This is a genomic window from Kitasatospora sp. NPDC002965 (genome assembly GCF_040611255.1).
GTDB lineage: Bacteria > Actinomycetota > Actinomycetes > Streptomycetales > Streptomycetaceae > Kitasatospora.
In genome coordinates this window covers 1-43,837 of the sequence record NZ_JBEXNT010000081.1, presented here as the reverse complement: position 1 = coordinate 43,837, position 43,837 = coordinate 1, and the positions used below count along the sequence as shown (strand labels likewise).

Below are 43,837 nucleotides of genomic sequence, written 5' to 3'. Positions count from 1 at the left end.
GCCGTCGACCGACCCGGCGCCGGTGCCCGCGACGCCCCGGGCCGCCGAGGCCGGGCGGGCGGGCAGCCCCGACGTCCTGCCGGCCTCCGTGTGGCGCAGGCTCACCGGCCTGTTCGGCTGACCGCCGTGCGGCACGCACCGGAGGCCGGAGCCCGGCCGGGTCAGGCCGGAGGGACGAGCCGTACCGACGGCAGTGACCCCGGCAGCTCCGCCTCCGGCGTGTCGTACCCCACCACCTGCGCGCTCCGGGGGATCCGGCAGCGGCGGAGCGCGATCCCGTAGCGGCAGTCGCTGCACCAGAAGGAGCCGCTGCCTCCTTCGCCGGGTCGGAGGTCAGGTACAGCAGGTGCAGGCTCCCGGCCGCGCTCCCGCACCCCGGGCAGGTCGCTCGCACGGACCGCGGCAGAGCGCCGTACACCTCGTCGAACGTCTCCAACCACGCGTCCCACGAAGCCGTCGGCCCTCCCCGGTCGTCGTCGCCCACGCTGTCCGTGCCGTGATCGACGGCATGCCGCGCGGGTTGCCCGCCGCTCGTCCCCGCGCTCCTCGGCCCCCGTCGACGGTAGCGCCGGAACGCGTCGTCGGGCAGGGTTCGGCATGACGGACGCGGGGGCGGCCACCGCGCGGGCCGCCCCCGTCGGAGCGGTGCCGTACGCGGACAGGGGACTGCGGCGGCCGGTGCCCCGGGTCCGGTCGGGCCGCCGGTGGCGGGCTGTTTCCCGGGACCCTGTATGTTGATCACCCGCCGGTGCTCCCGGTGTCCCGCGACAGCCTCTGACGTGCGGTTCTGCCTGCCCGGGTGACGGCCGTGCGGACGCCGGGCCGCTGCCGTCGCCGGATCGGGCCGGGCTTCGGCCCCGGAGCCGACAGGCGCTCCTCGTCTCCCCGTGCGTGAAGGATTTCGCATGACCGTTCCCGCCCCGCCCGACAGCCCGCAGCCCGTGGAGGAAGCGACCGGTACGCGGTCCGTCGAGGAGGACACGACCGGCCCGCGGCCCGTCGAGGACACGACCGGCAACGACCCGTGGACTCCGCCGGGTCCGGACCGGGGCGACGCCGCCGACCGCGGTGGGGCCCCGGCGTTCGCGGCGGCGGGTCCGCCGCCCTGGGCCCCGTACCCGATGCCGGTGCCGCCGCCCCGCAACTCTCTGGGGACCGCGGCCATGGTGCTCGGGATCGTCGGTTCCACGCTGAGCCTGGCCGTGATCCTCTTCTGGCTGTCCTGGCTGCCGGCCCTGCTCGCCGTGATCCTCGGGGCCGTCGGCCTGGGGCAGGTGCGCAAGGGCCTCGCGACCAACCGTGCGGCGGCGCTCGCGGGCGTGATCCTGGGCATCACCGGTCTGCTGGTCTCGACCGGTGCCGGCGTGTTCGTCGTGACGCAGCTCTGGGCGGTCAACCAGGAGCGGAAGGCGGAGGAGGAGGCCGCGCGGGTCCGGGCCGAAGCCGCGATCGAGGCCGCCGAGACGAGGGCGGCGCAGGAGAAGGAACGGGCCGAGGCCGAGAAGCAGCGGATCGAGGCGGAGCGGCAGCGGATCGCGGCCGAGCGGGAGAAGGCGGCTGCGGACGAGAGGGCCAGACGCCTGTCGTTCGGCCAGTCCTACACGTACCCGGACGGGCTGAAGGTCACCATGGCCGCGCCGGAGCGCTACGTCCCCAGCACGACCGTCTTCGAGGCCCCCAAGAACGCCAAGATCGTCCAGGTGAGTATCACCGTCGTCAACACCGGGTCCCAGGGTGTCTCGCTCGAAGGGGCGGGGCTGCCCTCCGTCAGGGACGCCTTCGGCGGTCCCGTCTTCACCCTGATCGACGGGAGCGCACGGATGAAGATCCTCCCCGGCTCCCTCGCGCCCGGCGAGCAGGCCACCGGCGTGTCCGCGTACGCGCTGCCGGCCGGCGCGGCCGACCCGTTCTCCGTCGGGATCGACCACGGCCTCGGGTCGCAGCGCAAGAACGTGATCTGGTCCGGCCCGCCCGCCTGACCGGGGCGGTCGGCTCCGCCCCGGTGAAGCACCCGTGGGCGAACCGTCGGGGAAGGCGCCAGTGCCGTTCTGCCGTGACCTCCCGCGCGGTCGGGAGGTCACGGCCGCGCCGGGCCGTCGCCGCCGGGCGCAGCGCCTCACGGGCGGAGCGGCGGGGAGTCAGTCGAGGGCCACCTCGTGCCGCAGGATGCTGTAGTGGGCCATGTCGTGGAACCGCCCGTTCCGGAAGTGGGCGCCTCGCAGGATGCCCTCACGGGTGAAACCCGCCTTCTCCAGCGCACGTTGCTCGGCGGCGTTGGTCACATCGGTGCTGGCGTCGATCCGGTTCACCTGGGTGTGGGCGAAGAGGTACCGGACGAGCAGTCGTTGGGCCGTCGTTCCGACGCCGCGTCCGCGGGCTTGGGGCAGGATCCCGGCGCCGATGTTCCAGCTGTGGTTGAGCGGGCCCTGCTGGGAGCGGTGCCAGGAGACGTGACCGAGCACCTCGTCGCCCTCGGCCACCACGAGGTTCCCGGAGTCGGGCGTGAGCAGCCCGTTCTCCTCCCAGCGGCGCGTCAGACGCGCCGGATCGTTCCATCCGAACCACCCGAAGGCCGAGGCCGTTTCCGGACCGGAGTTGTTCAGGAGGTCCAGGACGGGAAGGTCTTCCCTCGTTGCGGGCCGAAGACGAATCTCAGTGGTCATGCCGGGCAGGGTACGTTCCCGGGCCCGGCCGTGGTACCGGCCGGGGGGAGGAGATCGGTGCCGGGCCGGTCCGTGCAGGCGGCCGGTCACCGCTGCGTGAACGCGGCCCGGTACGCGCTGGGAGCGAGCCCCGTTCGTCGTGCCAGGTGCCGGCGCAGCGAGTCCGTGGTGGCGAGGCCGCTGAGCCGGGCGACCTGGTCCATCGACAGGTCGGTCGTCTCCAGGAGTTCCTGCGCCCGGATCACCCGCTGGTGGAGGAGCCACTGCAGCGGGCTCAGACCCGTTTCGTCGTGGAACCTGCGGGCCAGCGTGCGCACACTGGTCCTCGCGTGAGCGGCGAGGTCGGCGCGGGTGAGCGGCTCGTCCAGGCGGTCGAGCGCCCAGGCCCGGGTCCCGGCCAGCGAGATGCCCGTCTCGGGCGGCAGCGGCGTCGCGATGAACTGCGCCTGCCCACCGGGCCGCACCGGTGCCGCCACCACCAGTCTGGCGACGGCGTTGGCCGCCGCGGCGCCGTAGTCGGAGCGGATCAGGTGCAGGCACAGATCGATGCCGGCCGACAGTCCTGCGGACGTCAGGACGTTGCCGTCCTCGACGTAGAGCACGTCGGGCCGCAGCCGGACGGCGGGGAAGCGGGCGGAGAACTCCTCGGACTTGGCCCAGTAGGTGGTGGCGCTGCGGCCGTCGAGCAGCCCGGCCCGGGCGAGCACGAACGCCCCGGTGCAGATCGAGGCGATGCGTTTTCCCGCGGCCGACGCGTGGCGCAGCATCGCGAGGACGCGCGGGTCGACGTCGTCGCGGGCACCGGTGCCGGTCACGATGACGGTGTCGGCGTCGTCGACGGCCTCCAGCCCGTGGAGGACGGTGACCTGCATGCTGCCGGTGACGACGGGACCGGGGCGGGCGGTGCAGACGCGCACCTGGTAGCCGGGGCGGCCGTCGACGCTCGTCTCGCCGAGGACGAGTTCCGGGATCGACAGGTCGAAGGTGGTGGCAGGGGGGACGGCGACGACGGCAACGCGGTGCATGGCCCGAACCTCCGGATGTTTGGCAATCGGGCCACTACCTTACGGATCAACCGTGGCGGAGGGTGGGGGCGTTGGGGCGAGCCCGTCCCAGCTCTTCGACCAGGGAGTGAACACGTGTCCTTGTACGTCATCGTCGGGGCCGGATCCACGGGATCGGCCGCCGCACGGCTGCTGGCGGACGCGGGCGAGCAGGTCCGGCTCGTCACCCGCCGGGGCGGCGGGCCGGTGGACGACCGGATCGAGCGGGTGGCCGCCGACGCCACCGACACCGCGCGGCTGAGCGGGCTGGCCCGCGGGGCGGCGGCCCTGTTCAACTGCGCGATGCCGGCCTACGACCGGTGGCCGGCCGAGTTCCCGCCGCTGGCGACCTCGTTGCTGACCGCAGCGGAACGCGGCGGAGCGGACTACGTCATGCTCGGGAACACCTACGGCTACGGACCCGTCGACGGGCCGGTCACCGAGGACCTTCCCATGGCGCCCACCAGCGTCAAGGGCCGTGTCCGGGCCCGGATGTGGCAGGACGCGCTCTCGGCCCACGAGGCGGGCCGGGTGCGGGTGACCGAGGTCCGGGCCGGCGACTTCCTCGGCGCTGGCGCGTACTCGCCGTTCACGCTCATGGTGGGGGAACGGGTGCTGAGCGGCGCGTCCGTCTCGTACCCGGGTGATCTCGACGCCCCGCACAGCTGGACCTACACCGGTGACGCGGCCCGGACGCTGATCGCCGCCGCCCGGAACGAGAGGTCCTGGGGCCGGGCCTGGCACGTGCCGTCCACCTCCCACGCCCCGGTCCGTGAGCTGGCCGCCCACCTGGCCCGGACGGCCGCCGTACCCGGCCCCGACCTGACCCACATGACGACGGCCGAGTTGGAGGAGATCGGACGGACCGATTCGGTCATGGCGGAGTTCCCGGAGATGCTGTACCTGTACGACCGCCCCAGCATCCTCGACGCGTCGTTCACCGCGGAGGTGCTGAACGTCGCGCCGGCCCCGCTCGACGCCGTCCTCGCGGAGATGGCGCAGGAGCACGGCCGACGCGACGTCTGACGTCCGACGCCCGCGGTGCGTCGGTGGGCGGCTGCCGGGCGGGTGGATCGTCCGGCAGGGGGTCCCTGTGGATTCCGCGCCCTGTCCCTGTCCGGGTGGCTCCCGTTTCTCCGGCGGACGACGTGCCGGGGGTGGCGCCCTAGGCTGTCGGACCGGGCCTGCCGGTCCGGTCCGACAGCAGCCGGGTGTCAGGCCAGGGCGGCGCCGCCGTCGAGGGTGAGGACCGTGCCGGTCGCGTAGCCGTTGCCCAGGAGGTAGAGGTAGGCCGCCGCAGCCTCCTCGGGGCTGCCGACGCGCTGCACCGGAAGGCCGCTGCCCTGCGCCCGGAGGAAGGCCTCAGGCTCGGGCACGGTGCTGTCCCAGAGCTCGGTGCGGATCGCGCCGAGGCGGACCGCGTTGACCCGCAGCGGGGCGAGTTCCAGGGCGAGGGCTCGCGTCAGGCCCTCGACGGCGGCGGTGATGCCGGCGCCGAGCGAGGCTCCGGGGACGGGCCGGGTGGCGAAGGCGCCGGAGGTGAGGGTGATCGAGCCGCCGGAACGGAGCTTCGGTGTGGCGTACTTCGCGGCGAGCACGGCGCCCCAGAAGCGGCGTTCGAAGAACGCTCGGGACTCCTCGGCGGTGAGGTCGGCGAGCGGCTTCAGCAGCAGGGGCTCGCCCGCCGTGTAGACGAGGTGGTCGAACTCGCCGATCCGGTCGAAGAAGGCGACGAGGGCGGCCTCGTCGGCGACGTCCAGCAGGACGCCCTCGGCCGGGTCGCCGAGCTTCCTCACCGCCAGGTCGACCCGGTCCCGGCTGCTGGACGCGACGACCACGTTCGAGCCCTCGGCCGCCGCGGCCTGCGCGACGGCGAATCCGATGCCGGAGGTACCACCTATGACGACGACACGCCGGGTGTCTGATGTGTTGTTCATGGCGAGAACGCTACGTGTCGCGATCGAGACAGTGAATGACACGAAGTCTCGATTCACTGTCCGATCGTCTCGATCGCAGCGCGTTAGGGTGAGCGCATGGACATACTCAGCGACACGCTCGCGGCCCTGCGCACCGGGCGTCCGTCCGTGGTCCGGACCGACGCGCAGGCGCCGTGGGGTGTGCGCTTCCAGCCCGTCGCGGGAGCCGGATTTCACGTCGTCGTCGAAGGGCGCTGCTTCCTCCTGCCGGTCGGCGGCGATCCGACACCCCTGGGCCCCGGCGACGTCGTGTTCCTGCGGCGCGGCACCGGTCACGCCATCTGCGACGCGGTCACCAGCGAGCCGGTCGCCTTCGAACCCGAGCGCGTCGACACCTCCTCGCCGATCGGGCGTTTCACCGTCGAGGGCGACGGCGCTCGCAGCGTGCTGGTGTGCGGGGCCTACCACCTGGACATCGACCGGCCGCATCCGCTGCTCGGCGACCTCCCGGAGGTCGTCCACCTCCCGGCCGGCCCCGGTCGCCATCCGGCGCTGCGCTCGGCGGTCGACCAGCTCTGCGCCGAGATCCACCGGCCGCGGCCGGGTTCGGACGCGGTGGTCACGGCGCTCGTCGACCTGCTGCTCCTCTACATCCTGCGGTCCTGGTACGCCGAGTTGCCCGGGGAGCGGACGCGGGGCTGGGCCTCGGCACTGGACGACCCGTTGATCGCCCCGGCGCTGAGGGCGATCCACGACGACCCGGCGCATCCGTGGACCGTCGAATCGCTGGGGAGCCGGGCCGGGCTGTCGCGCGCCGCGTTCGCCCGGCGGTTCACCACGGTGGTCGGCGAGCCACCGCTCAGCTACCTGACGACGTGGCGGATGGCCGTCGCGGCACGCACGCTGCGCGAGACGGCCGACTCGCTGAGCGCCGTGGCCGGGAACGCCGGCTACACCTCGGAATTCGCGTTCGCGAAGGCCTTCAAGCGGCACTTCGGCGCCCCGCCCGGGGCCTACCGGCGGGAGCGGCGGACGGCGTCGGCCTCGCGGGCGGCGCCGGGCTGATCCTCCCGGGCGAGGGTCCGGGCTCTCGGCCGTGGGCGGTCGGCCGTTTCAGCCGGCCAGTTCGCGGACCACGGCGGCAAAGCCGTGGACGAGCGGGTTGTCCTCGCCCGCCGGCCAGGCGAGGGCGACCCGCAGCGGCTCGACGTCGGTCAGCGGGACCCAGGTGAGGTCCGGGCGGGTGTAGTAGCGGGCCAGGCTCGCCGGGGCGAAGCAGACGGCCGCGCCCTCCGCGACCTGCTCCAGCATCTCCTCGACGTTGTCGTTGGTCGGCCCCCAGCGCGGCGTCGAACCGTCCGGGCGGGGGTTGACCGCCCACCAGTCGACCCAGGCGCGGGGTGCGCGCTCGGTCCACATCAGCGGCTCGTCGTTGACCTCCAGGACGGATATGCCCGCGCGCCCGGCCAGCCGGTGGCCGGTGGGCAGCCCGACGATCCGCGGCTCGGTGTGGACGGTCTCGTGGTGAAGCCCCGTGAGGTCGGCGGGCAGCCAGACGAAGGCGACGTCCACCCGGCCGTCGCGCAGCGCGTCGGCCTCCTGGCCCCAGTCGAAGCGCTTCGGTTCGACCCGGACGCCCAGGTGCCGGCGGGCGAACTCGGCGCGTGCCCGGGTGGTCAACTCGCCTGCACCGCTGGCCTCGAAGCCGACCCGCAGCACCCCGCTCGCCGCCCGCCGGTGCCGCTCGGCGGCGGCGTTGATCCGCTCCGCCTGGGTGACGGTGCGGCGGGCCTCGGCGAGCACGTCGAGCCCGGCCGCGGTGGCGGTGACTCCGCCGGAGTGGCGGTCGAAGAGACGGACCCCCAGCTCGGTCTCCAGCCTGCGCAGGGCGTAGGAGAGGGCGGGCTGGCTCACGAACAGGCGGGCGGCGGCCCGGCCGAGGTTGCCCTCGTCGGCGATCGCGATCAGGTACCGCAGCTGGCGTAACTCCACTCGGTGATCATAAAGCGTCTTTATCGATCGACCAGGGTTCTGTCTTGGACGTCCTCGATCCCCGACTGACATAAAAGAGTCCGTCAACTACCGAGTCCTGTCACGCCTTACGGAGGCACCCCATGACCGGAACCACCCCCGAGACGACCGCGGCCGGTCGGGTCTGGCTCATCACCGGCGCCAACTCCGGCTTCGGCCAGGCGATCGCGGAGGCCGCGCTGGCCGCCGGCGACACCGTGGTGGCGGCCGCCCGCCGGCCCGAGACGCTGGACGCGCTGGTCGCCGCCCAGCCCGACCGGGTCGTCCCGGTCCGGCTGGACGTCACCGACCCGGCCCGCATCGCCGCCGTGGTGGCGGACACCCTGCTCTGGTACGGGCGGATCGACGTCCTGGTCAACAACGCCGGGCGCGGGCTGATCGGCGCCGTGGAGGAGTACACCGACCGCGAGTTGCGCGACCTGATGGAGCTTCACTTCTTCGGACCGGCCGCGCTGACCCGTGCCGTCCTGCCGCACATGCGGGCCCAGGGCTCGGGCGCGGTCGTCCAGTTGAGCAGCATGGGCGGCCGGTTCACCTTCGCCGGAGTGGGTGCCTACTCGGCCACCAAGTTCGCGCTGGAGGGCCTCTCGGAGGCGCTGGCGCAGGAGGTCGCGCCGTTCGGCATCAAGGTGCTGATCGTGGAGCCCGGCTCCTTCCGCACCTCCTTCGCCGGAGCGGGCGCGCTGGCCCAGGCGGCCGCCATCCCCGCCTACGAGTCGGTGGTCGGACCGCTGCGCACCGCACTGCCGGAGAGCGACGGCAAGCAGCCGGGCGACCCGGCCAAGGCCGCAGCCGCGATCCTGGCCGCCCTGGACGACGAGCGGACCCCGCTGCGGCTCGCCCTCGGGAACGACGCCGTCGACGCGATCCTCGGTCACCTGGACGCCGCGGAGAAGGAGGTCCGGGACTGGGAGGCGGTCGGCCGGGGGACCGACTTCGACGCCTGACGGGCACCGGCCTCGCCGGATCGTCGGGACACGGCGTCGCAGCGGCCGTGGCCGCCGGCCGGCGAGCACGCTCCGACCCAGGAGCCCACCGCGGCTCCGGGGTCGGACCGCGCCCCTGCCGGTGGACGGCCTGCCGCTGCTCGCCGTCGAGCGGCCCGTTCCTGCCGGCGCCCGATCGGTGGGAGCGGGTGCACTGCCGAAGACGTCGGCGCAGCCGCCGCGCGTTCACTCCTTCGCGTGAACGGTCCGTATCCGCAGGAGCCCGCCGGGCCCGCCCTGATGGAATCGCGAGGAAGACTTCCTTCGTGACTCCGGAAAGTGGGACATCGATGCGGGCAGAAGCGGTCGATCGAGTTCGGTGTGTTTTCACCCTGTTCGACGCAGACGGCAACGGATTCATCGAAGCCGACGACTTCGAGCTGATGGCCGGGCGGGTCATCGAGGCGGTGCCCGGGGCCGCCGACGCGAAGCACGGCGCGATGCTCAGTGCGTTCCGGGCCTTCTGGGGGAGCCTGGAGACGGAGCTCGACGCCAATCGCGACGGCAGGATCGACTTCGAGGAGTTCAAGGCCGTCGTGCTCGCGCCGGAGCGGTTCGACGAGGCGATCGGGGAGTTCTCCGAGGCACTCTCGACCCTGGCGGATCCGGACGGCGACGGGCTGATCGAGCGACCGGTCTTCGTGGGGGTCATGACGGCCATCGGCTTCGCCCTGCCGAACATCCACTCGCTGTTCGACGGCCTGGAACCCACGAGCACGGACCAGGTGGCGGTGTCGGACTGGGCCGAGTCGATCAGGGACTACTACCGCCCTGACCTGGCCGGCATCCTGGGCGACCGCCTGGTCGGGACTCCCACCGGCTGAGGGCCGCCGGGCGGTCGTCCGGGCGGCCGGGGGAGAGGATCTGCCGCCCGGTCGAGGACTGATTCCGCCCAGGCCCTCGGTGATCCGCGGGCCTGGGCTCCCGAGCGGCGCCCGCAGGCGGTTTCCGGGAGCCGCTGCCGCCGCGTTCGGTGACGAGCCGCGCCCCGGCCACGGCGTTCGGCCCGCGCAGGAGCGACCGGCTGCGCTCCTTGACCGTGGCACGCCCGCGCCGCCCGGGCACCTGGACGGGCCACCCTCCGCGGCCGAGGCCGCCGACGCGGCGCCCGCCCCCCGAATCCGGCGTGTGCATCGGTGCCGATGGGGTCGGGACACCCGCCCCCGCCCCCACCGCGGTGGGGGCGGGCCCTGCCGCGCCGTGCCGCCGGCGCCCTCGTGCCCGCCGTTTCCGCCGCCTCCGCCGTTTCCGCCGCCGCCGTCAGGCGTCCGCGTCCGTGGAGGCCCGCACCACCAGCTGCGGGGCGAAGCGCTCCACGCTCTCCTCCCTTTCGCCGGCCGGAGCCTGAAGGAGCGTCAGGGCGCGCTCGGCCATCGCGGTGAGCGGGTGGCGGATGGAGGTGATGGGCGGGTCGAGGAGTTCGAGGAGCTCGGTGTCGTCGAAGCCGGTGACGGCGATCTGCCCGGGCACGGAGACCGCCGAGCGCTGCAGCGTGCTGACGAGTCCGACCGCGAGGACGTCCGCGCCGCAGACGACGGCGTCGATCCGGTCGCGCTGTTCGGCGATGCGGCGGCCCGCGGTGCGGCCGGCGTCGGTGGTGAAGCTGGGCAGCAGCACGGTGGTGGCGTCGGTGCCGCGGGCCTCGGTGAAGGCGGCGAGGCGTTCCGCGCCGGAGGAGGACGCCTGGTCGGCGGCGACCAGGGCGATCCGGCGGCGGCCGAGGCTTTCGAGGTGGTCGAGGAGCAGGCGCATCGCGGCGGCGTTGTCGAGGGTGACGGCGACGGTGCCGGAGCCCGTGGCCCAGCGGTCGAAGAGGACGACCGGCGCGCGTTCGGCGGCGGCCCGGACGGCGGGTCCGGACGCGCCGGCGGAGACGGGGACGACGAGCAGGCCGTCGACCCGGCCGCCGAGCAGGGTCTCGATCTGCTCGGCCTCGATGGCGGTGTCGTTGGCGGCGTCGGAGACCACCAACTGGCCTCCGGCGGCGCGGACCTGCTGGGCGAGGGCGTCGGCGAGCTGGACGAAGTACGGGTTGGCGAGCGAGGGGACGACCACGCCGACGGTGCCCGTGGTGCCGGTCCGCAGCGCCCGGGCGGAGTGGTTGGTGCGGTAGCCGAGGCGCCGGGCGGCCTCCTCGACGCGGCGGACGAGGTCCGCGTCGACGTTGCGCGGGGTGCCGGCCAGGACGCGTGAGGCGGTCGCGCGGGAGACGCCGGCGGCCGCTGCCACGTCGATGAGTCGGGGCGCTGTCACGTGGGTGGTCCTTCGCGGTCGGAGACGTGCTCAGTGGGTCTGAGCCGGCGGAAATGCGCAGCACGAGGGTACTTGACGGTTTTCTGGGGCTGGTCCACAGTGTGGGAGATCGATCTCCCAAGGAGTGTGGATGCCGCCCATCACCGTCGTAGGTTCGGTCAACCGCGACCTCGTCCTGACTGTCGAGGACCTGCCGCGCCCCGGCGAGACCGTGCTCGCACGGGGATTCGTCGAGGGCGTCGGCGGCAAGGGTGCCAACCAGGCCGTCGCGGCGGCCCGGCTCGGGTCACGGGTGCGTCTGGTCGCCCGGGTCGGCGCGGACGCCGGTGCCATCCTGCGGGCGCTCGCCGCCGAGGGTGTGGACGTCGAGGCGGTGCGCCCGGCGCCGGAGAGCATCACCGGGATCGCCTCCGTCGTGGTCGACCGGGCCGGTGAGAACACCATCGTGGTCAACCCGGGCGCGAACGCCGAACTGTCGGTCGCGGACCTTCCGCAGCGGCTGGCCCGGTCCGCGGGGGAGGTGGTCCTGGTCCAGCACGAGATCACCGCCGAGGTGGCCGCCGCCGCCGTACTGCGGGCCCGGGAGCAGGGCGGCACGGTCGTCCTCAATCCGGCCCCGGCCCGGCCGGTCGCCCCGGAGGTGCTGGCCGCCGTCGACGTCCTCGTCCCCAACCTCGGCGAACTCGCCACCCTGCTCGGCGCCGAGCGGCCCACCGGGCCGGACGGCGCACGCGAACTGCTGGAGCGGGCCGCGCTGCCCTGCCGGGCCGTCGTCGTGACGCTCGGCGCGGACGGAGCGCTGGTCAAACAGCCGGGCCGCCCCGCCGTGCACCTGCCGGCCCCCGTCGTGGACGCCGTCGACACCGTCGGCGCCGGCGACACCTTCTGCGGAGCCCTCGCGGACTCCCTCGCCCGCGGCGCCGGTCTGCTCGCCGCCGCCGAACGCGCCGTCCGTGCGGCCTCGCTGGCCGTCACCGGGCTCGGCGCCCAGTCCTCCATGCCGTACGCGGCGCAGCTCGACGCCCCCACCGCCGTGTCCTGACGGAACGCACCTCCGTCGCCCCTCCCTCGGTACCACCCCCAGTTCAACGGAGAACCACCCATGCGCAACCTCAAGCTCGGACTGTTCGAGAACGCCCAGACCAACGCGAGCGGCACCGCCACCTGGCGCCACCCGGACAGCCGCCGGCACCTGTTCGACACCTTCGGGTACTGGCGCGAGATCGCGGCGATCTGCGAGGACGCCAAGCTGGACTTCCTGTTCCTGGCCGACGCCTGGGGCTGGTCGGAGATCGACGGGGTGCGCCCGCCGATCGCCACCGAGGAGACCTTGGACCTGCCGCGCCTGGACCCGTTCGTGATCGCCTCGGCCCTGCTCGCGAGCACCACCGACCTGGGCCTGGTGGTGACCGGATCGGTGCTGGTCGAACCGCCCTACGCGTTCGCCCGCCGACTGGCCACCCTGGACCAGCTGTCCGGCGGCCGACTCGGCTGGAACGTCGTGACCACCGGCACCGCCGACACGGCGGTCAAGGCCTTCGGCATGGACATGGTGGCGCACGACGACCGGTACAGGATGGCCGAGGACTTCCTCGACCTGGTCTACAAGTACTGGGAGGGCGCCTGGGAGCCGGACGCCCTGGAGAAGGACAAGGACGGCCGGTTCGCCGACCCGGCGAAGGTCCACCTGGTCGAGCACGACGGCCCGTACTTCCGCTCGCGCGGCTACGGCAACACCGCCCGCTCCCCGCAGGGCACCCCGGTGCTGTTCCAGGCCGGAGCGTCCCCGGCCGGGCGACGGGTCGGCGGGCGCCACGGCGAGTGCATGTTCGTCGGCAGCGGCTCGGTGGCACAGCTCGCCGGGCACACCACGGCGATCCGCGAGGAGGCCGTGAAGGCGGGCCGCCGCGCCGACGAGGTCAAGGTGATGTCGGCGTTCTCCTGTGTGGTCGGAGCCACCACCTCCGACGCCGAGCGCCGCTGGCAGCGCGTCCTGGACGCCCAGCGTCCGGAGGTCACCGTCGCCAGCTACGCCATGTTCACCGGCCTCGACCTCTCCTCGTACGCGCCCGGCACCCCGATGTCGGAGCTGTCCACCGAGATGTCGCAGACCCAGGTCGCCCGCTTCGCGGGCAGGACCGTCGGCGACGTGCTCGCCGACTGGCACACCCACGGTGTCGGCGCCCGCCCGGTGGTCGGCACCGCCGAGGAGATCGCCGACGAGATCTGCGCCCTGGCGGAGGGCGCCGACCTGGACGGCTTCCTGCTCTCGCCGACCGTACAGCCGGCCTCCACCACGGAGTTCGTGGAGTCGGTGCTCCCGATCCTGCGCGCCCGCGGTGTCTTCCGCGGCGAGTACACGGCCGGTGAGTCGCTGCGCGAGCGGCTGACCGGCGCCTCCGACCGCGCCCTGCCGGCCAGCCACCCGGCCGCGCAGCACCGTCACTGACCACCCCACGCGCGACGAGAGGACGACGACCATGGTCACTCCCGCCCACCATCCGACCCCGCCCGCCGCGTCCGCGGAGCTGACCGCCGCGGAGCCGAACGCCGCAGAGCCGAACGCCGCGGAGCTGAACGCCGCGGTGCTGCGCCAGGCGTTCGGTGCCTACCCCACCGGTGTGGTCGCGATCGGTGCACTGTGCGGCGGCGGGCCGATCGGGCTCGCGGTGAGCTCCTTCGTGTCGATCTCGCTGGAGCCGCCGATGGTCGCGGTCAGCGTGGCCCGCTCCTCGACCACCTGGCCGAGGCTGGCAGGGGCGCCGGTGCTGGGGCTGAGCGTGCTCAGCCGTGACCAGGGCGCGCTCTGCCGGCGGCTGGCCTCCCGCGCGGGCGACCGCTTCGAGGGCACCGCGTGGCGGGCGACGCCGGACGGCGCGGTGCTGATCCACGACACGGCCCTGTGGCTGACCGCCCGGGTGAGCGCGGTGTACGACGGCGGCGACCACGAGATCGTCCTGATGGAGCTGCTCACCGCCGAGCTCTTCCCCGGGGTGGAGCCGCTGGTCTTCCACACCAGCCAGTTCCGCGAGCTCACCCCGCATGGCTGACACACCGACGACCCCCCTGGCCGGCACCGTGGTGCACGGCGCCGGCCGGGGGACGGGCCTGGGATTCCCCACCGCCAACGTCGCTCCCGACCCCGGCACTCCCGTCCCACCGCCCGCGATCTACAGCGGCTGGCTGGCCCGCCGCGCGACCGGCACCGTGCACCGCGCGACGATCAGTGTCGGCACCAACCCCACCTTCTGCGACACCTCCGAGATCCACACCGAGGTGTACTGCCACGACGCCCCGGGCGATCTGTACGGCGAGCGCGTCGACCTCTGGTTCGTCGCCCGCATCCGGGACACCGAGAGGTTCGCCTCGGCGGACGAGCTGGTGCTCGCCGCACGGGAGGACGTCCGCCGCTCGGAGGCCCTGCTGGACTCCGCGTACGGACGGCACGTCCGCAACGTCCTCTCCTGACCCCGTCACCACGCCCCACCTGCTCGGCGCGCGTTCCCGCCCCCTCGGTGACCGCGCCCTGCGCCCACGCGCCCGGTCGGCCCCGCTTCCCCCGCTTCGGCGGGGCCGACCGTCGATCCCCCTCCTCGCTCCGAACGAACAAAGGTGTGAGTCATGAGCGCATTCCACTGGCTGAACGAGCAGTTCAGCTTCTTCGGTCTCCCCGTCTACTGGTCCGACTTCCTGGGCAACCTCCTGGCGCTCGCCACCGTCTGGCTGGCCCTGCGGCGCTCGCTGGTGGCCTGGCCGGTGCAGATCCTCGGCTCGGTGCTGCTGCTGATCGCCAGCCTGAACGTGCATCTCGGCGGCAACGCCGCCCGGCAGATCGTGATCATCGTCTCGGCCTCCTGGGGCTGGGCGACCTGGAAGCGCAGCCGCGAGCAGGAAGGCACCATCAACGTCCGCTGGGCGTCGAGCCGTGAACGCGCCGTGCTGATCGCCGCGATGGTGCTGGGGACGGCCGTGTTCGGCGCGGTGCTGAGATGGACGGACGCCTCGTTCTACCCCGGCGCGCCGTTGTGGATGGTCCTCGCGGACGCGTGGATCTTCATCGGCTCGATCCTCGCCATGTACAGCCAGGCCCGCCGCTACGTGGAGTTCTGGTTCGTCTGGCTGGCCGTCGACCTGGTGGGCGTGCCGCTCGCGGTCCACTCCGAGCTGTACTTCTCCGGCATCGTCTACGGGATCTTCTTCGTGATGGTGCTGCTCGGCATCCGCGACTGGGCCTCCCGCAGCAAGCCGCAGGAGATCGCCTCGCCGCTGGAGCCCGCCGTCCTGGTCGAAGGCCGGGACGACGCCCGCCCGGCCGGCGGCCCGTCCCGCGCCGGGGTCCCCGACTGAGCGCGGCTCACGTCCGCCACCCCCTCGTGCGTCGGCCGCCCGCCCCCTCAAGGGTGGGCGGCCCGCGTCGGATCCGGGCCGGGGTGTTGTAGCGCACGATACGCACGGCTACGCTGACGGGCGTGAAGCAACTGAACGTCCGCCTGGACGAGACGACCCACGAAGCCCTGGAGCAGCGCGCGGAGGCGGCCGGGATGAGTCTGCCCGACTACGCGCGCAAGGTCCTGGTCGAGGAGGCCGACGAGAGGCGCGAGCGCTTCCTGACCGCCGCCGCGCACTTCTCGCAGGCGTGGGCGCCGGCCTTCGAGGCCGGCTTCGGCCCCTACCCGCAGAGCGCCCGGTCCGGCACGGCGGACGCGGCGTGATCCTGCGCGTCGACCGGGCCTGGCTGCTGGACGTCACCCACCAGTTCCTGGCCGCCGACCCCGACGTCACGGACTACGGCACGCTCGCCGCCGCGGTCGCGCGCCACGTCGACGAGGTCATGGAGGTGCCCGTGTACGGGGCCGTGCACCAGCGTGCCGCCGCGCTCATGCACCAGCTCATCCGCGTCCCGGCCCTGGAGTACGCGAACGAGCACTTCGCCGCCGTCGTCGCCGCCTCCTACCTCAGCGCCTCCGGTGTCATCGTCACCGCCGAACCGAAGGCCGCCGTCGCCCTGGCCGCCCGTGTCCGCGACGGACAGGCCGACGTGCGCGAGACCGCCACCGCCATCCGCACCTGGTACCGCTGAGCCGCGGCCGGGGGCGGCGCCGCAGGGTGCGCCACCACCCCCGGCCGCGTGGGCGCCGGGGGCGCCCGGGAGGCCCGACCCGTCGAAGGGGCGAGCCTCAGCGGTTCCAGTGCGGGCTGAGCGCGATGGCCTGCAACTGGTCCATGGTCAGCGGCGGTTCGGCGCGCGAAGGATCGGCGGTCGTCGCGTTCTCCGGGATCGTGCCCGTGTTGAACGCGTCCACCTGCGGGGCCGTGGTGGGTGGTGGCCGGTCAGGTGTCGGTGCCGACCGCGGGCCGGCGTGTGTAGTGGGCGAAGAGGGCGTCGGCGACGACGGCCCACTGGGTGCGCAGGTCGAAGCCTTCGGGGTCCATGAGCCAGTGCAGTTGGAGGCCGTCGAGGACGGCCGGCACGACCTGGAGGAGTTCCGGCGCGGCGTCGGTGTCGACGCGGCTGCGGGCCTCCCGGATCAGGAGTTCGGTGCGGCCGTCGAAGTAGGCGCGAGCGGGGTGGGCGGGGTCGAGGGCCTCGGCCTGGACCATGGCGTACAGCTGGGCCCGGCGCGGGTGGCAGGCGTTGTAGTCGACGATCGCGTCGAGCGCGGAGCGCAGGTCGGGGCTGCCCGCGACGACGGCGTAGAGGTGCGGGCCGTCGATCCCGTCACGGTGCTCCAGGAGGGCGAGGAGCAGGGTGGGCATGTCCGGGAAGTAGTGCATCACGCCCGGGGCGGACATGCCGCAGCGGCGGGCGAGTTCGCGCAGCGACAGGCCCTTGTAGCCCTCCTCGGAGACCACGTCCATCGCGGTGTCGAGGATGGACAGCCGCCGCTCCTGCGGGGTCATTCGGGTCGCCACTACGCCTCCTGATCAGGGCCCCTTCGGCGGGCCTTGCCGGGGCCGCGGGGCTGGCCTAGAGTACCCCCGCCAGCGTATCTAACGGATGTTAGATAGTTCTGACGCCGGGGAGGGACGTCGTGACCGCCACCTCGTGCGAGGCCGTCGCCGTCGCCTCCGTCGTCCCGGTCGCCGGCGTGACGCTGCCCTTCCGGCTGCCCACCACGACCGGCACGGCCGTCACCGGCCTCGGCTCCGGCCTGGGCGCCGGCCCGGACCGGGCCGACGCCCAGGCCCGGATGCCCGAAGGGCTGCCCGGAGAGCCTGCTCCTGCGCGGAGGTTCTCGGCGTCCTTGGTACCGTCACCGCTCTGCCGCCGACCGTCGGTCCCTTCGCCGTCGGCCCCTTCGTCGGCGGTGCCGTCATCACCCTCGCCATCCTCCCGATCCGATCCGTGAGGCAGGTACCCCCGTGAACCGCACCGCCGCACCCGCACCTCCGCGTCCCGGCGCCCACGACGGCGTCCCGCTCACCGTCACCACCGGTACCCCGGTGAGGGGAGGTCCCTGGTCCGACGGCCGGGGCGGTCACCTCCGGATCGGGGCCACCCGCAGGGAAGGGGGTGGGGAACGGATGCTCCTGGAACGCGACGAGGTGCTGGGCACGGCCGCGGCAGCCGCGGCAGCCGCGCGTGCGGGCAGCGGCCGGTGGATCCTCCTCTCGGCACCGGTCGCCGGCATGGGGCGGACCGCGGTGCTGGAGACGATCGTCCGCCGCGAGTCCGGCCGCGGCGCGATGCGCGTCGGCCGGGCGCGCGGCGTGGCGGAGGAGACGGCGTTCCCGTTCGGAATCGTTCGGCAGCTCTTCACGGACGACGAAGCCGTGCCCTTCTCGGTGCCGACCGGGATGGACGAACAGTGGCTGTTCCACCGCCTGGTGACGCGACTGACCCGGTCCGCCGCCGAGCGGCCGGTCCTGCTCGTGGTGGACGACCTCCACCATGCCGACGAGCCGTCCCTGCGCTGGATCGGCTACCTCGCCCGCCGGATCGCCGAGATCCCCGTCCTGCTGGTGGTCACCGAGTGCGCGGACCAGCCCGGTCCGGTGCCCTTCCCACCCTCCACGGGCGGGGCCGTCGCCCTCCGCCCCCTCAGCGAGTCCACCGTCGTCCGCCTCGCCCGGGCCGCCGACCTGGACCGGGACGACACCGCGACCTGCGTCGAAGCGGGTGCCGGCAACCCGGCCCTGGTGCGGGCGCTCATCGCCGACCTCGGCGGCGGACCGCCGTCCGGCCCGAAGTCCGCCAGGCCCCACGGCCGTTACCGCGACACGATCGCCGACTGGCTGAGGAGGGCCGATCCGTGCTTACGCCACGCCTGTCTCGCCCTCGCCGTCGCGGCGGAGGGCGACCCGCCTGCCGGCCCCGGTCCCGATCACCGGCTCTGCGACCTCTGCACGTCCGCGCGAGCCCCGGGCGAGCGGCCGGCACACCACCTGGACGCACTGCTGAGTCACCCCCTCGCCCGCGGGGCCGTGCTCGCCGCCGCCGATCCGGAGGAGGTCGCCGCCCTGCACGCCCGTGTCGCGGAACTGCTCGACGAGAGCGGTGCCCCTGCGACGGCCGTGGCCTCCCGGCTCCTGCACGTGGAGCGGCCCGGCGCGACGTGGATGGCCCGCGCGCTCGCCGAGGCCGCCGAGGAAGCCGCGCGCAACGGTCACGTCGCGCAGTCCGCCGCGTACCTGCGCCACGCCCTGAGCGGCACGCTCGACCCGGACCGGCGCGCCGCCCTCACCGTGCGCCTCGGCGCCCTGGAGCTTGCGAACAACCCGACGGCCGGTATCCGTCGACTCCACACCGGACTGGAGCTGCACACCGACGTCCGGGAACGGGCCGCCGCGGCGACCGCCCTCAGCGCGGCCCTCGTCGCGGTCCGGGACCCCGACACCGCCATGCGGGTCCTGCGCCAGGCCGGTCGCGCCGCCGACGACGACGAACTGGTCCAGGTGTTGCAGACCCTCGGCGCGCTCGTCGCCTCGCACGACAACGACGAGTGGCGCGGGGCCGTCGCCGGCCTGCGCGCGCTCGCCCCGACGGCGCCCCCCGCCATCGAGCCGCTGGTGTGCGGGCTGATCACCGAGTACGAGGCCGGCGCCGGTCTCTGCTCGGCGGCCGAGGCACTCGCCAGGATCCGACCGCGCCTGGCGACGCGGGTCGACCCGCGTCTGCGGACGGCCTGGTTCGGCAGCGCGGCCACCCTGTTGCAGTGGGCGGACTGTCTGGACGAGGCCCGCGAGCTGACCGGCCTGTGCCTGCCCGGCCTGACCGTCCCCCCGGCCCTGACGGACGTCGGTGTGCAGTGCCTGCTCAGTGTCCGGGCCGAGGCGGCGCTCTGGGAGGGCGCGTTCGACCGCGTCGTCGCCGAGAACGCGCCGCTGGTGGAGGCGGCCGGCGAGCGGGGCGTCCGGTTGCCGCACCTGTCGGCGATGGTGGCGTCCGCCCGGTACGAGAAGGGCGATCGCGCCGGGGCGTGGGAGGCCGTGGCCCTCGCCGGACAGCGCGGCAGCGAGAGTTCCTGGGAGTGGAACGAGCTCAGCTACACGCGGGCCGTGCTGCATGCGGCGGACGGCGACTGGCACGCGGCTCTCGACGACTACCTGGCCTGCGGAGCCGGCCAGAGCGCCCACGACTTCGTCAGCCCGGTCGCCACGCCGTGGCGCTCGGGAGCGGCGTTCGCCCTGGTCCGGCTCGGGCGGCGGCAGGAGGCCCGCGAACTCGCCGAGGAGGAGCTGCGCCACGCCCGGACCTGGGGCACCGCGCGTACCGTCGGCCGGGCGCTGCGGGCGTACGCCGCGGCCGTGGGCGGCAGGCTGGCGCTGTGTTCGCTGACCGAGGGCGCCGAACTGCTCAGGCCGAGTGCCGCGCCCGTGGAACTCGCGGAGGTCCTGGTCGATCTCGGCCGGGCCCAGATCGAGGCGGGCAGCGCCCGCAAGGGCCGCGACACGCTGCGGGAGGCGCACGCCGTGGCCCTGCGGCCGGCCCCCGCGCCCGCTTCGGGGGCCGCTCCGGGGTCCGGGGGGCCGGCCGCCGTCGGCCGTCTCCTCGCCCTGACCCAGGACGCCTTGCGCGCGGGCGGGGTACGGAGCAGGAACGGCGGGCACGCCCTGACCCCGGCCGAGCGGCGCGTGGCCGAACTGGCGGCGGTGGGGAACACCAACGCCCAGATCTCCTCCGCGCTGTGCCTCACCCTCCGCACGGTGGAAACGCACCTCACCAATTCGTACCGGAAGCTGCGGATCGCCCGGCGTTCCCAACTGGTGGCGGTACTGCAGCAGTAGGCGTCGCGGGCCCACCCCGGCCCCGCCGTGCGCAGACGGTGTTCCGGCGCGTGGCCCGAGGGCGTCGCTCAGAGGCGGGAGACCCGTAGGGCCCAGGCGATCAGAGGAGCCTGAAGCGGTACCCGGGCCAGGGCGGCGGCGCGCAGCGGTGCGGGACGGTGGCGCCAGTCCCGGGCCATCTTGACGTTGGCGGGCAGGACCGCGACGAACAGGCCGGCTGCGGCCAGCGCGCCGGCCCGGCGGGTGGGCGGGCAGGCGATCGCCGCGCCGACGGCGAGCTCCGCCACCCCGCTGAGCCGGGTCCAGGTGCGCGGATCACCGGGGAGGCTGCGGGGCACCATGGCGTCGAACGGGCGGGGGACGGCGAAGTGTGCCACCCCGGCGCCGAGCAGCAGGCCGCTCAGGAGGGCGGCGGATCGGGGCAGGGTCGGCATGGTGCTCCTCCAGGTACGGGCCCGCGCCCGGGCTCGATTACCGAAGAGTAACCATGTGGCGCCCGGAGCGGAAGCCGTCGTGCCGTCCGTGACCGGCCCGGGCCGCCGCGACGGAACGGGACGCAGGGTCGGCGACCCGGTCGGCGGAACAGCCGCGCCCGGCCCGCGCCGTCCCCGCCGTCAGTCCTGGCTCCCCGCGGGGAGCGGCCTCAGACCGGCGACCTGTGCGAGGAGGCGGTAGGAGGTGAACAGCGCGTCACGGTCGTAGGTGCTGGTGGCGAGGAGGAACTCGTCCGCCGCTGCGCGCTCCATCAGCTCGGTGAGGCGGGCCCACGCCTGCTGCGGGGTGCCCGCGATGTGGCCGGTGAGCGACTGCTGGAACGCCGCACGTTCGCGCGGGGTCATCGTCCGGGACAGGATCTCTCCGGTGGGGGCCAGCGGCGGGAACTCGCCGTGGGTCCGGGAGTGGGCGGCGGCCCAGGCCTCGGGGACGAGGAGGTCGCGGGCCTCGGGCTCCGACCCGGCGACGGCGACCGTACCCGAGAGCACGACGTACGGCCGGGAGGCGCGGGCCGAGGGGCGGAAGCGCTCCCGGTAGCGGTCGATCGCCTCGAACATCCGCTCCTGCCCTCGCGCGGCCGCGATCACCAGGGGGAGCCCGGCCTCGGCCGCGACGTCCGCGCCGGCGCCGGTGGCCAGCACGAACGCCGGTACGTCCAGACCCTCGGCCGGTCGGGCGTGAACGCCGTGGGGGGCGCTCGACGGCGCATCGAAGTAGGCCAGCAGTTCGGCGAGTTGCTCGGGAAACCGGTCGGCGGAGTCCTTCTCCCGGCCCAGCGCCCGCCGTACCCCGTCGGTGAACCCCACCGAACGGCCGAGACCCATGTCGATCCGGCCCGGGAACAGGGCGGCGAGCACACCGAACTGCTCGGCCACGACCAGCGGTTGGTGGTTGGGGAGCATCACCCCGCCCGTCCCCACCCTGATCCGCTCCGTTGCCGAGGCCACCGCCGCGGCCAGCACGGTCGGCGCCGAACCGGCCACGCCCGGGACGCCGTGGTGCTCGGACACCCAGAACCGGTGGTAGCCGAGCCGCTCGGCCTCGACGGCGAAGGCCACGGTGTCCCGCAGCGCCCGGGCCGGTTCCTCCCCCCTGCGGGTCCGGGAACGGTCCAGTACCGACAGTCGGAAGGGCGGCGTCGTGGTCACTCCCGCCACAACGGGCGCTGCCGCCCGGCTCATTCCCGTACGGCGGAAAAGGCCACCTGCCCGGCCGGTCCCCGGCGCCGACCACCGGGGACCGGCTGTGGGGGAGCAGCCGTGCCTACGGGCCGGGTACCGTCGGGCTCCGCGTCAGCGCGGGGCGAGGACGCAGAACTCGTTGCCCTCGGGATCGGCCAGGACCGTCCACGGCACGTCGCCCTGGCCCACGTCGGCGGGCGTCGCGCCGAGAGCCCGCAGCCGCGCCGCCTCCTCGACCCGGTCGCCCCCGGGGTACGGGCGGAGGTCGAGGTGGAGACGGTTCTTCACGGTCTTCTCGTCGGGGGTGCGGATGAATTCGAGGTACGGGCCGACGCTCCTGGCGGAGCGCAGCACGGCCTGGTCGTCCGTCACCTCGTGGACGGTCCAGTCCATCGCCTCGCCCCAGAACCCCGCCATGGCCCTCGGGTCCGCACAGTCGACCACCACCGCGGCCATCGGCCCGGTGTCCAGGTAGCGCTCGCGGGGCTCCAGCACGCAGAACTCGTTGCCCTCGGGGTCGGCCAGGACCGTCCACGGCACGTCGCCCTGGCCCACGTCGGCGGGCGTCGCGCCGAGGGCCTTCAGCCGTGCGACCAACTCGGCCTGATGGGCTGCCGAGGTGGTGGCGAGGTCGATGTGCAGACGGTTCTTCACCGTCTTGGGGTCGGTGGCGCGAACGACGTCGATGCAGACGGCGACGGGGTCGGGATAGACGAAGCCCACGGGTTCGAGGTTGGTCACACCGGGGCCCTCGCTGTCGATGCCCCAGCCGAGTACCTCCGCCCAGAACCGGCCGACCGCGGAGTCGTCCCGGGCAGTCATCGAAATCTGAACAAGCCGTGTCGTCATGCCGCCGACCCTATGCATGCCGTCCCGCGTCGACAAACACATATCCCGGCCTGGGAGGGATCCGTGGTGCTCCGTGACATCCGGTGCTCGATTCTCCGGGGAGGAGGTGGTCGTGACAGTAGAGCGCGCTCGCCGAGCACCTCACAAGATGCATGCAAGGTTCTTTCTAAGATTTGCCGACTTCATGCAGTCGTGGAAGGTGGATCTTGCGGACGTGGAGCCGGGCCTTCCGCTGGTGGGCGGCCCCGGCGGTGATCCGGCAGTGTTCGGGCGGCGTTCGGGCGGCGAAGTGCGGGAGGTGTGACCCGCCGGCAGATCCCGGGGAGGGGTGCGTGTGTAGCCGGCTGAGGCCGCAGCCGGCCAGGTCGTCGGGGCATCGCGGCGGGCTATCTTGTTTTTGCGAAATTCTGTCGACATCTTGTGGTCATCTGGACGGGATGGTTAAGTGAGCGGCGCGCCGAGGGGTGGTCGCCGACAGGTCCCGAGAGGGTCCGCGACGTGCCCCCGGGGCGTCCGAGCCGCGCAGTCCAGGAGTGCGCGGGCCTCGCTTCCGCACGTCCCCGCCCCCGTCACCAGGACCGGGGCGATCCCCACCGGAACACCGGGGCTCCCCCGCGCCCCGGCACCGGCCCTGCCCGCCGTGCCTGTAGAAGGGTCCTCTCTCCCATGAAGACGAACCGGCTTCTCCGCAGATCCCTCGCCGCCGTGGCCGTCGGCGCCCTGGTCCTCCCGGCCGCCGCGTGCAGCAGCTCCGCCGACAGCGGCTCCTCGGGCGACCCCGGCGCGCCGAACGGAGCGGAGGCCCCGCTGGACCCGTCCGCCAAGGTCACCATCAGCGCCGACTGCCAGCCGCCGACCACGAAGCCGGGGGAGCGCAGGCAGTGGGAGGAGGACATCGCGGAGTTCAACAAGACCTACCCGAACGTCACCATCAGGGCCACCGACGCCTCACCGTGCAACGAGCCCGCCAAGTTCACCGCGCAGCTCGCCGGCAGGACCCAACCCGACCTCTTCTACGCCTACTTCACGGACCTGGGCCAGGCGCTCGACGCCGGTGCGGTCGAGGACATCAGCGCGTACGTCAACGAGACGACCGTCCCGGCCCTGAAGGACATCGACCCCTCGGTGCTCGACACCCTCAGGAGCGAGGGCAAGCTCTACGGCCTCCCGGTCACCAACTACAAGATGGGCCTCATCTACAACCGCAAGCTCTTCACCCAGGCCGGTCTCGACCCCGACAAGCCGCCGACGACCTGGGCGGAGATCCGGACGGCCGCCCAGAAGATCTCCGCGCTCGGCAACGGCGTCAACGGCTACGGCGAGTACAGCGCGACCAACCAGGGCGGCTGGCACTTCACCGCCGAGCTGTACGGCCTCGGCGGCAGGATGACCGGTGACGACGGCAGGAAGGCCGCCTTCAACAGCCCCGAGGGCAAGCAGGTCCTGCAGAACCTCCACGACATGCGCTGGACCGACGGCACGATGGGCGCCGCCCAGGGGCTCAAGTGGCCCGACCTGATGACCCAGACCTCCACCGACAAGCTCGGCATGTACATCGGGGCACCGGACGACATCACGTACATGGTCCAGACCCTCAAGGGCAACTACGCCGACTACGGCATGGGCCCGATGCCAGGAGGCAGGGCCACCCTGCTCGGCGGCGACACCCGGCTCTTCAAGAAGGGGTCCACGCCCGACCAGATCAAGGCCGGCATCGCCTGGGTCACCTTCAAGTACCTGACCATGGGCAAGGGCCAGTTCGACTACGCCCGCAACAGGTCGGACAACCTGCCCGTCGGCATCCCGCAGCCCAGCTTCTTCACCGGTTCGACCCTCGCGGCGGACAACGCGGCCAAGGCCGCCAGCGCAACCGTCCCGGTCCGGAACTACGCGCCCTACATCTCCGAGCAGGTCCCGGGAAAGACCGAGCCGGCCAACGCCCAGCAGCTCTACAAGGTCCTCGACAACGCGGTCTCCGCCGTGCTCACCGACCGGGGCGCCGACATCGACAAGCTGCTCGCCGACGCCGAGTCCCAGGCCAACAAGGTCCTGGCGAGCCTCGGTTGACCGACGCGGGGGACAGCCCGCCCCGGGCCTCAGCCGCCCACGCCCACGGCCACGGCCACGGCCACCCCGACGGACCCACACGGACGCGAAGACCGACCGACAAGCAGACCGACCGACAAGCAGACCGACGGACATGCAGACCGGCGGACCGGGCACCGCGGACCCGCCCGACCCGCCGGTCCAGCCGGCACACCAGGAGCACCGATGGCCGGGACCATCTCCCCCTACAAGACCACCCGCCGGGCCAGTCGCATCCCGGCCGACCGCACGGGTGGCTCCGGAGGCCGCTCGTCCAAGCGTCCGGAACTCGGCCGGACCGTCCGCCGCAACGTCTCCGCCCACGGGTTCCTCTTCGGCGCCCTGGTGTGCTTCGGGTTCTTCACCTGGTACCCGATGGTCCGCGAAGTCGTCATGAGCTTCCAGAAGACCAGACGCGGAAAGACCACGTGGGTCGGGCTGGAGAACCTCGAACGGATCTTCGGCGACCCCGACTTCTGGACCGCCTGGCGCAACACCTTCCTCTTCACCGCGCTCGCGCTGCTCCTGGGCTTCGCGGTGCCGTTCTTCGTGGCCGTGCTCCTCAACGAACTCCGGCACGCCAGGGCCTACCTGCGGATCCTGGTGTACATCCCGGTGATGATGCCGCCCGTCGCCGCGGTGCTGCTGTTCAAGTACTTCTACGACCCGGAGTACGGCCTCTTCAACTCGATCCTGACGACCCTCCACCTCCCCACCTCCGCCTGGCTCAACTCGCCGGACACCGCGATGGTCTCGGTGGTCGTCGCGGCCACCTGGATGAACATGGGCGGTGCCACCCTCATCTACCTGGCCGCCCTGCAGGGCATCCCCGGCGAGCTGTACGAGGCGGCCGACCTGGACGGCGCCGGCCTGTTCCGCAAGATCTGGCACGTCACCGTCCCGCAGACCAGGCTCATCCTCTCGCTCCTCCTGCTGCTGCAGATCGTCTCCACCATGCAGGTCTTCGTGGAGCCGTTCCTGCTCACCGGTGGGAACGGCCCGCAGAACTCCACGATGTCGGTCGTCTACCTGGTCTACGAGTACGCCTTCGACATGGGAGGCAACAACTACGGCGTCGCCTCCGCGATGGGCCTGGTCATGCTCGTGGTCCTCGCCGGCTTCTCGGCCCTGTACACGCGGCTCAGCCGCACCGACGACTAGGAAGGGCTCCGGCCATGGCAGCGAACGAACCCCGGACCCGGACGCTCGTCGCACAGACCCAGCTCGACCGACCGCTGGGGAAGGCCGTCTACCGGACGGTGCTCGTCCTCGTGGTCCTCGTCTTCACCGCCGTCTTCGTCGGCCCGCTCTACTGGCTGGTGACCGGCGGCCTCAAGAGCACCCAGGAGGTGATCCAGAGCCCGCCGACCCTCTTCCCGTCCGAGATCCACTGGGGCACCTACGCGGAGGCCTGGCGCCAGCTCAGGATGGGCCGTCTGCTGACCAACACCCTCTACTACGCGCTCGGGGCGCTCGCCTTCCAGCTGGTGTTCGACGTCGCCGCGGCCTACGCGCTCTCCAAGCTGCGGCCGATCCTCGGCAACGTGATCCTCGGCATGATGCTCGCGACCCTGATGGTCCCCTCCGCGGTCCTGATCGTGCCGCAGTACCTCACCGTGCTGGACCTCCCACTGCTCCACCTCAACCTGGTCGGCACCCCGTGGGCGATCTGGCTGCCCACCGTCGCCAACGCCTTCAACATCTTCCTGTTGAAACGGTTCTTCGACTCCGTCCCGGAGGACCTGCTGGCCGCAGCCGCGATCGACGGCGCCTCACCGACCCGGGCCCTGTGGTCGATCGTACTGCCGATGTCCCGACCGATCCTCGGCGTGGTCTCCATCTTCGCCGTGGTAGCGGTCTGGAAGGACTTCCTCTGGCCGATGCTGGTCCTGCCGGACCCGGCCGACCACACGCTCAACATCGGCATCCGCTCCCTCGCCACCGGCCTGCCGCAGAACGTCGTGATCGCCGCCCTGGCCATCGCCTCCGCACCGACGATCGTCTTCTTCCTGATCTTCCAGCGCAGCATCGTGTCCGGCCTCACCTCCGGCGGCCTCAAGGGCTGAGCGCCCCGCCCGGAAGCGGTCGACCACCACGCCCCTCCCGTCCGGTCGAAAGGACCCCCCACCGTGGGACAGAACTCCAGCCGCCAGCCCGAGCACCCGGCCTGGTGGCGCGACGCGGCGATCTACCAGGTCTACCCGCGCAGCTTCGCCGACGGCAACGGCGACGGCACCGGGGATCTCGCCGGGGTCCGGTCCCGCCTCCCGTACCTCGCCGAACTCGGCGTCGACGCCATCTGGGTCAACCCCTGGTACCCGTCCCCGATGGCGGACGGCGGCTACGACGTCGCCGACTACCGCGACGTGGACCCGCTGTTCGGCACCCTGGAGGACGCCGAGAACCTGATCACCGAGGCGCTCGCTCACGGCATCCGCACCATCGTCGACATCGTCCCCAACCATGTCTCCGCCGAGCACCCGTGGTTCAGGCGGGCCCTCGCCGCCGCCCCCGGCAGCCCCGAGCGCGAGCTGTTCCACTTCCGCCCCGGCCGCGGCCCGGACGGCGAACTGCCGCCCAACGACTGGGAGTCCGAGTTCGGCGGCTGCCCCTGGACCAGGACCGCCGACCCGGACGGAACGCCCGGCGAGTGGTACCTGCACCTCTTCGCCACCCAGCAGCCCGACCTCAACTGGGCCCACCCGCAGGTCCGCAGCGAGCACGTGTCGATCCTGCGCTTCTGGTTCGACCGCGGAGCCGCCGGCGTCCGCATCGACTCCGCGGCCCTCCTCGTCAAGGACCCCGAACTGCCCGACTTCCGCAAGGGGGTGGACCCCCATCCCTTCACCGACCGCGAGGAACTGCACGAGATCTACCGGTCCTGGCGCAGGATCGCCGACTCCTACCCGGGCGAGCGCATCCTGGTCGGGGAGGTGTGGCTGCCCGACGCCGAGAGGTTCACCCGCTACCTGCGCCGCGACGAGCTGCACACCGCGTTCAACTTCGACTTCTTGGCCCGCCCGTGGGAGCCGGAGGCGCTGCGCGAGTGCATCGACTCCACCCTCGCCCTGCACGCCCCGGCCGGGGCCCCCGCGACCTGGGTGCTCTGCAACCACGACGTCACCCGCACGGTGACCCGCTACGGCCGCAGGGACACCCGTTTCGACTTCGCGGCCAAGGTCTTCGGAACCCCCACCGACGTCGCCCTCGGCCTGCGCCGGGCCCGCGCCGCCGCGCTGCTCTCCCTCGCCCTGCCGGGTGCCGTCTACCTCTTCCAGGGCGAGGAGCTCGGCCTGCCCGAGGTGGAGGACCTCCCGATCGATCGTCTCCAGGACCCGATGCACCTGCGCTCCGGCGGCACCGACCCCGGCCGGGACGGCTGCCGCGTCCCGCTCCCGTGGTCCGGCCCCCTCCCGCCGTACGGCTTCTCGCCGGCGGGCACCGAACCGTGGCTGCCGCAGCCGGAGGGCTGGGCCGCGCTGACTGTGGAGGCGCAGAGCGCCGACCCGGAGTCCGTGCTGTCGCTGTACCGCGCCGCGCTCCGGATCCGCCGGGGATCGCCCGGTCTGCGCGGCGACAAGTTCGAGTGGCTGCCCGGCGACCGCGGGGTCCTCGCCTTCCGTCGAGGCGCCGAGTTCGCCTGCGTCGTCAACCTCTCCCCGGCGCCCGTCGTCCTGCCCGCGCACGACACCGTCCTGCTCACCAGCCGGCCGCTCGACGGAAACCTCCTCCCCGTGGACGCCGCGGCCTGGCTGCGGTCGCGGTGACGGCCCGCCACCACCGGTCCCTCCCTCGCGGATCCTGCCGGGCGCAGGATCCGACCGAAAAGGGCTGAAGCGGTCGGCCGGCCACGGCCGCCCCTGCGCTCCCTTGCGCTCCCTGCCCTCCCCGGCGGCACCGGCCGGTCCGGTGCCGCCGCCCGTCCTGAGCTCGTCGGCCCTCCCCGGAGGATCCGGATGATGTCGGCTCGGTCACCGCCCCCTCTCGCCAGGCCCCTCCGCGACGCACGCCCGGACCGCCCCGCCGGTCGGGGCCGCGGCACGCACGCGCCCACTCCCTCCCGGAGAGGCTCCGCTTTCCGGGCCTGTCCGCCCCCACCTGTCATCCTGATGAGATCCAGAGGACTCCCGTGAGATCGACAGCTCCGACTTCCCGACTCGTGGCAGGGCTGGCCTCGGCCTGCCTGCTGCTCGTCGCCGGCCCGCTGCTGCCCGCCCGGGCCGCCGGCGGTCCCGACCTGGCCTCCGGCAAGCCGGCCGCCGCCGGCAGCGCCACCGCCGGGCGAGGCGCCGCCTTCGTCAACGACGGCGACCAGAACACCTACTGGGAGAGCGCCGGCAACGCCCTCCCGCAGTGGGTCCAGGTCGACCTCGGCAGCAGCACCGCCGTCGACGAGGTGGTGCTCAAGCTCCCCGCGAGCTGGGGTGCCCGCACCGAGACGCTCGCCGTTCAGGGCAGCACCGACGGCACCGCCTTCTCCACCCTCACCGCCTCGGCCCCGTACTCCTTCGAACCGGGCGCCGGCAACACGGTGAGGATCGGCTTCCCGTCGACCGGTACCCGCTTCGTCCGGGTGGACATCTCCGCCAACACGGGCTGGCCGGCCGCGCAGATCTCCGAGCTGGAGGTGCACGGCACCACCGGCTCCAGCGCCAACCTGGCCCGCGGCCGGGCCTTCACGGCCGGCAGCAGTTCGGGCGGCTACGGCGCGGGCAACGTCGACGACGGCAACCAGGGAAGCTACTGGGAGAGCGCGAGCAACGCGCTCCCGCAATGGATCCAGGTCGACCTCGGGACGGCGGTCGCCGTCAGCCGGCTGGTCCTGAAGCTGCCGACGGGCTGGGAGCGGCGGACCCAGACCCTCGTCGTGCAGACCAGTACCGACGGCAGCACCTTCACCGACCGGGTCGCCTCCGCCGACCACGTCTTCGACCCGGCCACCGGCAACACGGTGACGGTGGACACCGGCACCACCACGGCCCGGTACGTCCGGCTGAAGGTCACCGCCAACACCGGCTGGCCGGCCGCCCAGCTCGCGGAGTTCGAGGTGTACGGCCCGGTGACCGGGGACACCCGGGCGCCGTCCGCGCCCGCGAACCTGACGTACACCCAGCCGTCCTCCGGGCAGGTCCGGCTGGCCTGGAACGCGGCGAGCGACAACACCGGGGTCACCGGCTACGACGTCTACGCCGACAACGCCCTGGTCAGCAGTGTCGCGGGAGACGTGCTGACCTACACCGACAGCCGGGCCGACGGCGCCACCGTCTCGTACTACGTGAAGGCCAGGGACGCGGCCGGCAACCAGTCGGTCGCCAGCAACACCGTCACCCGCACGGGCGCCCCCGGGGACACCCAGGCGCCGTCCGCGCCGACGAACCTGACGTACACCCGGCCCTCCTCCGGGCAGGTCCGGCTGGCCTGGGGCGCGGGCGCCGACAACGTCGCGGTCACCGGGTACGAGGTCTTCGCCGACGGCGCGTTGCGGGCCGAGGTGGCCGGCAACGCGCTGACGTACACCGACAGCCGGGCCGACGGCGCCACGGTGTCGTACTACGTGAAGGCCAGGGACGCGGCCGGCAACCGCTCCGGGGCGAGCAACACCGTCGTCCGGACCGGCGACGACGGTGGCGGTGGCACCAACCTGGCCGGGGGCAAGCCGATCACGGCCGACTCCAGCATCCACACCTTCGTCGCGGCGAACGCCAACGACGACGACGTGACCACCTACTGGGAGGGCGCGGGCGGCAGCTACCCCAATGAGCTGACCACGCGGCTGGGTTCCAACGCGACCGTCGGTTCGGTGGTGCTGAAGCTCAACCCGGCCCCGGTCTGGGCCACCCGCACGCAGACCGTGGAGGTACTCGGCCGGGAGCAGAGCGCGACCGGATTCACCAGCCTGGTGGCCGCGAAGCCCTACACGTTCTCCCCGGCCTCGGGCAACACGGTGACGATCCCGCTGACGGCCACCGCGGCCGACGTCCGCCTGCGGATCACCGCCAACTCGGGTGCCGGAGCCGGGCAGATCGCGGAGTTCCAGGTGATCGGCACCCCGGCGCCCAACCCCGACCTCACGGTCACCGCGGTTTCGGCCTCTCCGGCCGCTCCGGTGGAGACCGACCCGCTCACGCTCTCGGCGACGGTGAGGAACGCCGGCACGGCCGCCTCCGCCGCCACCGCCGTCGACCTCCACCTGGGCGGCGCCAAGGCCGGCACCGCGCAGCTCGGCCCCCTGGCCGCCGGTGCCTCCGCGACCGTCTCGGTCCGGACGGGCCCGCAGAACGCGGGCAGCTACCAGCTGCGAGCCGAGGCCGACCCGGCCGGCGCCGTCATCGAACGGGACGAGACCAACAACACCCACACCGCGCCGGCCCCGCTGGTGGTGAGCCAGGTCGCCAGTTCCGACCTGGTCGCCGCGCCCGTCAGCTGGACCCCGGGCAACCCGGCGAGCGGCAACGAGGTCACGTTCTCGGTGGCGGTCAAGAACCAGGGCACGACCGCCTCGGCGGGCGGCGCCCACGGCATCGGCCTGACGGTGACCGACGCCACCGGTGCGGTCGTCAGGACCCTGACCGGTAGCCACACCGGCGTCATCGCGCCCGGTGCCACCGGCGCCCCGGTGAGCCTGGGCAGTTGGACGGCGGGCAACGGCCGGTACACCGTGAGGACGGTCATCGCCACCGACGCCGACGAACTGCCGGTCAAGCAGGCGAACAACACCTCCACCCAGTCGCTGTTCGTCGGCCGCGGCGCCAACCTGCCGTTCGACACCTACGAGGCCGAGGACGGCGTGCTGGCCGGCGGCGCCGCGGTGGTCGGGCCCAACCGGACCGTCGGCGACCTCGCGGGCGAGGCCTCCGGCCGCAAGGCCGTCACCCTGAACACGACCGGCGCCTCGGTCGAGTTCACCACCAAGGCGCCGACCAACACCCTGGTGACCCGCTTCTCAATCCCGGACGCGCCGGGCGGCGACGGCATCGACGCGAAACTCGACGTCTACGTCGACGGGGTCTTCCTCAAGGCCCTCGACCTCACCTCCAAGTACTCCTGGCTGTACGGCAGCGAGACCGGTCCGGGCAACTCGCCCGGCGCCGGCGGCCCCCGGCACGTCTACGACGAGGCGAACCTGCTGCTCGGCACCACGCTCCCGGCCGGCAGCAGGATCAAGCTTCAGAAGGACGCCGGCAACAGCACCACGTACGCCATCGACTTCGTCAGCCTGGAGCAGGCGACCCAGCTCCCCAACCCCGACCCGGCCCGGTACGCGGTGCCGACCGGCTTCACCCACGGCGATGTGCAGGCGGCTCTGGACCGGGTCCGGATGGACACCACCGGCGCCCTGGTGGGCGTCTACCTCCCGAGGGGGGACTACCAGACCGCCGGCAAGTTCCAGGTCTACGGCAAGGCGGTGAGGGTGGTCGGCGCGGGCCCCTGGTTCACCCGGTTCCACGCCCCGTCCTCGCAGTCCAACACCGACGTCGGATTCCGGGCCGACGCCTCGGCCAACGGCTCGACCTTCACCGGCTTCGCCTACTTCGGCAACTACACCTCCCGCATCGACGGCCCCGGCAAGGTCTTCGACTTCGCCAACGTCGCCGACATCACCATCGACGACATCTGGACCGAGCACATGGTCTGCCTGTACTGGGGCGCCAACACGGACCGGATGAAGATCACCAACTCCCGGATCCGCAACACCTTCGCCGACGGCGTCAACATGACCAACGGCTCGACCGACAACCTGGTCTCCAACAACGAGGCCCGGGCCACCGGGGACGACTCCTTCGCGCTGTTCTCGGCGATCGACGCGGGCGGGGCGGACGAGAAGAACAACGTCTTCGAGAACCTGACCTCGATCCTGACCTGGCGGGCCGCCGGCGTCGCGGTCTACGGCGGGTACGCCAACACCTTCCGCAACATCTACATCGCGGACACCCTGGTCTACTCGGGGATCACCATCTCCTCGCTGGACTTCGGGTACCCGATGAACGGCTTCGGCGCCTCGCCGACGACCGATCTGAAGAACATCTCCGTCGTCCGGGCCGGCGGCCGCTTCTGGGGGGCGCAGGTCTTCCCGGCGATCTGGGTGTTCTCGGCCTCGAAGGTGTTCCAGGGCATCAGGGTCACCGACGTGGACATCGTGGACCCGACGTACAGCGGCATCATGTTCCAGACCAACTACGTGGGCGGTCAGCCGCAGTTCCCGGTCGCCGACACGGTGTTCAGCAACATCTCGATCTCCGGCGCGCGGCGCAGCGGTGACGCCTCCGACGCCAGGTCCGGGATCGGCGTCTGGGCCAACGAGCTGCCCGAACCGGGGCAGGGCCCGGCGGTCGGTTCGGTGACCTTCGACCACCTGCGGTTCAGCGACAACCACCAGAACATCCGCAACACCACCTCGACGTTCACCATCAAGGTCAACCCGTAGGGAGGGAGGGGAACCGCCCGGCCGCGGGTGGTCCGGTGCCGCCGGGAGGTCTCCGACCTCCCGGCGGTCCTTGCGTTCCGGCGCGGCGCCCCACCTGGTAGGCCGGGCTCAGGGCTTGCAGGGTTCGGCAAGCGGCGTGCGGTTCCTGTCCGATCGCCCGTTGGAATTTGCGTCTTCGTCGCAAGACCATGCAATTTCCTTGCGTGGCGGAGCTAGAATGGCCGCATGACACGACGACTGGCCCAGGTGGCGAAGAAGGTCGGGGTCAGCGAGGCCACGGTCAGCCGGGTGCTGAACGAGAAGCCCGGCGTCTCGGAGACGACCAGGGCGGCGGTGCTGACGGCGCTGGACGTGCTGGGATACGAGCGCCCCACCCAACTGCGCGGTGAGCGGGCACGGTTGGTGGGCATGGTGATGCCGGAGCTGCAGAACCCGATCTTCCCGGCCTTCGCGGAGGCGGTGGGCGGCGCGCTCGCCGGGCAGGGGTTCACCCCGGTGCTGTGCACGCAGTCTGCGGGCGGGATCTCGGAGGCGGACTACGTGGACCTGCTGCTGGCCCAGCAGGTGTCGGGGGTGGTGTTCTTCGGTGGTCTGTACGCGCAGGCCGACGCCGTCCACGACCACTACGAGCGGTTGGCGGAGCGCAGTCTGCCGACGGTCCTGCTGAACGCGGCGATCGAGGGCCTGGACTTCGCGCGGGTCTCCTGTGACGACGCGGTGGCCGTGGAGCAGGCGATGGGGCACCTGCGGCAGCTCGGCCACCGCAGGATCGGCCTGGTACTGGGGCCGGCGGACCACGTGCCGTCCCAGCGGAAGTTGGACGCGGCACGGCGGGCCGCGGCCGCGGCGGGCCTGGAACTGCCGGACAGCCACGTCAAGCGCGCGCTGTTCACCCTGGAGGGGGGACAGGCGGCCACCACGCGGCTGCTGGGCGAGGGGGTGACCGGGATCGTCTGTGCCAGTGACCCGCTGGCGTTGGGCGCGGTGCGGGCGGTGCGCCGGGCGGGCCTGTCGGTGCCCGGCGACGTGTCGGTGATCGGCTACGACGACTCCTCGTTCATGACCTGCACCGATCCGCCGCTGACCACGGTGCGCCAGCCGATCGAGGCGATGGGCCGGGCGGCCGTGGATCTCCTGGCGGGGGAGATCGCAGGCGCGAGGATCACCCACGACGAGCTGTTGTTCGAGCCGGAGCTGGTCGTACGCAGCTCCACCGGGCCGGCCCCCGCCGCCGGCTGACCGCACGCGGCCCTTCGCGCCCGCAGGCCCCGCCGTTCCGGTCCATCGGAACGGCGGGGCCTGCGGCCCTTCGGGTTCTGCCCCGGGGGGGCGGGGTCAGGAGGTGTAGGCCTCGAACTCGGCGAGCTGGGCGGCCGGCCAGCCGGTGTTGCCGGTGAACGAGAGCCGCAGGTGACGTGCGGTGGTGCCCGGTACGGCGAGGGTGACCGTGTTGCCGGTGGCCGGGTCGAAGCGGTAGGCGGCTTCGGCCCTGGCCGTGGTCCACGTCGTGCCGTCGGTGCTCGCGAGCACCGCGAGGGTCTGGGTCCGGGCGGTCCAGGCGGGGGCCGGCGGCAGTTTCAGCACCAGCCGGCCGACGGCGGTGGGGGCGCCGAGGTCGGCGGTCAGCGACTGCGGGAAGGCGTGGCCGGTGCTCTCCCAGTAGCTTCCGGTGTCGCCGTCGTCGGCCTGGCCGGGGCCGTAGCCGCCGACCGAGCCGGTGGCGGTGAGGGGCTTGCCCGCGAGGAGGTTGGTTCCGGCCGGGGGTGTGGTGGTCGGCGTGGTGGGTGTGGTAGTGGGCGTCGGGGTGGCGGTCGCGCCGGTGGCCCGGATCTCCAGCTCGCCGAGCTGGGCGGCCGGCCAGCCGGTGTTCCCGGTGACGGTCACCCGGACGAAGCGGGCGTTGCTGCGGGGGAGCCCGATGGTGACGGCGTTGCCACCGGCCGGATCGAAGGTGCGCCCGGCGGCGGGGGCCAGGGTGGTGAAGGCGGTGCCGTCGGCGGATCCCTCGACGGAGAGGGTCTGGGTGCGTGCACCCCACGAGGCGGGGAGCCTGGCGGTGACGCTGCCCACGCCGGTCACGGCGCAGAGGTCGACGGTCAGCGCCTGGGGGAACGCGTCGTTGGCGCTCTCCCAGTAGGTGGCGGCGTCGCCGTCCACGGCGTTGGCGGCGGTGTAGGTCTGGTTGCGGCTGGTGGCCGTGGTGTTCTTGCCCCGGGCCAGGTTGCCCGTGCCGGGATCGCAGGCCGGCGGTGTGGTCGGGGTGGTGGTCGTCGGCGAGGGCGCGGTGGGGGAGGGGGTCGCCGGGGTGGTGGGCACACTCGGTGTGGGGGACGGCGTCGGGGTTCCGCCGGTCGGACGGCCGCCGTAGGTGAACCGCGGGGCGGGCCACAGGCCGGAGCAGGTGGAGCCGGACCAGCCGGAGTTCCCCCCGCCGTCGGTGACCTTGAATCCGGCGCCGACGCAGTTGTGGGTCGGGGTGGCGCTCTGGGCGATGTTCTTCGCGGTCACGTTGGTGAACCGCATGTCGGCGGCGGCCTGGGCCTGGATCGCGTAGGTGCCGGCCCCGTCGATGGTGGTGTTGGTGAACTCGATGCCCTCGGACGCGCCCTCGATGGTGTGGATCGCCGCGTAGGAGCTGTCGAGGACGTCGGTGTCGGTCACGGTGATGTGCGCGCCCCTGATCGGCTCGTTGAGGCCGCTGAACCAGATGGCGCCGACGCCGAAGTTCCAGTTGTAGTCGCTGTTGCCGGTCCGGATCAGGGTGTTCCTGGCAGCGCTGATGGTCCCGGCCACGGCGGTGCCGTTGCCCGAGCCGACCCCCGGGTAGCGGTTGGCGATGTGCAGGCCGCCGCCGTTGGTGACGGTGTCGGCCATCACGTTGTCGGAGATGGTGAAGTCCTTGCCGCCGTAGGTGACGACGTTGTTCGCCAGGATCGGCAGGACCACGGTGTTGCGGGTGAAGCTGTCGCCGACGTTGGGCACCCGCTCCGGCCAGGAGGCGAGGCCGTCGTCGCCGGTGTTGCGGACGAAGGTGTTGGTGACCGTCGAGCCGGTGACGCCGGTGTGGAAGTTCACGCCGTCGGCGGTCTGGTCCAGGATGCGGCTGTTCCTGAGGGTGAAGCGGTCCATCGGACCGTCCATCCAGGCGGCCACCTTGGTGTGCTGGATCCAGAGGTTGTCGACGGTGGAGTTGCTCATCGCGCCGCCGATGGCGTTCACCTGGTCGTCGTCGACGCGCTCCCTGATGTCGCCGATGACGGCGAAGTCCTTGAGGGTGACGTTGCGGCTCGGGCCGTTCGACTCGTGCGGGCGGACCGCCCCGCCGTACCCGCCGCCGGGGGCGTACTTGCCGTAGATGCCGGCGGCCCGGTTCCGGTTCACCGGGTCGCGTCCGCCGAGCACGCTGTACCAGGGCCCGGCGCCGGCCAGCGTGACGCCGTCCACCACGACGTGGTCGTAGAGGGTGAAGCTGCCCGGCGGGACGAAGACCGTCCGACCCTGCGCCTGGCCGGCGTCTACCGCGGCCTGGAACCTCGCGGTGCTGTCGGCGGCTCCGGTGGGGTCGGCGCCGAAGTCGGCCACGACGTCGATGGCGCCGGGGGGTTCGGCGATCGGTGGCGCGACCTGCTCGAAGTCGGCCAGGTCGACGGTGAAGGTCGGCGACTGCGCGGTCGAGGTGACCTGCAGCCGGATCCTGGTGCCGGTCGGCAGCGAGGAGCCGAACATGGTCCGGGTCTCGTCGTAGAAGTGGTGCGGGTTGGTGTCCCCGGGGTTGTTGTTGAACGGGTACCCCCCGTAGTACCAGCCGTACTTGGAGGTGACCGGCAGGTCCTTCAGCTTCACCCCGTCAACCAGGAGGCCGAGCGAGGCGTCCCGGCCCCGGCCGTCCGCACTGTCCGGGAGGGAGTACCGGAAGCTCATCGCGTTGGCCGGTGCGGTGAGGGTGAACTCGACGTACTCGCCGGGGGCGTCGAGGGTGACGGCCTGGCGCCCGGAGGCCTCGGAGGGGAGCGTGCCGTACGCCCGCTCGGGGCCGATCACGGTGCCGTTGGTCGCCGCGTACTCGGCCTCCTGCTCCTTGAACGGGACGGTGGCGCCCCGGGCGGGGACGTCCAGCGGGGAGAGCGTCGGCACCGCGGCGGCGTGGGCGGGGGCGGCCGTCGTGACGGCGGCCGCGGTGAACAGGCCGGCCGCGCCCACCGCAACGGCGGTGAACGCGGCGAGGCCGTTCCGGAACCGGATCCGTGGCTGCGGGCGGCGTTGTCGTTGCATGGAGTCAGCACATCCTTGCCGGTCGTGGGGGTGATGACGGGGTGGTGGCGGTGGGGTGGTGGCGGTGGGGTGCGAGCCCGCGCGGTCGGCCGTCGCCACGGGCGGGGCGCCCGGTGAACGGAGCGGAGCGCAGCGGGAGTTGGGGAGCGGCGCGGGGGCTGCCGCCGAGGCGAGAGACTACGGTCGGTCATCGCATGAAGTCCATAGGAAAGAGCAAAGATGTGACACAGGACTGCAAGACATCGATTCTCCTTCGCCAAGGATCGATCGCCCCCTCCCGCGCCTCCACGGGGATGTCCGGCGGGGTGCCGTCCACTTGATGCGAACGGGCTTGGGCCGGGGATCAAGTGTCCTGCGGGCAGGGATCGGCCGGGTTCGTTGACACGCTCGTCGCCGGCCTGTACTCCTAGGAGCTCATACCTGCGCAAAAGATGAACAGATGCATGTCGTCCTATCGACCGACTGTCTCTCGGCAGGCAGCGGGAGCATCGACGTCATGGGGACCGCTGTGCGTTCGGCCGTCCGCGGCCGGCAGCGGCGGCGCCGGCGGAATCACCGGGCCGAGGGGCCGGACCGTCCGACCGGCCCCTCGGTCGCCCGGCTCGTGAGGTGCCACTGGCGACTCGTCGGGCACGCGTACACCCGCTTCGGGTAGTAGCCGAGATCACGCCGACTCGTGATGGCCAGGAGCGCCTCCAGGGCGAGATCCCAGGAGTCGTAACGGACCTTCCCGCACCGGCACCCGTCGGCGTCGGTCCTCCGGGGATCCTCCAGCGGGCCGAGGCGGCCGGTGGCGAGGTACTGACACACCTCGGGAAGGGTCTTGAGGACGCCGGGCCCGAGGTGCGACGACTCGGCCGCGCGGTGGAGGCCGGCGAACGTGGGGTGGGTCGGAGGTTCGACGCTCTGGACCGCGCGGGAGAGCCGTCGGCCGGTCCATCCGAGCAGGGTCTCGGCGAGGGGGTGCGGCAGCGGGAACTCGCCGGTGTCACGGACGTGCTGGAGCAGGTCGTCCGCGGTCCGGGACGCCAGGACGATCGTCACGTCGTCCGAGTGTTCGGCGGCCACGATGCCCGCCAGCACGCCCAGCACGGCGGCTTCGTCGGTGTTGCGGGCGAGGGGGCCGGTCCGGAACCCGAAGACCTTCTTGTTGCCCGGGCTGTCCTTCCGACCGGCGAAGGTGCCGTCCGGCTTCCTCACGTTGATGATGCGCCGTACGTGGCAGGTCGCCTCGTGGCGGTTCCAGGCGGCCCACACGAAGATGCGGTGTCGCCTGCCGGCGTCCTCCGGTACGTGGTTCATCGGATCATCTTCCTCCGAGTGGTGGCGCCTTGATACGGAACCCGGGTCTTCCTCGCGGATCCTGCCTCCGTCCCGCGCCACGGACCGCGGAGTCCGTCCGCCTTGCCGTGCGGCCCGCTGGTCACGGTCCTGCGGGCCGCACGGCGTCAGGTGTTCGCCTGTGCTGCGTGAGGAAGGCGGCGAGCTCCTTGTCGTAGGCGGCGGGATCGGCGTTCCACGCACCGGTGTGGCTCGCTCCTTCGACGGTGACGAGGGTGACCTTGCCGGGCCAGTCGCGGGCGAACTCGGCGCTGGTGGCGTAGGGCACGACGCTGTCGCCGGTGCCGTGGAAGAGCAGGACGGGCTGCTCGGGGCCGCCGGTGCGCCGGTTGGCGGCCAGGGCGTCGATGTCGTCGAAGTCCACGTCCGCGCGCAGGCCGATGATCCCGGTCTCGAGGGCGGCGACGGGTGCGGGCAGGCCGAGGCCGGTCACGATGGAGTCGAGGGCCGCGCGGTAGTCCAGAGCGGGCGAGTCGAGGACGACGGCGCTGACGGCGCCGGTGTCGGCGGCGCGCTGGAGGTAGGTCTCCACGACGGCCCCGCCCATGGAATAGCCGATCAGGACGACATCGGTGGCCCCCTGGCCGCGGGCGTACCGGACGGCGGCGTCGAGGTCGCGCCACTCGGTGTCGCCGAAGTGGCGCCTGCCGCTGCTGTCCCTGGGGGCGCCGGGGTCGTTGCGGTAGGTGATGTCGAGGACGGGGTGGCCGAGTTCGTGCAGCTGGGGCATGGTGCGCAGTCCGGCGGCGCGGCCGGCGCCGAGCCCGTGGACCTGGATGGCCCAGGTGGTGCCGGTGCCGGGGACGAACCAGGCGGGCATCGGGCCGAGTTCGCCGGGGTAGGTGACGTCCTGGAAGTCGAGCCCGGCGGCCTGCCGGGGGTCGGAGTTCCAGACGGTGACGATGATCTTCGCCTTGGCGCCGGGGGTGGGCACCGTGTCGGCGGTGAGCTCCCTGGTGACGGTGTCCCCGTCGGTGGTGAGGACGGACCCGAGGACGCCGTGGTGGCGGCGGTCGGCGGTGTCCTGCCAGACCAGGCCGTAGGTGCCGGCGTAGCGGCTGTCGGTGGTGGCGGGGAGGGTCACCGTGCCGGGGCCGGAGGCGAGGACGCGGGTGTTGAACGGGGTGTCGTCGATGGGGCTGACGATCTTGCCCGCGGCCAGCCAGAGCAGACCGGCGGCGGCGCCGAGCGCCAGGACGAGAACGCCTGCGACGACCGCGAGCAGGCGGCGGCGCAGCTTGGCGCGGCGCGTCCGGCGAACGGGCGTGGCGGGCGTGATGGGCGCGGCGGGCGCGGCCGGTCGGGGCTGGGGTGAGGGGTTCTGCGGCATGGTCGGCGACGGCTCCCGGTTCACGAGTGCTTCAGGGTGGTCGGGCCTGCGGAGAGGGTGAGGGCGAGGCCGGTCGGAGTGACGGCGAGGGCGGTGGGCGAGAGGCCCAGCGGGTAGCCGCCGCCCTGCTTCCTGGCGGTGAGGCGCTCGTTGATCCGGTCGAGCTGGGGACCGGTGATCGTGCGGCCGAGGAATTCGAGCGCGGTGGCGGTGATCGTCACCCTGCCGTCGGTGAGGGCGGGCTTGAGCGTGAGCCGGCCGGTGCCGCCGGAGCCCAGGCCGAGTTCGATCGTGCCGGCGGCCGGATCGGTGCGGGCGGCACCGACCGGAAGGCTCTGGCCGGAGTCGCGCACGGTGGCGGCCAGGGCGTCGGCGGGGATCGTGATCTGCGCCGACACCCCGGCCGCACTGGGTACGGACGCGGCGAACCGCACGTCGGTCAGCGTGATCCGGGCCGAGGCGCCGCTCAAGCCGCCGAGCCGGGCGTTGTCGGCGCTCAGGGTGACGTGCTCCAGCCGCCGGTCGAGGATCTTGACGAGGGCCGGACCGCTGCCGGTGTCCACCTCCACCGGGGCACCGAGGGCCTTCGCCGTACTCTCGGCGATCCGGCTCTCCAGTACGTGCCCGGCGGCGACCTCCGCACCGGCGGCGAGGACCAGGACGGTGGCCACGGGCACCGCGACAGCGCGCGCGATCCGGCCGCGCCGGGTGGCGGGGCGCAGCATCCGGCGCAGCCGGCCGGGTGAGGGTGCCGGGGAACGGGGTGGGGCGGGACTGCGGGTCATGCTTCTCCTCGGGATGACTCGGGACGGCTCGGGACGGCTCGGGACGGCTCGGGACGGCTCGGGATTCGGGATGACGTGGGTCGGCCCCGGGCTCGGCACGCGGGCTCAGGTCCGGCGGCGGAGGCCGCGGGTGCGCGGACGGCTGCGGGTCCGGGCGAGCAACTCCGCGCCGGCGGCGAGCAGGACGGCCGTGGCCGCCACGCCGGCCAGCACCAGCGCCCTCGGATCCGTGACCACCGGTGCCCTCCTTCGCGTCCGGGGCCCGCCGGTCGGGGGCCCGGGAACAGGCTGGACCGGGGCTGCAAGCGGCGGGTTCGGCGAGTGTTCGGGGCATGTAAGGATCACCGGCGGCGCCCCGGAGCGACCCGTTCGGCGCGTTAGCATCGGAGCAGTTCGAGACCCGCGACCGGAGCGTGCGCGGCTGCGGAGGTCGGAAGAGGACGGCGATGACACCGAGCAAGGGCCTGGTCCTGGTCGTGGAGGACGAGCGCCACATCGCCGACCTCCAACGCCTCTACCTCGCCCGCGAGGGCTTCGGGGTGCACACCGAGAGCGACGGGGTGGCCGGTCTGGACGCGGTCCGGCGGCTGCGGCCGGTGGCGGTCGTCCTGGACATCGGGCTCCCGGGCCTGGACGGCACCGAGATCTGCCGCCGCCTGCGTGCCGCCGACGACTGGACGCCGGTCGTCCTGGTGACGGCGCGCGACGAGGAGGCCGACCGGATCCTCGGCCTCGAACTGGGCGCCGACGACTACGTCACCAAGCCGTTCTCCCCGCGCGAGCTGGTCGCCCGGGTGAAGGCGGTGCTGCGCCGGACCGCCGGACCGCAGGCCGTCGGCGCCTACAGCGTCGGACGGCTTCGACTGGACCCGGAGCGCCGCACCGTGCACCGCGACGGGGAGCCGGTGGAACTGACCACCACCGAGTTCAACCTGCTGGCCCATCTGCTGGCCCGGCCGGGCCGGGTGTTCGGCCGCGACCAGCTGCTCTCACAGGTCTGGGGGCACGCCGACTACCGGGACAGCCGGGTCGTCGACGTCTACGTGTCCCAGCTGCGGGCCAAGCTCGGCGACGCCAGCCCGATCCGGACCGTTCGCGGCGTCGGCTACAGCGCCCAGGACGACGGGCGGTGAGGCTGCGCCCGCCGGCCCTGACGCGAGCGGGTGCCCGTACAGGACCGGTTGCCCGTACGCGCGGCCGTACGCGCGGCCGTACGCCGGGCGGTTCGCTGACCGGAAACCTGGTCCTGCTCGCCACCGTGGTGGCGACCGTGGCGGTGCTGCTGGCCGGGTTCGCGGGCTGGCGGACGGCCCGGTCCAACGCCGAGGCCCAGTACCGGGAACGGCTGGTCCGCCAGGCAGCCGTGCTGTCCGTCGCCCCCAACCTGTCGGTGCTGCTGCTCGACCAGGCACAGCGGCTGACCGGGGCCACCGGTGTCCAGGTCGCCGTGATCGCCCCCGACGGCCAGGTGGCCGGCCCGTCGGCCGGTGCCGTCACCCCGGCCGACCGGGACGCCCTGCTGGCCGGCGAGGACATCTCCACCACGGCCGTGCTCGGTGGCGCGCGCGTCCTGCTGGAGGGCCGCCCGGCACGCGACGGCGCGGTGGTCCTCACCCAGCCCTTCACCGAAGTCGACGCCGCCGCCGACCGGATCCGCGCGGGCCTGACCCTTCCCCTGGTCGCCGGGCTGGTCGGGGCGGCGCTGGCCGGTGCCCTCCTCGCCCGGCGGATCGCCCGCCCCCTGGTGGACGCCGCCGCCGTCGCCCACCGGCTCGCCGGGGGCGAGCGCGACCTGCACTGCGCGGTCCACGGTCCCACCGAGGCCCGCGAGGTGGCCCGCGCCCTCAACACCCTCGGCGCCGCCCTCGAACAGAGCGAAGGCCGCCAGCGCGCGTTCCTGACCTCGGTGTCCCACGAGATCCGCACCCCCCTCACCGCGCTGCGCGGCTACGCCGAGGCCCTCGCCGACGGTGTGGTCGAACCCGGACAGCAGGAGGAGGTCGGACGGATCCTCCTGTCCGAGACCGGGCGCCTGGACCGGTTCGTCACCGATCTCCTCGAACTCGCCCGCCTCGACGCCGACGACTTCCACATCACCCGGGAACCCACCGATCTCGACGCCCTCGTCCGGGAGACCGCGCGGGCCTGGACCCAGCAGGCCCGGCGGCAAGGGCTGGACCTGCGCCTGGAACACCCCGACGAACCGGTGACCGCGGCCACCGACGCCTTCCGCGTCCGCCAGCTCCTCGACGGCCTCCTCGCCAACGCCGTCCGTCACACCCCGCCCGGTGCACCCGTCGTCCTCGCCCTCCGGCGCACCCCCGAGGGCCAGGTGGAACTACAGGTCCGCGACGGCGGACCCGGCCTCACCGAGGACGACGTCCGCATCGCCTTCCGACCGGGCGCCCTGCGCGACCGCTACGCCGCCACCCGTCCCACCGGCACCGGCCTCGGTCTCGCCATCGCCCAACGCCTCGCCGAGCGTCTCGGCGCCACTCTCGCCCTTCGCGGCCACGGTCCCGAAGGCGGCGCCCACTTCACCGTCACCCTTCCCGGGGAGGGCTGACGCCCTGGCCCCGACCCCGTCCTCTGCCCTCGTCGGACGGGAAGATTCCCATGAATACGGGCTGATCAGCCGGGCAGACGGTCCTCCGACACTGACTACGGAGGTCGACTCATGGTTCCCCTTCTTCTCGTCCTGCTGCTGGCCCTGCTCCTGTTCGGGGCAGGTTTCGCGGTGAAGATCCTCTGGTGGGTGGCCATCATCGTCCTGGTGCTCTGGCTGGTCGGATTCGTCGCCCGCGGGACGCACTCCTCCGGTCGCCGCCACCGCTGGTACCGCTGGTGACCACAGGTCCGTCCGTACCCGAGAACGGGGGCGGGACCCGCGCTCATGCGCCGGGGGCCCCCCCCCGGGACGGGGTCGGGCGTGCCGGCGCCCGGGCGGGCGCGCC

General features: G+C 73.2%; 36 protein-coding genes and 2 pseudogenes. 22 read left to right on the top strand and 16 right to left on the bottom strand.

Annotation, left to right across the window (positions count from 1 at the left end; translation table 11 throughout):
• Nucleotides 1-905: 905 nt before the first annotated feature.
• Entirely contained in the window at nucleotides 906-1,979 is a 1,074-nt protein-coding gene (locus tag ABZY91_RS27050) for a DUF4190 domain-containing protein (protein ID WP_355405615.1), read from the top strand.
• 159 nt (nucleotides 1,980-2,138) lie between these two features.
• Here the strand turns inward: ABZY91_RS27050 and ABZY91_RS27045 are convergent, their stop codons facing one another.
• Complete coding sequence (locus tag ABZY91_RS27045; protein WP_355405614.1) at nucleotides 2,139-2,663, bottom strand: GNAT family protein; 525 nt, start codon at nucleotides 2,661-2,663, stop codon at nucleotides 2,139-2,141.
• Between the two features lie 86 nt (nucleotides 2,664-2,749).
• Nucleotides 2,750-3,688, bottom strand: coding sequence for a helix-turn-helix domain-containing protein (locus ABZY91_RS27040; protein ID WP_355405613.1), 939 nt, complete (start codon nucleotides 3,686-3,688; stop codon nucleotides 2,750-2,752).
• 114 nt (nucleotides 3,689-3,802) lie between these two features.
• Between ABZY91_RS27040 and ABZY91_RS27035 the strand changes: the two genes are divergently transcribed.
• A complete protein-coding gene (locus ABZY91_RS27035; RefSeq protein ID WP_355405612.1) occupies nucleotides 3,803-4,732 on the top strand; it encodes an NAD-dependent epimerase/dehydratase family protein in 930 nt (309 codons plus the stop codon).
• Between the two features lie 188 nt (nucleotides 4,733-4,920).
• Here ABZY91_RS27035 and ABZY91_RS27030 read toward each other — a convergent pair whose 3' ends face one another.
• Nucleotides 4,921-5,643 carry an SDR family oxidoreductase gene (locus ABZY91_RS27030; protein WP_355405611.1) on the bottom strand — a complete coding sequence of 241 codons (723 nt, stop codon included), beginning with the start codon at nucleotides 5,641-5,643 and terminating at the stop codon, nucleotides 4,921-4,923.
• Nucleotides 5,644-5,739: 96 nt separating this feature from the next.
• Between ABZY91_RS27030 and ABZY91_RS27025 the strand changes: the two genes are divergently transcribed.
• Nucleotides 5,740-6,687, top strand: a complete 948-nt coding sequence (locus ABZY91_RS27025) for an AraC family transcriptional regulator (protein WP_355405610.1) — start codon at nucleotides 5,740-5,742, stop codon at nucleotides 6,685-6,687.
• Between the two features lie 48 nt (nucleotides 6,688-6,735).
• Here the strand turns inward: ABZY91_RS27025 and ABZY91_RS27020 are convergent, their stop codons facing one another.
• Nucleotides 6,736-7,614: a LysR family transcriptional regulator gene (locus tag ABZY91_RS27020; protein ID WP_355405609.1), complete on the bottom strand. Its 879-nt coding sequence runs from the start codon at nucleotides 7,612-7,614 to the stop codon at nucleotides 6,736-6,738.
• A 122-nt stretch (nucleotides 7,615-7,736) separates the two neighbouring features.
• Here ABZY91_RS27020 and ABZY91_RS27015 point away from each other — a divergent pair, with 122 nt between their 5' ends.
• Together ABZY91_RS27015 and ABZY91_RS27010 are read left to right on the top strand one after the other, a co-directional pair.
• Nucleotides 7,737-8,600, top strand: coding sequence for an oxidoreductase (locus ABZY91_RS27015; RefSeq protein ID WP_355405608.1), 864 nt, complete (start codon nucleotides 7,737-7,739; stop codon nucleotides 8,598-8,600).
• Between the two features lie 329 nt (nucleotides 8,601-8,929).
• A complete protein-coding gene (locus tag ABZY91_RS27010) occupies nucleotides 8,930-9,463 on the top strand; it encodes an EF-hand domain-containing protein (RefSeq protein WP_329875905.1) in 534 nt (177 codons plus the stop codon).
• A gap of 436 nt (nucleotides 9,464-9,899) precedes the next feature.
• On the opposite strand, the gene ABZY91_RS27005 is transcribed toward ABZY91_RS27010, so the two are convergent.
• Complete coding sequence (locus ABZY91_RS27005) at nucleotides 9,900-10,892, bottom strand: LacI family DNA-binding transcriptional regulator (protein WP_355405607.1); 993 nt, start codon at nucleotides 10,890-10,892, stop codon at nucleotides 9,900-9,902.
• 130 nt (nucleotides 10,893-11,022) lie between these two features.
• Here ABZY91_RS27005 and ABZY91_RS27000 point away from each other — a divergent pair, with 130 nt between their 5' ends.
• The 7 genes from ABZY91_RS27000 (at nucleotide 11,023) to ABZY91_RS26970 (ending at nucleotide 15,972) form a co-directional block, all read left to right on the top strand.
• Nucleotides 11,023-11,934 carry a ribokinase gene (locus ABZY91_RS27000; RefSeq protein ID WP_355405606.1) on the top strand — a complete coding sequence of 304 codons (912 nt, stop codon included), beginning with the start codon at nucleotides 11,023-11,025 and terminating at the stop codon, nucleotides 11,932-11,934.
• A 60-nt stretch (nucleotides 11,935-11,994) separates the two neighbouring features.
• Nucleotides 11,995-13,341: an NtaA/DmoA family FMN-dependent monooxygenase gene (locus ABZY91_RS26995; protein ID WP_329875911.1), complete on the top strand. Its 1,347-nt coding sequence runs from the start codon at nucleotides 11,995-11,997 to the stop codon at nucleotides 13,339-13,341.
• Nucleotides 13,342-13,372: 31 nt separating this feature from the next.
• A complete protein-coding gene (locus ABZY91_RS26990; RefSeq protein WP_355405605.1) occupies nucleotides 13,373-13,942 on the top strand; it encodes a flavin reductase family protein in 570 nt (189 codons plus the stop codon).
• The gene (locus ABZY91_RS26985) at nucleotides 13,935-14,360 is read left to right on the top strand and encodes a riboflavin kinase (RefSeq protein ID WP_355405604.1); all 426 of its coding nucleotides are present in this window, start codon (nucleotides 13,935-13,937) and stop codon (nucleotides 14,358-14,360) included. Before ABZY91_RS26990 ends, ABZY91_RS26985 begins: the two co-directional genes overlap by 8 nt.
• A gap of 153 nt (nucleotides 14,361-14,513) precedes the next feature.
• The gene (locus ABZY91_RS26980) at nucleotides 14,514-15,239 is read left to right on the top strand and encodes a nicotinamide mononucleotide transporter family protein (RefSeq protein WP_355405603.1); all 726 of its coding nucleotides are present in this window, start codon (nucleotides 14,514-14,516) and stop codon (nucleotides 15,237-15,239) included.
• Between the two features lie 122 nt (nucleotides 15,240-15,361).
• On the top strand, nucleotides 15,362-15,604 hold the full coding sequence (locus ABZY91_RS26975) for a hypothetical protein (protein ID WP_329875918.1): 243 nt from the start codon (nucleotides 15,362-15,364) through the stop codon (nucleotides 15,602-15,604).
• Complete coding sequence (locus tag ABZY91_RS26970) at nucleotides 15,601-15,972, top strand: fic family toxin-antitoxin system, toxin component (protein WP_329875919.1); 372 nt, start codon at nucleotides 15,601-15,603, stop codon at nucleotides 15,970-15,972. Before ABZY91_RS26975 ends, ABZY91_RS26970 begins: the two co-directional genes overlap by 4 nt.
• Before the next feature lie 97 nt (nucleotides 15,973-16,069).
• Here the strand turns inward: ABZY91_RS26970 and ABZY91_RS26965 are convergent, their stop codons facing one another.
• Both ABZY91_RS26965 and ABZY91_RS26960 read right to left on the bottom strand, forming a co-directional pair.
• Nucleotides 16,070-16,195, bottom strand: a complete 126-nt coding sequence (locus tag ABZY91_RS26965) for a hypothetical protein (RefSeq protein WP_355405602.1) — start codon at nucleotides 16,193-16,195, stop codon at nucleotides 16,070-16,072.
• A 28-nt stretch (nucleotides 16,196-16,223) separates the two neighbouring features.
• Nucleotides 16,224-16,805, bottom strand: a complete 582-nt coding sequence (locus ABZY91_RS26960; protein WP_329875920.1) for a TetR/AcrR family transcriptional regulator — start codon at nucleotides 16,803-16,805, stop codon at nucleotides 16,224-16,226.
• Nucleotides 16,806-17,417: 612 nt separating this feature from the next.
• Here ABZY91_RS26960 and ABZY91_RS26955 point away from each other — a divergent pair.
• The gene (locus ABZY91_RS26955; protein WP_355405601.1) at nucleotides 17,418-20,120 is read left to right on the top strand and encodes a LuxR family transcriptional regulator; all 2,703 of its coding nucleotides are present in this window, start codon (nucleotides 17,418-17,420) and stop codon (nucleotides 20,118-20,120) included.
• A 68-nt stretch (nucleotides 20,121-20,188) separates the two neighbouring features.
• Here the strand turns inward: ABZY91_RS26955 and ABZY91_RS26950 are convergent, their stop codons facing one another.
• From ABZY91_RS26950 to ABZY91_RS26940, 3 genes are all read right to left on the bottom strand, one after another.
• Nucleotides 20,189-20,554 (bottom strand): hypothetical protein, encoded by a 366-nt coding sequence (locus tag ABZY91_RS26950; RefSeq protein ID WP_355405600.1) that lies wholly within the window; start codon nucleotides 20,552-20,554, stop codon nucleotides 20,189-20,191.
• Between the two features lie 180 nt (nucleotides 20,555-20,734).
• Entirely contained in the window at nucleotides 20,735-21,763 is a 1,029-nt protein-coding gene (locus ABZY91_RS26945) for an LLM class flavin-dependent oxidoreductase (RefSeq protein ID WP_355405599.1), read from the bottom strand.
• 144 nt (nucleotides 21,764-21,907) lie between these two features.
• Nucleotides 21,908-22,645 carry a VOC family protein gene (locus ABZY91_RS26940; protein ID WP_355405598.1) on the bottom strand — a complete coding sequence of 246 codons (738 nt, stop codon included), beginning with the start codon at nucleotides 22,643-22,645 and terminating at the stop codon, nucleotides 21,908-21,910.
• 666 nt (nucleotides 22,646-23,311) lie between these two features.
• Here ABZY91_RS26940 and ABZY91_RS26935 point away from each other — a divergent pair.
• The 6 genes from ABZY91_RS26935 (at nucleotide 23,312) to ABZY91_RS26910 (ending at nucleotide 34,394) form a co-directional block, all read left to right on the top strand.
• Entirely contained in the window at nucleotides 23,312-24,712 is a 1,401-nt protein-coding gene (locus ABZY91_RS26935) for an extracellular solute-binding protein (RefSeq protein WP_355405597.1), read from the top strand.
• Between the two features lie 216 nt (nucleotides 24,713-24,928).
• Entirely contained in the window at nucleotides 24,929-25,891 is a 963-nt protein-coding gene (locus ABZY91_RS26930; RefSeq protein WP_355405616.1) for a sugar ABC transporter permease, read from the top strand.
• A 14-nt stretch (nucleotides 25,892-25,905) separates the two neighbouring features.
• Nucleotides 25,906-26,796 carry a carbohydrate ABC transporter permease gene (locus ABZY91_RS26925; protein WP_355405596.1) on the top strand — a complete coding sequence of 297 codons (891 nt, stop codon included), beginning with the start codon at nucleotides 25,906-25,908 and terminating at the stop codon, nucleotides 26,794-26,796.
• A 63-nt stretch (nucleotides 26,797-26,859) separates the two neighbouring features.
• Nucleotides 26,860-28,497 carry a glycoside hydrolase family 13 protein gene (locus ABZY91_RS26920; RefSeq protein WP_355405595.1) on the top strand — a complete coding sequence of 546 codons (1,638 nt, stop codon included), beginning with the start codon at nucleotides 26,860-26,862 and terminating at the stop codon, nucleotides 28,495-28,497.
• Between the two features lie 392 nt (nucleotides 28,498-28,889).
• Nucleotides 28,890-33,155, top strand: a complete 4,266-nt coding sequence (locus ABZY91_RS26915; protein ID WP_355405594.1) for a discoidin domain-containing protein — start codon at nucleotides 28,890-28,892, stop codon at nucleotides 33,153-33,155.
• 225 nt (nucleotides 33,156-33,380) lie between these two features.
• Nucleotides 33,381-34,394, top strand: a complete 1,014-nt coding sequence (locus ABZY91_RS26910; RefSeq protein WP_355405593.1) for a LacI family DNA-binding transcriptional regulator — start codon at nucleotides 33,381-33,383, stop codon at nucleotides 34,392-34,394.
• Nucleotides 34,395-34,490: 96 nt separating this feature from the next.
• Here ABZY91_RS26910 and ABZY91_RS26905 read toward each other — a convergent pair.
• From ABZY91_RS26905 to ABZY91_RS26880, 6 genes and pseudogenes are all read right to left on the bottom strand, one after another.
• A pseudogene (locus ABZY91_RS26905) lies at nucleotides 34,491-34,868 on the bottom strand (discoidin domain-containing protein); the annotation flags it as partial.
• Between the two features lie 105 nt (nucleotides 34,869-34,973).
• A pseudogene (locus tag ABZY91_RS26900) lies at nucleotides 34,974-37,427 on the bottom strand (discoidin domain-containing protein); the annotation flags it as partial.
• Between the two features lie 552 nt (nucleotides 37,428-37,979).
• Nucleotides 37,980-38,729 (bottom strand): hypothetical protein, encoded by a 750-nt coding sequence (locus ABZY91_RS26895; protein ID WP_355405592.1) that lies wholly within the window; start codon nucleotides 38,727-38,729, stop codon nucleotides 37,980-37,982.
• A 121-nt stretch (nucleotides 38,730-38,850) separates the two neighbouring features.
• Entirely contained in the window at nucleotides 38,851-40,098 is a 1,248-nt protein-coding gene (locus ABZY91_RS26890) for an alpha/beta hydrolase (RefSeq protein WP_355405591.1), read from the bottom strand.
• A 20-nt stretch (nucleotides 40,099-40,118) separates the two neighbouring features.
• Nucleotides 40,119-40,883: a DUF2993 domain-containing protein gene (locus ABZY91_RS26885; protein ID WP_355405590.1), complete on the bottom strand. Its 765-nt coding sequence runs from the start codon at nucleotides 40,881-40,883 to the stop codon at nucleotides 40,119-40,121.
• 105 nt (nucleotides 40,884-40,988) lie between these two features.
• Nucleotides 40,989-41,120 (bottom strand): hypothetical protein, encoded by a 132-nt coding sequence (locus ABZY91_RS26880; protein WP_355405589.1) that lies wholly within the window; start codon nucleotides 41,118-41,120, stop codon nucleotides 40,989-40,991.
• A 209-nt stretch (nucleotides 41,121-41,329) separates the two neighbouring features.
• Here ABZY91_RS26880 and ABZY91_RS26875 point away from each other — a divergent pair, with 209 nt between their 5' ends.
• The 3 genes from ABZY91_RS26875 to ABZY91_RS26865 all read left to right on the top strand — a co-directional run bounded on the left by ABZY91_RS26875 (nucleotide 41,330) and on the right by ABZY91_RS26865 (nucleotide 43,731).
• Nucleotides 41,330-42,016: a response regulator transcription factor gene (locus ABZY91_RS26875; RefSeq protein ID WP_329949949.1), complete on the top strand. Its 687-nt coding sequence runs from the start codon at nucleotides 41,330-41,332 to the stop codon at nucleotides 42,014-42,016.
• Between the two features lie 125 nt (nucleotides 42,017-42,141).
• Nucleotides 42,142-43,449: a HAMP domain-containing sensor histidine kinase gene (locus ABZY91_RS26870; protein ID WP_355405588.1), complete on the top strand. Its 1,308-nt coding sequence runs from the start codon at nucleotides 42,142-42,144 to the stop codon at nucleotides 43,447-43,449.
• 111 nt (nucleotides 43,450-43,560) lie between these two features.
• Nucleotides 43,561-43,731 (top strand): hydrophobic protein, encoded by a 171-nt coding sequence (locus tag ABZY91_RS26865; protein WP_329875954.1) that lies wholly within the window; start codon nucleotides 43,561-43,563, stop codon nucleotides 43,729-43,731.
• Nucleotides 43,732-43,837: the final 106 nt, after the last annotated feature.

What these genes read in the sequence shown, in the direction of transcription:
- ABZY91_RS27050 (WP_355405615.1), top strand. Translation starts at nt 906, where the DNA reads ATGACCGTTCCCGCCCCGCCCGACAGCCCGCAGCCCGTGGAGGAAGCG.
- ABZY91_RS27045 (WP_355405614.1), bottom strand. Translation starts at nt 2,663, where the DNA reads ATGACCACTGAGATTCGTCTTCGGCCCGCAACGAGGGAAGACCTTCCC.
- ABZY91_RS27040 (WP_355405613.1), bottom strand. Translation starts at nt 3,688, where the DNA reads ATGCACCGCGTTGCCGTCGTCGCCGTCCCCCCTGCCACCACCTTCGAC.
- ABZY91_RS27030 (WP_355405611.1), bottom strand. Translation starts at nt 5,643, where the DNA reads ATGAACAACACATCAGACACCCGGCGTGTCGTCGTCATAGGTGGTACC.
- ABZY91_RS27025 (WP_355405610.1), top strand. Translation starts at nt 5,740, where the DNA reads ATGGACATACTCAGCGACACGCTCGCGGCCCTGCGCACCGGGCGTCCG.
- ABZY91_RS27015 (WP_355405608.1), top strand. Translation starts at nt 7,737, where the DNA reads ATGACCGGAACCACCCCCGAGACGACCGCGGCCGGTCGGGTCTGGCTC.
- ABZY91_RS27010 (WP_329875905.1), top strand. Translation starts at nt 8,930, where the DNA reads ATGCGGGCAGAAGCGGTCGATCGAGTTCGGTGTGTTTTCACCCTGTTC.
- ABZY91_RS27000 (WP_355405606.1), top strand. Translation starts at nt 11,023, where the DNA reads ATGCCGCCCATCACCGTCGTAGGTTCGGTCAACCGCGACCTCGTCCTG.
- ABZY91_RS26995 (WP_329875911.1), top strand. Translation starts at nt 11,995, where the DNA reads ATGCGCAACCTCAAGCTCGGACTGTTCGAGAACGCCCAGACCAACGCG.
- ABZY91_RS26990 (WP_355405605.1), top strand. Translation starts at nt 13,373, where the DNA reads ATGGTCACTCCCGCCCACCATCCGACCCCGCCCGCCGCGTCCGCGGAG.
- ABZY91_RS26985 (WP_355405604.1), top strand. Translation starts at nt 13,935, where the DNA reads ATGGCTGACACACCGACGACCCCCCTGGCCGGCACCGTGGTGCACGGC.
- ABZY91_RS26980 (WP_355405603.1), top strand. Translation starts at nt 14,514, where the DNA reads ATGAGCGCATTCCACTGGCTGAACGAGCAGTTCAGCTTCTTCGGTCTC.
- ABZY91_RS26955 (WP_355405601.1), top strand. Translation starts at nt 17,418, where the DNA reads ATGCTCCTGGAACGCGACGAGGTGCTGGGCACGGCCGCGGCAGCCGCG.
- ABZY91_RS26950 (WP_355405600.1), bottom strand. Translation starts at nt 20,554, where the DNA reads ATGCCGACCCTGCCCCGATCCGCCGCCCTCCTGAGCGGCCTGCTGCTC.
- ABZY91_RS26940 (WP_355405598.1), bottom strand. Translation starts at nt 22,645, where the DNA reads ATGACGACACGGCTTGTTCAGATTTCGATGACTGCCCGGGACGACTCC.
- ABZY91_RS26935 (WP_355405597.1), top strand. Translation starts at nt 23,312, where the DNA reads ATGAAGACGAACCGGCTTCTCCGCAGATCCCTCGCCGCCGTGGCCGTC.
- ABZY91_RS26925 (WP_355405596.1), top strand. Translation starts at nt 25,906, where the DNA reads ATGGCAGCGAACGAACCCCGGACCCGGACGCTCGTCGCACAGACCCAG.
- ABZY91_RS26910 (WP_355405593.1), top strand. Translation starts at nt 33,381, where the DNA reads ATGACACGACGACTGGCCCAGGTGGCGAAGAAGGTCGGGGTCAGCGAG.
- ABZY91_RS26895 (WP_355405592.1), bottom strand. Translation starts at nt 38,729, where the DNA reads ATGAACCACGTACCGGAGGACGCCGGCAGGCGACACCGCATCTTCGTG.
- ABZY91_RS26890 (WP_355405591.1), bottom strand. Translation starts at nt 40,098, where the DNA reads ATGCCGCAGAACCCCTCACCCCAGCCCCGACCGGCCGCGCCCGCCGCG.
- ABZY91_RS26885 (WP_355405590.1), bottom strand. Translation starts at nt 40,883, where the DNA reads ATGACCCGCAGTCCCGCCCCACCCCGTTCCCCGGCACCCTCACCCGGC.
- ABZY91_RS26875 (WP_329949949.1), top strand. Translation starts at nt 41,330, where the DNA reads ATGACACCGAGCAAGGGCCTGGTCCTGGTCGTGGAGGACGAGCGCCAC.
- ABZY91_RS26865 (WP_329875954.1), top strand. Translation starts at nt 43,561, where the DNA reads ATGGTTCCCCTTCTTCTCGTCCTGCTGCTGGCCCTGCTCCTGTTCGGG.